Origin of the sequence: Mycobacterium sp. 050272, from assembly GCF_039023525.1 — a bacterium.
Taxonomy (GTDB): Bacteria; Actinomycetota; Actinomycetes; order Mycobacteriales; family Mycobacteriaceae; genus Mycobacterium.
This window is the reverse complement of record NZ_JBCHKV010000008.1, coordinates 1-57,671: the sequence shown is the minus strand read 5'-3', so window position 1 is coordinate 57,671 and position 57,671 is coordinate 1. Positions and strand designations below refer to the sequence as shown.

Below are 57,671 nucleotides of genomic sequence, written 5' to 3'. Positions count from 1 at the left end.
CGCACGACACCGTCATCCGGCTCGCCGATCTTGACGTAGAGCAGCACCGACAGCCACACCATCGTCATCGACACGAGCAGATGGATGGCCACCGTCCACCACAGCAGCCCGGTGCGCACGGTGATGCCGCCGATCACGGCCTGCACCACCGTGGACACCGGCATCAGCCACGCGTAGGCCAGCACCTCGGTGCGCCGTCGGGCCCGGTACACCGCCAGCACCGCCAGCGCGGCGGTGACCACGACCGCGAGGCTGAAGAGCCGGTTGCCGAACTCGACGGATTGATGCACCCACGGCACCTCGGCAACCGCGACCGGGACGAAACTGCCCGGAAAACACTGCGGCCAGGTGGGGCAACCCAGTCCCGACGCGGTGACCCGCACGATCGAACCGGTGACCGCGATCCCGCCCTGAGACAGGATCACGGCGGCGGCGATGATCCGCTGGACTCGCAGACTGGGGTCGGGGAGCAGGTCCACCAACCGCATCAGCACTCGTCTCACCACCGCCCGATCGTAGGCCAATGAGAACTACGAGATGTAGTAGGGCCACCAGTGCCGAGGCGGTCATTTCTCCGGGCTGCCTCGGCGTATCGGCTGCGTGGTGACAGTGTCGCGGGATCCTCAGGTGAAGCGGAACCAGCGCAGCGCGCCCAGTGCGGCCACCGCGCCCCACGCCGCCAGGACGACGACGCCGAACCAGTCGACCGACAGCGTCATCGCCTGCGACAGCGCCTCGGTCAGCGCACCGGACGGAGTGAGCCGGGCCGCCCATTTGACCGCGGTCGGGATCATGTTCGTCTCGAGGGTTAACGCGCCCAGTCCGGCGAAGACGAACCACATCAAGTTGGCGACCGCGAGGACGATCTCGGCCCGCAGCGTGCCGCCGAGCAGCAGTCCGAGTGCCGTGAAGGCGGCGGTGCCCAATGCGATGACCGCCGCGCCCAGCACCAGAGCCAGCGGTGCGGGCCGCCAACCCAGGGCAAAACCGATGGCGCCCAAGATGATTGCCTGCAGAAACACGACGGTAATCACGGCCAGGGACTTGCCGGCGATGATGCCCCAGACCGGAAGTGGCGTGGCCCCCAGCCGTTTCAAGGCCCCATATCTGCGGTCGAAGGCGATCGCGATGGCCTGCCCGGTGAACGCCGTCGAGATCAGGGCCAGGGCCATGATGGCCGGCACGAACGTCGCGGCACGGTTGTGGCCGAACGAGCCGAACGGCAGCAGCGTCAGTCCGACCAGCAGCGTGATCGGGATGAACATGGTCAGCAGTAGCTGTTCACCGTTGCGCAGCAACAGCTTCAGCTCCAGCCCGAACTGGGCGGCCAGCATTTTCGGCACGGCGCTGGGACGCGGATCGGGGGTGAAGGTGCCGGGGGGAAACACCGGGGTGTTGGGGTCGGTCACGATCGCAACTTCCTGCCGGTGAGTTCCAGGAACACATCCTCGAGGCTGCGTTGCTCGACGCGCATATCGGTTGCCAGCACATCGATTTGGGCGCACCACGCCGTCACGGTCGCCAGCACCTGCGGGTCGACGGGGCCCTCGACCAGGTACTCGCCCGGGGTCAGCTCGGTGGCCTTGTAATCCTCCGGCAGTGCGGAAGTTAAGAGCGACAAGTCAAGTCGCGGCGGTGCGGTGAACCGCACCTGGTCTTTCGCGCCGGAGCGCATCAGCTCCGCCGGCGTGCCTTCCGCGACGGTCGACCCCCGGTCGATGATGACGATGCGGTCGGCGAGCTCCTCGGCCTCCTTGAGCTGGTGCGTGGTCAGCACCACCGTCACGCCGTCGCGGCGCAACGCGTCGATCAATTCCCACACCAGCAGCCGGGCATGCGCGTCCATGCCGGCGGTGGGCTCGTCGAGGAACACCAATTCCGGACGCCCCACCAGCGCACAGGCCAGCGCGAGCCGTTGCTGCTGCCCGCCCGAGAGCCGCCGGTACGTGGTGCGGGCGGCATCGGTGAGGCCCAGGGTGGCCAGCAGCCACTGCGGATCCAGCGGGTCGGCGGCGTAAGAGGCCACCAGGTCGAGCATTTCGCCGGCACGGGCCGCCGGGTATCCGCCGCCGCCCTGCAGCATCACCCCGATGCGCGCGCGCAGCCTGGCGTTGTCGGCGACCGGGTCCAAGCCCAGCACCTCGATCGTGCCGGCGTCCGGACGTACGAAGCCCTCGCACATCTCGACGGTCGTCGTCTTGCCGGCGCCGTTGGGCCCCAGCAGGGCCAGCACCTCCGCGGCGCGCACTTCCAGATCGAGATCAGCGACAGCGGTCGTCGAGCCGTAGTGCTTACTCACCCCGCGCAGCCGCACCACTGTCTGCGGGGCTTGGGGGTCTGGGCGGCCCGAACTCACGTCGAGTCAGCGTAGGCGTCGGGCGCCGACTCGGATCGAGGGGTGGCCCGCGGGGTCTGGACGGTCACGGTGGGCTCGGCGCTGGGCGGTCCGTCGCCGTTGCCGTTGGACGCGGACTGAAGCGGCCGCCAAGGCAGGCGGGTGTAGGTCAGCGCGACCAGCACGGCCATCACCGCGGCGCTGGCCAGGGTGGCGTCCAGGATCTGGAACAGCGCAAAGCGATCGCCGTTGGCGGTCGGTCCGAAGATCCCGACGACGAGCGTGACCACGATGACCGTCTCGCGGAAGCCGGTGCGGGTCGCCCAGCAGGCCAGCGGAATGATCGCCCACAGCAGGTACCAGGGCTGCACGACGGGAAACAGCAGCACGCAGATGCCCAGCGCGACGCCCAGGCCGCCGATCGGGTGCAGCCGGCCGCGGAACACCGCGAACAGCAACCAGCTGACCAGCACCATGATGATCAGCACGCCGATAAAACGCGTCAGGGCCAGCACGGCGGTGGTGTGATCACCCAGGCCCAGCAGAATCCCGACCTGCCCGGTGGCCAGGGCCAGCAGCGTGGGCGGCGACATCCAGCTGCGCACCACGTTGGCGGTGCCCAGGGTGAACATCCAGCCGAATCCGAGCCCGCTGGCCCAACCCACCAGGCCCATCACCGCCAGCGACAGCGACCCGATCCCACCGCCGGCCAGCAGCAGCGCCCGCAGGTTGCCGCCCCAGCGGTGAGCCAGCGCCATCGTGACGAATCCCAGCCCCAACAGCGAGGGCAGCTTCACCTGCGAGGACAGCGTGATCAGGATGGAGCCGGCCAGCAGCATGCCGAGCGGCTCCCAGTCGGGGCCTAACCGGCGCCACGACACGGGCCGCAGCCGGGGCGCATCGATACCGCGCAGCGCGAATTCGGCGCCGATCAGCATCAACCCGAGCATCAGCGCCTCGTTGTGGATGCCGGCGACCAGATGCATCAGCAACAGCGGATTGGCCACACCCAGCCACAGCGCGCTGACCTCGGCGACGCCGCAGCGCCGGGCCAGCCGCGGTACGGCCCACACGATCATCGCCACGCCGGCCAGCACCACCAACCGATGACAAAGCACCGCGGCGACGATGTTCTCGCCGGTCAGCGCCGAGATGCCGCGCCCGATCCACAGGAACAACGGTCCGTAGGGCGCCGGCGTCTCGCGCCACACGCTGGGCACCGACAGGGTGAACACATGGCCGAGACCCAGCCCGGACGCGGGACCGACCTTGTACGGGTCGAGGCCTTCCAGCGAGATCTGGCTCTGCGCCAGGTAGGAGTAGACGTCCTTGCTGTACATCGGCGGCGCAATCAGCAGCGGCAGCATCCACAGCACCAGGGTGCGATCCAGTTCGCCGCGCGACATCTGTCGCTTGCCCAGCGCGAATCGGCCCAGCATCAGCCAGGCCAGCGCCATCATGACCGCCCCGACCGTGGTCATCGTCAACGACACCGTCTGGATCCGGGACGGCAGGTTCAAAAGCCGCACCCCGAACGTGGGGTCCTGGACGACGGGACGCGCGCCGGCGCCCAGGGCGCCGATCCCCATCAGGACCGTTCCGGTGGCGCCGAACAGCCGGGTGCGGCGAAGTGCGGTGAGTTCGGTCTCATTGAGCGGTGAGCCCACGGGCTTCTCGTCGCCGTGCAACGCGGCGATCGACGAGCTCAGCGAGTAGTGGCGCTCTGCCATCAGTGCAGCGTAGCGGCATGCCGCGAGGCCGCCGCCCGATGCTCGCCGTGCGTTCGGCACGATCGGCCACTGAGGGCAGCCTTGCTGGACCGTTTTCCGGAATTGCGTCACACTGGTGTGGTGAAAATCCGGACCGCTGAGGAAGCCCAGGAAGCCGGCGTCGAGCCGGCAACCGGCGCTGCGGCTCCCACCGTCCTGCCGGATGGTCACACCCGCCGCGCCATCGTGCGGTTGCTGCTGGAATCCGGGTCGATCACCGTCAGCGAGATCTGTGACCGGCTGGGTCTGGCGGCCGCCGGGGTGCGGCGTCACCTGGATGCGCTGATCGACGCGGGCGACGCGGAATCGGCGGCCGCCGCGGCATGGCAGCAGGCCGGGCGCGGGCGCCCCGCGAAGCGTTTCCGGTTGACGGCGGCCGGCCGGGCCAAGCTCGACCACTCCTACGACGACCTGGCGGTCGCGGCGATGCGCCAACTGCGCGAGATCGGCGGGCAGGGCGCCCTGCAGACGTTCGCCCGGCGCCGTATCGACACGATCCTGGCCGACGTCGAACCCGCGGACAGTGCCGACGACGCCGATGTCGAAGCCGCCGCCCAACGGGTGGCCGGCGCGCTGACCAAGGCTGGCTACGTCGCCACCACGACCCGGGTGGGCCCGCCGCTGCACGGCGTGCAGATCTGCCAGCACCACTGCCCGGTATCGCATGTCGCCGAGGAATTCCCGGAACTGTGCGAGGCCGAGCGGGAAGCCATGGCCGAAGTTCTCGGCACTCACGTGCAGCGGTTGGCGACGATCGTCAACGGCGATTGCGCCTGTACCACCCATGTTCCGCTCGCACCGGTTGCGAGCACGGCAACAAGCAAGACCTAGTAACAAGCGGCGCCCAGCCCGCGCGCCGGCACCAACACCTAAGGAGCGTCCGCATGACACTCACGCCAGAGGCAACCACGCCGGTCGCCGGAGCGCCTTCAGGGCCCCTGACCCAGGAGCAGACGATCGATTCCCTGGGCAATTACGGCTACGGCTGGTCGGACTCCGACGTCGCGGGTGCCAGCGCGCAGCGCGGGCTGTCCGAAGCCGTCGTCCGTGACATCTCGGCGAAGAAGAACGAGCCGGAGTGGATGCTGCAGACCCGGCTGAAGGCGTTGCGCACGTTCGACAAGAAGCCGATGCCCAACTGGGGCTCGAACCTCGAGGGCATTCACTTCGACAACATCAAGTACTTCGTGCGTTCCACCGAAAAGCAAGCCGCCACTTGGGACGACCTGCCCGCCGACATCAAGAACACCTACGACCGGCTGGGCATCCCCGAGGCGGAGAAGCAGCGCCTGGTCGCCGGTGTCGCCGCGCAGTATGAGTCCGAGGTGGTCTACCACCAGATCCGGGAGGACCTGGAGAGTCAGGGCGTGATCTTCCTGGACACCGACAGTGGTCTGCGCGAACACCCGGAGATCTTCAAGCAGTACTTCGGCAGTGTGATCCCGGCCGGTGACAACAAGTTCTCCGCGCTGAACACCGCTGTGTGGTCGGGTGGTTCGTTCATCTACGTGCCGCCGGGCGTGCACGTCGACATCCCGTTGCAGGCCTACTTCCGGATCAACACCGAGAACATGGGCCAGTTCGAGCGGACGCTGATCATCGTCGACGAGGGTGCCTACGTGCACTACGTCGAGGGCTGTACCGCGCCGATCTACAAGAGCGACTCGCTGCACTCCGCGGTGGTCGAGATCATCGTGAAGCCCGGTGGCCGTTGCCGTTACACGACGATCCAGAACTGGTCGAACAATGTGTACAACCTGGTCACCAAGCGCGCCCGCGCCGAAGCCGGCGCCACGATGGAGTGGGTCGACGGCAACATCGGTTCGAAGGTGACGATGAAGTACCCGGCGGTCTGGATGACCGGGGAATACGCCAAGGGTGAGGTGCTCTCGGTGGCGTTCGCCGGCGAGGGGCAGCACCAGGACACCGGTGCCAAGATGCTGCACCTGGCGCCCAACACGTCGAGCAACATCGTCTCCAAGTCGGTGGCACGCGGCGGTGGCCGCGCCTCCTACCGCGGTCTGGTGCAGGTGAACAAGGGCGCCCACGGATCTCGCTCCAGTGTGAAATGCGATGCGCTGCTTGTCGATACGGTCAGCCGCAGCGACACCTACCCGTACGTCGACATCCGTGAGGACGACGTGACGATGGGTCACGAGGCCACCGTGTCCAAGGTCAGCGAGGATCAGCTCTTCTACCTGATGAGCCGCGGCATGACCGAGGACGAGGCGATGGCGATGGTGGTGCGCGGCTTCGTCGAGCCGATTGCCAAGGAACTGCCGATGGAGTACGCGCTCGAGCTCAACCGGCTGATCGAACTGCAGATGGAAGGTGCGGTCGGCTAGTGACGGGATTGACTGAAGCGGTTGAGGGTTCGGCCCTCACCGCTGCCAACAAGGGCGAGCTGTTCGCGTCGTTCGACGTGGATGCCTTCGAGGTGCCCAGCGGTCGCGACGAGATCTGGCGGTTCACCCCGCTACGCCGGTTGCGGGGCCTGCACGACGGTTCGGCCGTCGCCAACGGCAAGGCGCAGATCAGTGTCGGCGAACAGCCCGGCGTACAGACCGAGACCGTCCGACGCGGCGACGAGCGACTCGGTCAGGGTGGTGTTCCCGCTGATCGTGTTGCAGCCCAAGCGTTCTCGTCGTTCAACTCCGCGACGGTGGTGACCGTCCCGCGTGACACCGAGGTCGCCAAGCCGATCGAAATCGCGATCACCGGGCCCGGCGAGGGCGCGGTCGCCTACGGGCATCTGCAGATCCGCGTCGAAGAACTTGCGCGTGCCATCGTCGTCATCGATCTGCGCGGCAGCGGGACCTACGCCGACAACGTCGAGATCATCGTCGGCGACGCGGCAGCCGTCGGGGTGATCTGGATCGCCGACTGGGCCGACGACATGGTGCACGTCAGCGCGCATCACGCACGGCTGGGCAAGGATTCGGTGCTCGGACATGTCAACGTGACGCTCGGGGGTGATCTGGTGCGTACGTCGACAACGGTGCGGTTCACCGCATCCGGCGGCGACGCCCAGCTGCTCGGCACCTACTTCGCCGACGACGGCCAGCACTTCGAATCGCGGTTGCTCGTCGACCACGCGTACCCCAACTGCCGCTCGGATGTGTTGTATAAAGGTGCGCTGCAAGCGAATCCGGAATCCAGCCGTCCCGATGCACACACCGTCTGGGTGGGCGACGTGCTGATCCGTGCGGAGGCCACCGGTACGGACACCTTCGAGACCAACCGCAACCTGTTGCTCACCGACGGCGCCCGTGCCGATTCGGTGCCCAACCTCGAAATCGAGACGGGTGAGATAGTCGGCGCCGGACACGCAAGTGCCACCGGAAGATTCGACGATGAGCAGGTGTTCTATCTACAGGCTCGCGGTATCCCGGAGGATCAGGCCCGCCGGCTGATCGTGCGTGGCTTCTTCGGCGAGATCATTCAGAAGATCGCCGTGCCGGCCGTGCGCGAACGGCTCACCGAGGCCATCGAACACGAACTTGAGTTAACCGAAGGAATCAAGAACTGATGACCACGCTCGAAATCAAGGATCTGCACGTCAGTGTCGCGCGCACCAACGAGTCCGACGCCATTGGAATACTCAAGGGTGTCGACCTCACCGTGAAATCGGGGGAGACGCACGCGCTGATGGGCCCGAACGGCTCCGGCAAGTCCACCCTGTCCTACGCGATCGCCGGGCACCCGAAGTACGAGGTGACGTCCGGTTCGATCACGCTGGACGGCCAGGACGTGCTGGCGATGAGCGTCGACGAGCGGGCGCGGGCCGGTCTGTTCCTGGCCATGCAATACCCGATCGAGGTGCCGGGGGTGTCGATGTCGAACTTCCTGCGTACCGCCGCCGCCGCCGTGCGCGGCGAAGCGCCGAAGCTGCGGCACTGGGTCAAGGAAGTCAAGGGCGCGATGGACGATCTGGGGATCGATCCGGCGTTCTCCGAACGCAGTGTGAACGAAGGCTTTTCCGGTGGTGAGAAGAAGCGCCACGAGATCCTGCAGCTGTCGCTGCTCAAGCCGAAGATCGCGATCCTGGACGAGACCGACTCCGGCCTGGACGTCGACGCGCTACGGGTGGTCAGCGAGGGCGTCAACCGCTACGCCGAAGCCGAGCACGGGGGTGTCCTGCTGATCACCCACTACACCCGGATCCTGCGCTACATTCAGCCGCAGTTCGTGCACGTGTTCGTCGGCGGCCGCATCGTCGAGTCGGGCGGTCCCGAACTGGCCGACGAGCTCGAAGAGCACGGTTACGAGCGCTTCACCAGCCAAGCGGCATCCGCAGGGGCGTAACGATGGCGGCCTCGGTGAATCCACTGGACGTCGCGGCGATCCGTGCTGATTTTCCGATCCTCAAGCGCATCATGCGCGGGGGAAAGCAGTTGGCGTATCTGGATTCCGGCGCGACGTCGCAACGCCCGCTGCAGGTGCTCGACGCCGAGCGGGAATTTCTGCTGACCTCCAACGGCGCCGTGCACCGCGGCGCGCATCAGCTGATGGAAGAGGCCACCGACGCCTACGAGGAGGGTCGGGCCGACATCGCGGCGTTCGTCGGCGCCGACACCCAAGAGCTGGTCTTCACCAAGAACGCCACCGAATCGCTGAACCTGCTGTCATATGTGCTGGGCGACAAGCGATTCGACCGGGCCGTCGGTGCAGGCGACGTCATCGTCACCACCGAGCTCGAACATCACGCCAATCTGGTTCCGTGGCAGGAGCTGGCCCGGCGCACCGGAGCGACGCTGCGGTGGTACGGCGTGACCGACGACGGGCGGATCGACCTGGACTCGCTGGAACTCGACGAGCGCGTCAAAATTGTTGCGTTCAGCCATCACTCGAACGTGACCGGTGCGGTGACGCCGGTGGACGAGCTGGTCGCGCGGTCCCAGGCGGTGGGCGCGCTGACCGTATTGGACGCCTGCCAGTCGGTGCCGCATCAGCCCGTCGACTTCCATGCCCTCGATGTAGACTTCGGCGCGTTCTCCGGTCACAAGATGCTGGGCCCCAACGGGATCGGTGTGCTGTACGGGCGCCGTGAGTTGCTCGAGGCGGCACCGCCGTTTATCACCGGTGGTTCGATGATCGAGACGGTCACGATGGAAGGCACGACGTACGCCGCGCCCCCGCAGCGGTTCGAGGCGGGTACTCCGATGACTTCCCAGGTGGTGGGGCTGGGTGCGGCGGCACGTTACCTGAGTCAACTCGGCATGGACGCGGTGCAAGCCCATGAGAACGAGCTGGTCGCCGCGGCCCTCGACGGTCTGTCCGCTATCAGCGCGGTGCGCATCGTCGGACCCACCGCGATGGAAAACCGGGGATCGCCAATCGCATTCGTCGTCGACGGCGTGCACGCTCATGACGTCGGGCAGGTGCTCGACGACGAGGGCGTCGCGGTGCGGGTCGGACACCACTGCGCGTTGCCGCTGCACCGCCGATTCGGTGTCGCCGCCACGGCGCGGGCGTCGTTCGCGGTGTACAACACCGCCGACGAGGTCGAGCGGCTGGTGGCCGGCGTGCGCCGGGCCATAGAGTTCTTCGGCGGGGTGTGAAATCGTGCGCATGGAGCAGATGTATCAGGACGTGATCCTTGATCACTACAAGCGCCCGCAGCACCGCGGACTGCGCGAGCCGTTCGGCGCGCAGGTCTACCACGTGAACCCGATCTGTGGCGACGAGGTCACGCTGCGGGTGACGTTGTCCGACGACGGCCAGACCGTCGCCGACGTTTCCTATGACGGACAAGGCTGTTCGATCAGCCAGGCCGCCACCTCGGTGCTCACCCAGCAGGTGATCGGCCAGAGTGTGGGGGAAGCCCTGAAGACCATCACCGCGTTCACCGAGATGGTGTCGTCGCGGGGAACGGTCGAGGGCGACGAGGATGTCCTCGGCGACGGCATCGCCTTCGCCGGAGTTGCCAAGTACCCGGCCCGGGTGAAATGTGCTCTGCTGGGGTGGATGGCTTGCAAAGACGCACTGGCCCAGGCCAGCCATGCTTTCGAGGAGGACCAACGATGAGCGAAACCACCGCACCCGACCAGGAATTCATCGCCGACCTCGAGGAGGCGATGCGCGATGTCGTCGACCCTGAACTCGGGATCAATGTCGTCGATCTGGGGCTGGTCTACGGCCTCAACGTCGAGGACGGCGACGAGGGAAAGGTCGCGACCATCGACATGACGCTCACGTCGGCGGCCTGCCCGCTGACCGATGTGATCGAGGACCAGTCGCGTAGCGCGCTGGTCGGTAGCGGTCTGGTCAACGACCTGCGGATCAACTGGGTGTGGAACCCGCCGTGGGGCCCGGACAAGATCACCGAGGACGGACGCGAGCAGCTGCGCGCCCTCGGCTTCACCGTTTAGCCGCGGTGACCCGCGGGCTTTTGGCCCGGGCATTTGCCGTCGTGGGCGGGGCGCAGCTCGATGGACGTCGCTTGTAGCGTGCCGCTGCCGTCTTGATTGCCTTGCGCCGTCATGCATTTGCCTTGCGCGATCGCCTGAGTGTCGGCACCGGCCTGCTTGCTGTACCGCGTCTGGTCCGTGACCGTTACCGAGGTCTGCCCACCGGCGCCGGTGACGGTGATCGTGTTACCCGCGACGGACGCGACGGTACCCCGCACCGGCGGGTGCTTGGCCCCGGCGCCCGGCGGGGGAGTTGTCGAGCCACCGGGGGCGTTGCCCGACGGGCATTTCCCGTCGACGGCCGGGCTCACCCGCACGGACGCCGCGGTGAGCGGTTGATCGGGCTGGGATTCCCGGTGCGCGGGCCGCACGACCACGCAACTTCCGGCAGTGACGTCACTGCGCGCCGCCGCGGTGACCTCGGTGACTTTGGTCGACGTCGTGAAAGCCACTGCGGCATTGCCCTTTTCCTCGGTGACCGCAGCGGTGTTTCCCGACACCGATGCGATCAGGCCACGCACCCGGGCCTGGGCGGCGGCCGGCGGCGAGGCAGACGTCGTCGCCGGTGAGGACGCACCACTCGTGGTGCCCGGCGACGAGGACGGGCCGGCCGTGTGCGACGAACCACACGCCACGACGGATGCCGCGGTGACGCCGGCGACCGCGAGCAACGCGAACCGGGCGAGCCGTGACTGATGAGAGATGGCAGGCATCAACGTTTCTCCGATCGTGGTGTTGGTCCCAACGTTTACCGGATCCAGCTGTGCCGGACCTGTGTGAAAATCCTCAGCGGCTGGCTTGTGACGTACGTGCGGGCATCGTCCGGTGGTTGCTGGACGCGCGCAGCCGGGCGCGTTGCCGCGGCACCGGATCGAGCCCGCTCCTACGCTCGGCGGCAACGATGTCGTGCCGCAGACGACGGCGGTGTCCCGGGCGGATTCCGCTCTGTTCAGCGGTAGTCCCGGCGCCGAACAGCGCGGCCTGCGGGGGGCGGTTGACGGCCGCCGGATTGGGGTATGTCCCGCTCATCTCATGTCGAGTTGGGTTTCTGGGGGGATGAGTGATCGGCGATGGTCGGCTGGCTGGACGATTTGCAGCGACGGAACCGCGGCGTGAGTGTGACCGTCGCGGTCATCTACAAATATCTCGATGATCAAGGCGGTTATCTGGCCGCGCTGATCACCTACTACGGCTTCGTGTCGTTGTTTCCGATGCTGTTGTTGTTGACGACCGGGTTGGGTGTGGTGCTCGCCGGTCGCCCCGACCTGCAAGAGCAGGTGCTGCACAGCACCTTGAGCCAGTTCCCGGTGATCGGCAGCCAGCTGCATCAGCCCGAAGGGCTCAGCGGCGGGACGGTCGCCGTGGTGGTCGGGATCCTGGGTGCGCTCTATGGCGGACTGGGCGTCGGCCAAGCCGTGCAAAACGCCATGGACTCGGTGTGGGCCGTGCCCAAGAACAAGCGTCCCAACCCGATTCGGGCGCGCGTGCGCAGCTTCGGATTGCTGTTCGTGCTGGGTTCGGCCGTGATCGCGGCGACCGTGCTGTCCGGGATCGCCCAGACGACACAGGAATTGGGCGTCTTCGGAAAGATCGGCATCACGCTCACCGCCGTGGTGGTCAACACAATGATCTGCCTGGTGGCCTTCAAGGTGACCACGTCAAGGGAACTCACCTACCGGCAGGTGCTGCCGGGAGCCATTGCGGCAGCGTTTATTTGGCAGGTACTGCAGTGGTTCGGCGCCGGCTATATCCAGCACACGGTCAAGACGGCCAGCGCCACCAATAGTGTTTTCGCATTGGTGCTGGGGTTGCTGGCGTTTCTGTATCTGGTCTCGACGACGCTGGTGCTGTGCGCCGAGATGAACGTCGTGCTGGTCGAGGGGCTGTACCCGCGCGCGTTGCTCAGCGCATTCAGCGACGACGCCGAACTTACGCCGGCCGATCGCCAGATCTACGCCAAGCGGGCGAAAGCCGAACGCGTCAAACCTCTTGAGCGGGTGATCGTCAGGTTCAACGACGTCAACCGACCCGTGACACCATAGCGGCGGATCTCAGAACGCGTCTTCGGAAATACGCATCACGTCGTCGTCGATGGATTCGATGACGCGGCGCAGCGACGTCAGCTTCGGCAGCATGTTCTTGCCGAAGAACGCCGACGTCGCGATCTTGCCCTGGTAGAACGCCACGTCCTTCTCGGCGGGGTTGTCGCCCAGCGCCGCGTGCGCGACGCCGGCCTGCACCAGCAGTCGCCAACCGATCAGCAGGTCGCCCACCGCGAGCAGATAGCGCACCGAACCGAGGCCCACCTTGTAAATCTCGGTCGGGTGCTGCGTCGCGGACATCAGGTAACCGGTCAACGCGCCCGTCATCGCCGTGACCTCGTCGAGGGCGGCTTGCACTGCCTGCGCTTGCGCTTTCAACGCCTCGTCGCAGTTGTCGATGGTGCTGCTGATCTGCGCGGTGACAAACTGCAGCGCCGCGCCGTGGTCGCGGACGATTTTGCGGAAGAAGAAGTCCAGGGCCTGGATCGCGGTGGTGCCCTCGTAGAGCGAATCGATCTTGGAGTCGCGGATGTACTGCTCCAGCGGGTAGTCCTGCAGGAAGCCCGAGCCGCCCAGCGTCTGCAACGACTCGGTCAGGATCTCGTACGCCCGCTCTGAGCTCACGCCCTTGACGATGGGCAGCAGCAGATCGTCGACGCGGTGTGCCATTTCATGGTCGGCGCCCGAAACTTGTTGTGCCAGCGCATCATCCTGATGCGCTGCGGCATACATGTAGAGCGCCCGCAGTCCTTCGGCATAAGCCTTCTGGGTCATCAGGCTGCGACGCACATCGGGATGGTGCATGATCGTGACCCGCGGCGCGGTCTTATCGGTCATCTGCGTCAGATCGGCGCCCTGCACCCGTTCCTTGGCGTAGGCCAGCGCGTTGAGGTAGCCCGTGGAGAGCGTGCCGGCGGCCTTGACGCCGATGGTCATGCGCGCGTGCTCGATCACGGTGAACATCTGCGCGATCCCGTTGTGCACACCGCCGACCAGATAACCCACGGCGGGCACATCCGTGGCGCCAAACGTCACCTCGCAGGTCGGCGACGACTTGATGCCCATCTTGTGTTCGAGTCCCGTCACGAAAACCCCGTTGCGGGCTCCGAGTTCGAACGTGTCGGGGTCGAACAGGTAGTTGGGCACGTAGAACAGGCTCAGCCCCTTGGTGCCGGGGCCGGCACCTTCCGGGCGGGCCAGCACGAGATGAAAAACGTTGTCGGCGGTGTCACCGACGTCACCCCCGGAGATGAACCGCTTGACGCCCTCGATGTGCCAGGTGCCGTCCGGTTGCTCGATCGCCTTGCTGCGTCCCGCACCGACGTCGGAACCCGCATCGGGTTCGGTGAGCACCATCGTGGCGGCCCAGCCGCGCTCGACACCCTCTGCCGCCCAACGCTTCTGCTCCTCGTTACCCTCGGCCCAAAGTGCTTGTGCCATAAAGGGACCCAGACAAAAGAAGCTTGCCGACGGGTTGGCGCAGAAGATCATCTCGTTGACCGCCCAGGCCAGCGGCGGCGGCGCGGGCATGCCACCGATGTCTTCGGCCAGGCCGAGGCGCCACCATTCGGCGTCTTTGATCGCCTGCACGGTCTTGGCCAACTCGGGTGCCACGCTGATGGTGTGCGCGTTGGGATCGAAGACCGGCGGGTTACGGTCGGCGAACGCGAAAGTCTCGGCGACCGGCCCCTCGGCCAGGCGAGCGGCTTCGGACAAGATGGTGCGCACCGTGTCGGCGTCCAGTTCGCTGTACTGCCCGGCACCGAGAATCGCGTCTACCTCGAGCACTTCGAAGATGTTGAACTCGAGATCACGGACGTTAGCGATGTAGTGGCCCAAGACATCTCCTCAACTGGTCCATCCGGGGTCGGATCATCAGCCCTCAGTCTGTCCGAGCGGGGAAAACCTCCGCAACCGTAACCTCGCAGCGCTCACCGTCGTCGCCCGCAAACGAAAACCCAACTGTTCATTGGGAAGATCGACCCGCGTCACTGTTCCTTCGCTGCGGTAGGCACCGTCGCGCTGGCCAATCACCGCTGGCGGGAGCAGGATGGGGGAGCGCCAATGGTCGACATTCGCGCGGGAACATCCGAGCAGTACCCGGCGTTAGGCGAAATGTGACAACACAGGATCTCACTGCCGAGCAGTTCAACGCGACCATCGAAAACAACGACATCGTGCTGGTCGACTTCTGGGCTTCCTGGTGCGGGCCCTGCCGCCAGTTCGGACCCACTTTCCAGGCGTCGTCGGAGAAGCACCCCGACATCGTCCACGCCAAGGTGGACACCGAAGCCGAACAACAGCTCGCCGCCGCCGCTCAGATTCGGTCCATTCCGACGCTGATGGCCTTCAAGAAGGGCAAACTGCTGTTCAACCAGCCGGGTGCCCTGCCGCCGGCGGCACTCGAGGACTTGGTGCAGCAAATCAGGGACTTCGACGTCGAGGCGGCTCAAGCCGATCAAGCCTGAGCCAAGCGCGATCCACGCCGCCGAATAGGTCTCTAGCAACGTCCGCGATACCGTTCACGGGTGAGTTTGGTACTCGTTGAACACCCGCGGCCCGGCGTGGCCTTGATCACTCTCAACCGGCCCGAGCGGATGAATTCCATGGCGTTCGACGTCATGGTCCCGCTGAAGGCCGCCCTGGAAGAGGTCAACTACGACAACTCCGTGCGGGTGGTGGTGCTGACCGGGGCGGGCAGGGGATTCTCCTCGGGTGCCGATCACAAGTCCGCGGGCACGGTGCCGAACGTGGACGGGCTGACCCGCCCGACCTATGCGCTGCGCTCCATGGAGTTGCTCGACGACGTCATTCTGGCGCTGCGGCGGATGCACCAGCCGGTCATCGCGGCGGTCAACGGCGCGGCCATCGGCGGTGGTTTGTGTCTGTCGCTGGCCGCCGACATCCGGGTGGCCTCCACCAACGCCTATTTCCGGGCCGCGGGCATCAACAACGGTCTGACCGCGAGCGAACTGGGTTTGTCCTATCTGTTGCCCAGGGCCATCGGCGCGTCGCGGGCGTTCGAGATCATGCTCACCGGTCGCGACGTGACCGCCGAGGAGGCCGAGCGTATCGGGCTGGTGTCCTGTCAGGTGCCCGAGGGCCAGTTGCTGGACACGTGCTATGCGATCGCCGCGCGGATCGCCGCGTTCTCCCGGCCCGGAGTCGAGTTGACCAAGCGCACACTGTGGAGTGGACTGGACGCCGGTAGCCTGGAGGGGCACATGCAAGCCGAAGGCTTGGGACAGCTTTTCGTCCGCCTGCTCACCGCGAACTTCGAAGAAGCGGTTACTGCGCGCGCAGAGCGGCGGCCCCCGGTATTCACCGACGAGAAATAACGTGCCCAGAGGAGAGCGATCGTGATCACGGCTACGGACCTTGAGGTCCGCGCTGGTGCGCGCATCTTGCTCTCACCCGACGGTCCCGACCTTCGGATCCAGCCCGGCGACCGCATCGGGCTGGTCGGGCGCAACGGCGCGGGCAAGACCACGACCCTGCGCATCCTGGCCGGGGAAAGCGAACCGTACGCCGGGTCCGTCGTCCGCACCGGCGAAATCGGTTACCTGCCACAGGATCCCAAAGAGGGCGATCTCGACGTGCTGGCTCGCGACCGGGTGCTGTCGGCGCGCGGGTTGGACGTGCTGCTCACCGATCTGGAGAAGCAGCAGGCGTTGATGGCCGAGGTCGCCGACGACGAGGCGCGCGACCGTGCGATTCGCCGGTACGGCCAACTCGAGGAGCGGTTCGTCGCGTTGGGCGGCTACGGCGCCGAGAGCGAAGCGGGGCGGATCTGCGCGAGTCTTGGTCTGCCGGACCGGGTCATGACGCAGCAGTTGCGCACCCTGTCCGGCGGTCAGCGCCGCCGGGTGGAGCTGGCGCGCATCCTGTTCGCCGCCTCCGACGCCGGATCGGGTTCCTCGACCACGTTGCTGCTCGACGAGCCGACCAACCACCTCGACGCGGATTCGGTTGGCTGGCTGCGGGATTTCCTGCGGTCCCACACCGGCGGCCTGGTGGTCATCAGCCACAACGTCGAACTGCTCGCCGACGTCGTCAACCGGGTGTGGTTTCTCGATGCCGTGCGCGGTGAGGCCGACGTCTACAACATGACCTGGCAGAAGTACCTCGACGCCCGGGCCACCGACGAGCAACGTCGCCGCCGGGAGCGTGCCAACGCCGAACGCAAAGCCACCGCGCTGCGTTCGCAGGCCGCCAAGCTGGGTGCGAAGGCCACCAAAGCCGTTGCGGCGCAAAACATGTTGCGTCGTGCCGATCGGATGATGGCCGCCCTCGACGACGAACGCGTCGCCGACAAGGTCGCCCGGATCAAGTTCCCGACGCCGGCTCCCTGCGGGCGCACCCCGCTGGTGGCCAAGGGGTTGAGCAAGTCCTACGGATCGCTCGAGGTCTTCACCGGCGTCGACCTGGCCATCGACCGCGGTTCGCGCGTGGTGGTGCTCGGACTCAACGGTGCGGGCAAGACGACGCTGCTCCGCCTGCTGGCCGGCACCGAAAAGCCTGACACCGGAGGGCTGGAGCCCGGGCACGGTTTGCGGATGGGCTATTTCGCGCAGGAGCACGACACCATCGACAACGACGCGACGGTGTGGGAGAACATCCGCCACGCCGCACCCGAGTCCGGCGAACAAGACCTGCGCGGCCTGCTCGGCGCGTTCATGTTCAGCGGCCCGCAGCTCGACCAGCCGGCCGGCACCCTGTCCGGTGGTGAGAAAACGCGACTTGCGTTGGCCGGTCTGGTGGCATCCACGGCTAACGTCTTGCTGCTCGACGAACCGACCAACAACCTGGATCCGGCGTCGCGGGAACAGGTGCTCGACGCGCTGCGCAGCTATCAAGGCGCGGTGGTGCTGGTGACACACGATCCCGGAGCGGCCGAAGCGCTGGACCCGCAACGCGTTGTCCTGCTGCCCGACGGCACCGAGGACTACTGGTCTGAGGAATACCGGGATCTGATCGAGCTCGCCTGAGCCCTATAAGTCACTGCGCGCCAATTCGGCGAAATCGACACGCATACGACAACTGGTTCTTACTCTTGGTGCTTGGGTCTGAGTTTCAAGCGTGGAGGGGTCAGTGTCAAAGTCTAAAGAGATGCGCACCGAGTTATTGGACGAGCTGCGCACCGCCTACGAAAGTGGGGCGAGCATTCGGACGCTCGTCGCCAATACCGGCAGGTCATACGGGTCGATTCACAGCATGCTGCGCGAGTCGGGTACCACGATGCGCAGCCGCGGCGGGCCCAACCACACGGCTCGGCACCGCTAGACCCGCTAGGGCATCGCCCTAACCAACGGCACTGCGTGCGAGGAGCGCAGTGCCGTTTGCTTAGGCCTGCTGAGGCCCAGAATCGTTGCGGCGCACCGACTTCTCGACCAGGTCGAGAACGGCGGCCAGTCGCTGCGGATCTTCGCCGGAGGCCAGCCGGGCCACCAATCCGTCCAGGACCAGTTCCAGGTAGCACTGCAACACGTCACCGGGTACGTCGTCGCGCACCCGGTGTGCCTCCTTCTGCCGTTGCAATCGATCGTGGGTGGCGGCCGCGAGTTCCGCGGAGCGCTCCGACCATCCGCGGCTGAACGCGGGGTCGTTGCGCAGCTTGCGCGCGATCTCCAAACGGGTGGCCAGCCAATCGAACTGCTCGGGTGCCGCGAGCATGTCGCGCATCACCTGAATCAGCCCTTCGCGAGACGCGACGTCGGCCATCCGCTCGGCGTCCTCGTGCGCGAGCGCGAAGAACAGTGCGTCCTTATCCCGGAAGTGGTGGAAGATCGCGCCGCGCGACATTCCGATCGACTGCTCCAGCCGCCGGACCGTGGCTCTGTCATAGCCGTGTTCGGCGAAGCAACGACGAGCACCATCGAGGATCTGGCGGCGCCGGGCCGCCAGATGGTCCTCGCTGACTTTTGGCATTTGGCCAGGGCTTTGGTCGGCTCGGGACTAGCCGGACTTGAGCATGTTGCGCAGCACGTACTGCAAGATGCCGCCGTTGCGGTAGTAGTCGGCCTCACCCGGGGTGTCGATGCGCACCACGGCGTCGAACTCGACGTCGGCCCCGCCCTCCTTGACGGCCTTGACGTGCACCGTCTTCGGCGTCTTGCCGTCGTTGAGCGCGTCGATCCCGGTGATCTCGAAGACCTCGGTGCCGTCCAGCCCGAGCTGCTGAGCCGTCTTGCCCTCGGGGAACTGCAGGGGGATGACGCCCATGCCGATTAGATTGGAGCGGTGAATGCGCTCGAACGACTCGGCGATCACCGCCCGCACGCCCAGCAGCCGTGTTCCCTTGGCCGCCCAGTCTCGCGACGAGCCCGACCCGTACTCCTTGCCGCCCAGCACCACCAGCGGAATGTTCTGTGCCGCATAGTTTTGCGCCGCGTCGTAGATGAAGGCCTGCGGAGCACCGTCCTGCGTGAAGTCGCGGGTGTACCCGCCGGACACGTCGTCCAGCAGCAAGTTGCGCAGCCGGATGTTGGCGAACGTGCCGCGGATCATCACCTCGTGGTTGCCGCGCCGCGACCCGAAGGAGTTGTAGTCCTTGCGGTCCACGCCGTGCTCGTCGAGGTACTGCGCCGCCGGCGTGCCCGGCTTAATGCTGCTGGCGGGGGAGATGTGGTCGGTGGTCACCGAATCGCCCAGCAGGGCCAGCACCCGGGCGCCGGTGATGTCGCCGACCGGCTCGGGCTCGGCGGGCATGCCCTCGAAGTACGGGGGCTTTCGCACATAGGTCGAATCCGCATTCCACTCAAAGGTATTGCCACTCGGGGTAGGCAGGTTGCGCCACCTTTCGTCGCCCTTGAACACGTCGCCGTAGTTCTTGGTGAACATCTCGGAGTTGATCGCCGAGGCGATGGTGTCGGAGACGTCTTTCTGCGACGGCCAGATGTCCCTGAGGAAGACGTCGTTGCCTTCTTTATCTGCCCCAAGCGGCTGACTCTCGAAGTCGAAGTCCATGGTGCCGGCCAGCGCGTAGGCCACCACCAACGGCGGTGACGCCAGGTAGTTCATCTTGACGTCCGGGTTGATGCGGCCTTCGAAGTTCCGGTTGCCCGACAGCACCGCGGTCACCGAAAGATCGTTGTCGTTAATGGCTTTCGAGATCTCCTCGGGCAGCGGGCCGGAGTTGCCGATGCACGTGGTGCACCCGTAACCGACCAGATAGAAGCCGAGCTTCTCGAGGTACGGCCACAGGCCGGCCTTGTCGTAGTAGTCGTTGACGACCTGAGAACCGGGGGCCATCGTGGTCTTCACCCACGGCTTGGAAGTCAGACCCTTCTCGACCGCGTTGCGGGCCAGCAGCGCTGCGCCCAGCATCACTTCCGGGTTGGAGGTGTTCGTGCAGGACGTGACCGCGGCGATCACCACCGCGCCGTGGTCGAGCACGAATTCGCCCCGCTCGTCGGAGTGCACCGTTACCGGCTTGCTGGGGCGGCCCTGGGAATGCGATGCGGCCGAATGCACCTGGGGAACGTCGTCGGCGTGTCCGTTCGACACCGCGCCCGGATCGCTGGCCGGGAAGGTCTCCTCGACCGCCTCGTCCAGTTTCGAGTAACCCTGCTGCCCGTCTTCGTCGCCGTCGACGTAGCTGAGGATCTGCTCGCGGAAGGTTGGCTTGGCGTGCGACAACGGGATTCGGTCCTGCGGGCGCTTGGGACCGGCGATCGACGGCACCACCGTGGACAGGTCGAGCTCGAGGTACTCGGAGAACGCCGGCTCATGCGCCGGGTCGTGCCACATGCCCTGCTCTTTGGCGTAGGCCTCGACCAGAGCCAGTTGCTCATCGCTGCGGCCGGTGAACTTCAGGTAGGAGATGGTCTCCTCGTCGATCGGGAAAATCGCTGCGGTGGAACCGAATTCGGGACTCATGTTGCCGAGCGTGGCGCGGTTGGCCAACGGCACTTCCGAAACGCCCTTGCCGTAGAACTCGACGAACTTGCCGACCACTCCGTGCTTACGCAACATCTCGGTGACGGTGAGCACGACATCGGTGGCGGTGACGCCCGGCGCAATCTCGCCGGTCAGCTTGAAACCGACGACGCGCGGGATCAGCATCGACACGGGCTGGCCCAACATCGCTGCCTCGGCCTCGATGCCGCCCACGCCCCAGCCGAGCACGCCGAGGCCGTTGACCATCGTGGTGTGCGAGTCGGTACCCACGCAGGTGTCGGGGTAGGCGGTTATGTTTCCCGCGCCGTCTGCGCGGGTCATGACAACGCTGGCCAGATATTCGATGTTGACCTGGTGCACGATGCCGGTGCCGGGCGGGACGACCTTGAAGTCGTCGAAGGCGCCCTGCCCCCAGCGCAGGAACTGGTAACGCTCGCCGTTGCGTTCATACTCGATCTCGACGTTGCGCTCGAAGGCGTCGGCGGTGCCGAACAGATCCGCGATCACCGAGTGGTCGATCACCAGGTCGGCCGGCGCCAGCGGGTTGACCTTCTCCGCCTTGCCGCCCAGGTCGCCGATGGCCTCGCGCATCGTGGCCAGGTCGACGATGCACGGCACGCCGGTGAAGTCCTGCATGACCACGCGTGCGGGGGTGTATTGGATCTCAATGCTGGGCTCCGCGTTGGGATCCCAATTCGCGATCGCCTCGATGTGGTCCTTGGTGATGTTGGCGCCGTCTTCGTTGCGCAACAGATTCTCGGCAAGAACCTTCAGGCTGTAGGGGAGTTTCTCGGTATTGGGTACGGCGTCGAGACGGTAGATCTGGTAACTCTTGTCGCCGACCTTCAGGGTGTCGCTGGCTCCGAACGAGTTCACAGATTCTTTGCTGGTCACATCAACTCCCTGGGATTCAGTTCTTCCGTCGACGGGCCGTGTCGACGGTGCATTGCCAACTTTAACAGTACGCTTGTCCTGCAATACAACGGCACACCAATTTTCAGTCTTGTCGGCCGGGGGCCGGGTTGAAACCCCTTTTCCCTACTGTTCGCGTACGGTGCCTGTAGCACTAGGGCTGTTCAGCGGGAGGAGGCACACAGTGACCGCGCAAGGTTCGTTCGAGCAACTACCGCAGACCACCTTCTTTTTGCAGCCGGTGCTGCCTGCCTACATTCCGCAAGACGTCGACATGACGGCCATCAAAGCGCAGGTCGCCGCATCCGGGGTCAGCGCGCCACCGGACGTCATGCCGGCCCTGCTCGTCGTTGTCGATCAAGCGCATGCCGCCGGCATCAACCTGAAAATCGTGTTACTCGATCACAACCCGCCGAACGACACGCCGCTGCGCGATATCTCCACCGTGGTCGGCGCCGACTATCACGACGCCACGGTCTTGACGTTGAGCCCGAACTTCGTCGGCACCTACAGCACGCAGTTCCCGCGCGTCACGCTCGAGGCCGGCGAAGACATCGCCAAGACGGGCAATCCGGTGGTCTCGTCTGAGCACTTTTTGCACGAGCTCCAAACCCCCGAATTCCCATGGACCGGCCTGACGATTTTCTTGCTAATCGGCGTGCTCGCCGCGGCCGTCGGCGCCCGCTTCCTGCAATTGCGCGCTAGGCGGTCAGCAACCTCGGTCGACGCCGCGGCAACTTCGGACGAAGAGCCCGCCGAGGGCGTCTAACCACGCACATCCGACCCGGTCCATTCGGCAGGGGAGAGCTCACGACGCTGCGCGGCAAATCGCGTAGGTCACCGTTCGGTCACATTAAACGCACGTAGAGGGTTGCGATTTGTGACGACCATATCTTCGCCGACCACTGTGACGTACGGTGCAAATGATGCTCGTGTTGTCTTTGGCGCTAATAGAGAAAATCGGGCCTGGCGCCGCCGTCCGCGTTGAGCCCAAGGGGAGCTAAGTCGAATGAGACGCACACGCCGGGGCTCTGCTGCGCGACCGTTCGCCAGGCTGGTCCGTCCGGTCATTCCGTCGGTCCTGTGTGTGGCCATGCTGGTCACCACACCCGGTCTGGCGCAGGCTGATCCGAACGCCGACAGCCTCGGCGCGCTGATCGCCAACGTCGCCAAGGCCAACCAGCGGCTGGAGGACCTCAGCGCCGAAATCCAGGGCGAGCAGGAGGCCGTCAACAAGGCCCTGGTCGACGTCGAGACCGCCCGGGACAACGTGACCGCGGCCGAACACGATCTTGAGGTCAGCCAGCAGTCGGTCGAGGATGCCAATGCGGCAATCGCTGCCGCCCAACGTCGTTTCAACACGTTCGCCGCCGCCACCTATATGAATGGTCCGTCGGGCAGTTACCTGACCGCACGCAGCCCCGAGGACATCATCGCGACAGAAAGCGCCTCGCGGACCCTGGCGGCCAGTGCCCAGACGGTGCTGGACAACCTGCAGCGGGCCCGCACCGAGCAGGTGAACAAGGAGTCCGCGGCGCGCCTGGCCAAGCAGAAGGCCGAAAAGGCCGCTGCCGACGCGAAATCCAGCCAGGACGCCGCGGTGGCCGCGCTGACCAACTCGAAGCACAAGTTCGAAGAACAGCGTGAGCAGATCACCCGGCTGGCCGCTGAGCGTGACGAGGCTCAGGCCAAACTTCAGCAGGCCCAACTCGCTTCCGCGCATTGGTCGACCGGGGCCGGCGGCGCCGCGCCGACGACGGGGGACCGCTGGGATCCGGGAGCGCCGGCCGGGCAGGCCCCGTCCGGCGGACGGCACTGGGACGGCTGGGATCCCACGCTTCCGATGGTGCCGAGTGCCAACGTGCCGGGTGACCCGGTCGCGGTGATCAACCAGGTGCTGGGCATCTCGGCCACCTCGACGCAGGTCACCGCACAGATGGGGAAGGGCTTCCTGCAGTCGATCGGCATTCTCAAGCCCGACGACACCGGGATCACCAACGCCAACCCGGGTGGCGTCGGCGGACGCATCCCGCGTGTCTATGGCCGGCAGGCCTCCGAATACGTGATCCGTCGCGGCATGTCGCAGATCGGCGTGCCCTACTCCTGGGGTGGTGGCAACGCGGCCGGCCCCAGTAAAGGCATCGACTCCGGCGCCGGGATTACCGGCTTCGACTGCTCGGGCCTGGTTTTGTACTCATTCGCCGGCGTGGGCATCAAGCTGCCGCACTACTCGGGTTCGCAGTACAACCTGGGCCGAAAGATCCCGTCCTCCCAGATGCGTCGCGGCGACGTCATCTTCTACGGCCCCGGCGGTAGTCAGCACGTGACCATCTACCTCGGTCAGGGCCAGATGCTCGAGGCCCCTGACATCGGTTTGAAGGTGCGCGTCGCGCCCGTGCGCACCAGCGGCATGACCCCCTACGTGATTCGCTACATCGACTATTAAACGAGGATGACTACCAAACGAGGAGCTATGCGGCACAAGCGATTTCGCCTGTTCAACTTGGCCTGGATCACCACTTTGGTGACCGGGCTGATGTTGTCTGTCGCCGCCCCGGCCACCGCCGATCCCGGAACGTGGGATCCGACGCTGCCGGCGACGATCAGCGCCGGTGCCCCGGGCGATCCGCTCGCCGTCGCCAACGCGTCGCTGCAAGCCACCGCGCAGGCCACCCAGACCACGATGGACCTGGGCAGGCAATTCCTCGGCGGGCTGGGAATCAACATCCTGGGTGATCCCGCCCCTGCCGCCTCCGCGACGCCCACCAACCCGGGGGCCAAGATTCCGCGGGCGAACGGCCGCCAGGCCATCGAGTACGTGATCAAGCGGATGGGATCGCAGATGGGCGTGCCCTATTCGTGGGGCGGTGGCTCGCTGCAGGGTCCGAGCAAGGGCATCGACGACGGCGCGAACATCACCGGGTTCGACTGCTCTGGTCTGATGCGGTACGGATTCGCCGGCGTCGGGGTGCTGATCCCGCGGTTCTCCGGTGACCAGTACAACGCGGGCCGGCATATCCCGCCCAGCGAGGCCCGGCGCGGCGACCTGATCTTCTACGGCCCGGGCGGTGGGCAGCACGTCACCATGTACCTGGGCAACGGCCAGATGCTGGAGGCATCCGGAAGCGCGGGCAAAGTGACCGTGAGCCCCGTGCGCAAGCCCGGTATGACGCCGTACCTGACTAGGATCATCGAGTACTGACCCAGGTGTGCCGTCAGATCGCGGCTCGTCAGCGAGCCGTGGCGTCGACGGAATCCCAGGCGCCTGGAATAGTTGGACAAAGGCACGCGGCTGACCCACGACATTCGTCGTGATGGCAGATGTGTCTGATTGAGCTGTGTCGGTTGAGCTGAAGAGAGAGATGTAGATGACAGCAGCAGGTGGGCCGCCCCCGGGCGCCAGCGGTTACTCGGGTCCGGGCGGGCAGTCTGGCCCCGGAGCCCATGCGGCGCCGTCAGGTGGTGCCGATGGATTGGCTGCCGAAGTACACACCCTGGAACGGGCCATCTTCGAGGTCAAGCGCATCATCGTGGGCCAGGATCAGCTCGTCGAGCGGATGCTGGTCGGTCTGCTGTCCAAGGGTCACGTGCTGCTCGAAGGTGTGCCCGGCGTCGCCAAGACGCTGGCCGTCGAGACGTTCGCGAAGGTCGTCGGCGGCACGTTCGCGCGTATCCAGTTCACCCCCGACCTGGTGCCCACCGACATCATCGGTACCCGCATCTACCGTCAGGGCAAGGAAGAGTTCGACACCGAGCTCGGTCCGGTCGTGGTCAACTTCCTGCTCGCCGACGAGATCAACCGTGCGCCCGCCAAGGTGCAGTCGGCGCTGCTGGAGGTCATGGCCGAGCGTCAGGTGTCCATCGGTGGTAAGCGATTCCCGCTGCCCAACCCGTTCCTGGTGATGGCGACCCAGAACCCGATCGAGCACGAGGGCGTCTACCAGCTGCCCGAGGCGCAGCGCGATCGCTTCCTGTTCAAGATCAACGTCGGCTACCCCTCGCCCGAGGAAGAGCGCGAGATCATCTACCGGATGGGCGTCAAGCCACCGCAGCCCAAGCAGATCCTGGACACCAACGACCTGCTGCGGCTGCAGGACATCGCGGCCAACAACTTCGTCCACCACGCGCTGGTCGACTACGTGGTGCGCGTGGTCACCGCCACCCGCCACCCCGAGCAGCTCGGCATGAACGACGTCAAGACGTGGATCTCGTTCGGCGCATCTCCACGCGCGTCGTTGGGCATCATCGCGGCCTCGCGTTCGCTGGCGTTGGTCCGCGGTCGCGACTACGTGATCCCGCAAGACGTCGTCGAGGTCATCCCCGACGTGCTGCGCCACCGGCTGGTGCTGACCTACGACGCGCTGGCCGACGAGATCTCGCCCGAGATCGTCATCAACAGGGTCTTGCAGACTGTTTCCCTTCCGCAAGTGAACGCCGTTCCGCAGCAAGGGCATTCGGTTCCGCCGGTGATGCAGGCTGCGGGCGCGGCCAGTAATCGGTGACCGATCCGAACCCCGCCGCCAAGCCCGCGGCTCTGCACCCGCCGTCGTTTCAGCGCGGGCAGATCGACGACCCGAAATTGTCGGCGGCGCTGCGCACGCTCGAGCTGACGGTACGGCGCAAGCTCGACGGTGTCCTGCACGGCGACCATCTCGGCCTGATCCCCGGGCCGGGTTCGGAGCCGGGGGAGTCGCGCGAGTATCAGCCCGGCGACGACGTCCGCCGGATGGACTGGGCGGTGACCGCGCGCACCACCCACCCGCACGTCCGGCAGATGATCGCCGACCGCGAGCTGGAAACCTGGATGGTCGTCGACATGTCGGCCAGCCTCGACTTCGGAACCACCGTCTGCGAGAAGCGGGACCTGGCAGTGGCCGCCGCGGCCGCGATCACGTTCCTCAACAGCGGGGGCGGTAACCGGCTCGGTGCGCTCGTCACCAACGGGGCGACGACGGTCCGGGTGCCGGCCCGGTCCGGACGCCAGCACGAGCAGACGCTGTTGCGCACGATCGCGACGATGCCCAAGGCGCCGACCGGGGTGCGCGGCGACCTGGCGGTCGCCATCGACGCGTTGCGCCGGCCGGAACGTCGCCGCGGGATGGCCGTGATCATCAGTGACTTCCTGGGGCCGATCAACTGGATGCGCCCGCTGCGCGCGATCGCTGCCCGCCACGAGGTGCTGGCCATCGAGGTGCTCGACCCACGCGATATCGAACTGCCCGATGTGGGCGATGTCGTGCTGCAGGACGCCGAGACCGGTGTGACCCGCGAATTCACCGTTGATGCGCAACTGCGCGACGACTTCGCCAAGGCGGCCGCGGCGCATCGTGCCGACGTGGCCCGAACGATACGTGGTTGCGACGCACCGGTTTTGACGCTGCGCACCGACCGCGACTGGATCGCCGACATCGTCCGCTTCGTGGAGTCCCGCCGGCGCGGGGCTATGGCGGGGCGCCAGTGACGTTGCCGTTGCTGGGCGCGATGTCGCTGTCCGGGTTCGCTCACGCATGGTGGTTCCTCTTCCTGCTCGTCGTTGCCGGGTTGGGCGTGCTGTATGTGCTGATGCAGCTGGCCCGCCAGCGGCGCATGCTGCGGTTCGCCAACATGGAGCTGCTGGAAAGCGTCGCCCCCAAGCGGCCCGCCAAGTGGCGGCACGTGCCGGCGATCCTGCTGGTGGCATCGCTGGTGCTGTTGACCATCGCGATGGCAGGGCCGACGAACGACGTCCGGATTCCGCGTAACCGGGCGGTGGTGATGCTGGTGATCGACGTGTCGCAGTCGATGCGTGCCACCGACGTCGAACCCAACCGGATGGCCGCCGCGCAGGAGGCCGGTAAGCAGTTCGCCGACGAGCTCACCCCGGGCATCAACCTCGGGCTGATTGCCTACGCGGGGACGGCGACGGTGCTGGTGTCGCCGACGACCAACCGCGAGGCGACCAAGGTCGCGCTGGACAAGCTGCAGTTCGCCGACCGCACCGCGACCGGGGAGGGGATCTTCACCGCGCTGCAGGCCATCGCCACCGTCGGCGCGGTCATCGGCGGCGGCGACAAGCCGCCCCCGGCCCGCATCGTGCTGTTCTCCGACGGCAAGGAGACGATGCCGACCAACCCGGACAACCCCAAGGGGGCCTTCACCGCCGCGCGGACCGCCAAGGACCAGGGCGTGCCGATCTCAACGATCTCGTTCGGCACCCCGTACGGCTTCGTCGAGATCAACGACCAGCGCCAGCCGGTCCCGGTTGACGACGAGACTCTGAAGAAGGTCGCCCAGCTCTCCGGCGGCAATTCCTTCAATGCGTCGACGCTGCAGGAGCTCAAGCAGGTCTACGCCTCGCTGCAACAGCAGATCGGCTACGAGACGATCAAGGGCGACGCCAGTGTGGGCTGGCTGCGACTGGGTGCGCTGGTGCTGGCGCTGGCGGCGCTCGCGGCGTTGCTGATCAACCGACGGCTGCCGACCTAGCTGCTCCGCGTGCCCGCCGCGGTCGTCTTCCTTCGCGAGCGTAACGCCACGCTGGTATTGGGGCCGACTTTCCCGCGTGCGATTACGCTCGGCGAGCGCGGGCCGCACTAACGCGTCGGATGATGTCGTCGCGATGGTCTTCGGCGACAACCCGAACGACGAGCCAGCCCATCCGGTCGAGCATTTCCAGGCGGCGGATGTCTTTGACGTATTGGGCCCGACTGGACCGGTGTTGATCGCCGTCGTACTCGACAGCGACTTTGATTTCCTCCCAGCCCATATCTAAATACGCTTCGGCCCAACCCCATTCATTGCGCACTGCGATCTGTGTCTGCGGCCGTGGAAATCCCGCGCTCACCAGCAGCAAGCGCAGCCAGGTTTCTTTCGGCGACTGCGCGCCGCCGTCGACCAGTTCGAGAGCCGTTCTGGCGGCCCGCAAGCCCCGCCGGCCGCGATAGCGCTCGACGAGCAGGTCGACATCGGCCAGCTTGACATCGGTCGCTTGCGCGAGTGCGTCGACCGCCGCGACGGCAATCCCCAACGGGTACCGCCTGGCCAGGTCGAGTGCGGTCCGCGCCGGCGTGGTTACGCGCATCCCGTCAATGACGTCGATCTCATCACCGTCGATGCGCTCTTCCCAAACTCGCACTCCGGCGGCGGGACGCCGGTTGGTGTCGATGATCGCGGCGGGCAAAGCCGGATCAATCCACTTCGCTCCATGCAGAGCGGCGGCGGAAAAGCCGGCGAGCACGCCGCGGCGTTGGGAGCGCAGCCAGCAGGCCTTCGCGCGCAGCAGGGGCGTTAGCTCGGTATCCCGCGGCACGTACACGTCTTTGTGTAGCGCGACGTAGCGGCTCGTTAGCTCATAGCGAGACAGCCTGCGCGCAGTCAGGGCTTCGCTGCCGAGGAACGGGTCTGTCATGGCAGAAGTGTGCCTAGGACCGCCGACAGCAAATCGACGAGCGTAACGCCACGCTGGCATTTGCTGAGATTTCTCTGCGTGACGTTACGCTCGCGGCGCGAGCGGCAGGCGCCGTTACGTCGCACCGCAAAAAGGGGCAGATTGGAGCTCTGCCACACCGAGACGATAGGTTGGCCGAGTGACTGACATGGCCACTGCGAAAGCCACTGAGTCCGCCACCGCCGGCGGCAAACCCCCATTCGTATCCCGGTCGGTCTTGGTGACCGGCGGAAACCGGGGGATCGGTCTGGCGATCGCCCAGCGGCTGGCCGCCGACGGCCACAAGGTGGCCGTCACACACCGCGGCTCCGGGGCACCCGAGGGGTTGTTCGGCGTCGTGTGCGATGTCACCGACAACGACGCTGTCGACCGCGCCTTCAAAGAGGTCGAGGAGCACCAGGGCCCGATCGAGGTGCTGGTGTCCAACGCCGGCATCTCCAAGGATGCATTTCTCATCAGGATGACCGAGGAGCGCTTCGAGGAGGTCATCAACGCCAACCTCACCGGGGCGTTCCGGGTGGCGCAGCGCGCCTCGCGCAGCATGCAGCGCAAGCGATTCGGCCGCATCATCTTCATCGGTTCGGTGTCCGGCAGCTGGGGCATCGGAAACCAGGCCAACTACGCTGCCGCCAAGGCCGGTCTGATCGGCATGGCCCGCTCGATCTCGCGGGAGCTGTCCAAGGCCGGCGTCACCGCGAACGTGGTGGCCCCCGGCTATATCGACACCGAGATGACCCGCGCGCTCGACGAGCGGATCCAGGAGGGCGCCCTGGAATTCATCCCGGCCAAGCGGGTCGGCACCGCCGAGGAGGTCGCCGGGGCGGTCAGCTTCCTTGCGTCTGAGGATGCGAGCTACATCGCCGGTGCGGTGATCCCGGTTGACGGCGGCATGGGCATGGGCCACTGAGTACAGAAGGACGGACGAGAGAAGATATGTCAGGACTACTCGAAGGCAAGCGGATCCTCGTCACGGGGATCATCACCGACTCGTCGATCGCCTTTCACATCGCCAAGGTGGCGCAGGAGGCCGGCGCGCAGCTGGTGCTGACCGGGTTCGACCGGTTGCGGCTGATCCAGCGCATCGCCGACCGGCTGCCCGAGAAGGCGCCGCTGATCGAACTCGACGTGCAGAACGACAAGCATCTGGACACCCTGGCCGAACGAGTGACCGCCGAGATCGGCGAGGGCAACCAGCTCGACGGTGTGGTGCACTCCATCGGCTTCATGCCGCAGACGGGAATGGGCATCAACCCGTTCTTCGACGCACCCTACGAAGACGTGTCCAAGGGCATCCACATCTCGGCGTACTCGTACGCGTCGCTGGCGAAAGCGGTTCTGCCGATTATGAATTCCGGTGGCTCCATTGTCGGAATGGATTTCGACCCGACGCGCGCGATGCCGGCGTACAACTGGATGACAGTCGCCAAGAGCGCACTCGAGTCGGTGAACCGGTTCGTTGCCCGCGAGGCCGGTAAGTCCGGCGTCCGCTCGAATCTGGTTGCCGCCGGGCCGATCCGGACGCTCGCGATGAGCGCGATCGTCGGTGGCGCTCTCGGCGAGGAGGCCGGCGCCCAGATGCAGCTGCTCGAGGAGGGCTGGGACCAGCGCGCTCCGATCGGCTGGAACATGAAGGACCCGACGCCGGTCGCCAAGACGGTATGCGCCCTGCTTTCGGACTGGCTGCCCGCGACCACCGGCACCATCATTTATGCCGACGGTGGCGCCAGCACCCAATTGCTCTAGACGGCAATGGATTTCCGTGGAATTTGACGCTGTCCTGCTGCTTTCCTTCGGCGGACCAGAGGGGCCGGAGCAGGTCCGGCCGTTCCTGGAGAACGTCACCCGGGGCCGCAACGTGCCGCCGGAACGACTCGACGACGTCGCCGAGCATTATCTGCATTTCGGCGGCGTGTCACCGATCAACGCGATCAACCGCGCGTTGGTCATGCAGCTGGAATACGAACTGGGTCAGCGCGATGTGGAGCTGCCGGTGTACTTCGGCAACCGCAACTGGGAGCCATACGTCGAAGACACAGTTAAGACCATGCGCGACAACGGTGTTCGTCGCGCCGTGGTGTTCACCACGTCGGCGTGGAGCGGGTATTCCAGCTGCTCGCAATATAGCGAAGACATCGCCCGGGCCCGGGCGGCCGCGGGGCCCGATGCGCCCGAGTTGGTGAAGCTGCGGCCCTATTTCGACCACCCGCGGTTCGTGCAGATCTTCGCCGATACCATCGGTGCGGCGTCGGGTGCCCTGACTCCAGAGCAACAGGCCGGCGCGCGTCTGGTGTTCACTGCGCATTCGATTCCGGTGGCCGCCGACGAGCGCCTCGGCCCGCGACTGTACAGTCGCCAAGTCGCTTACGCCGCAAGCCTTGTCGCAGCGGCCGCCGGGTACACCGAGTACGACCTGGCTTGGCAGTCGCGCTCGGGTCCACCACAGGTGCCATGGCTGGAACCCGATGTCGGCGACCACCTTACGGCACTGGCCGCGGCGGGCACCCAGTCCGTCATCATCTGCCCGATCGGTTTTGTAGCCGACCACATCGAGGTGGTGTGGGATCTCGATTACGAGCTGGCGGCCCAGGCCGAGGCGGCCGGTGTGGCGCTGGTGCGGGCCTCGACGCCCAACGCCCACCCCCGTTTCGCGCAGCTCGCCGCCGACCTGATCGACGAATTGCGGTACGGCCGTGCCCCCGAGCGGACGACCGGCCCCGATCCGGTGGCCGGCTGCCTAGGCAGCGTCAACGGCGCGGCATGCCGCCCGCCGCATTGCGTTGCGCGAGAAGGCGGTTAGTCGGCCCAGGCCGACTGCATGATCGCGTTCACCGCGGCCATCCGGGCCGAACGCACCACCGCGTTGAGCGGTCGCAGCGCGTCGCCCGCGATCCGCGCCTCCGACGACGATTGGGTGCCCACCGGCTCCAGCCCGGACGCGACCCGGGCCGCGAACCGATCCGGTGCGGCGGCATCGGAGGCCTGGCTCAGCCCGGAGCTGACCGTGATGATCGCGTCGACGTGTGCGGCGTTCTCCAGCACCCGCAATGCACGCGACGGGGCGTGGTCGGGAATCCGGTGTTGCCGTGTGGATTCCAGTAGCTGCTCGACGAGCCCACGCGGATCGTCGATGTCGCTGGCCGATCCCAAGCCGATCGCGCCGAGTGCGTCTGCGGCCGACCGCACCGCCGACCGCAGCGAGTATTCGGCGTCGCCCAGCTCGTGGTGATCGAACACCGGCGCGCCGGGCAGCGAGTACACCGTCCAGGCCAGCGCACACAACTCCGGTGAATCCGGCTCGTCATCATCGAGATCGGCATAGGAGAACTCGGGGACCAGGCCGACCGCCGCCGTCGGATCGTCGGGGTGCGCGATGATCACCGCCTCACCGGCGGTCATGGCGTCACGCTCGAACTGCGTCCCGGGAGCCAGGCCGCGCACGTCGCCTGGAATCGGCAGCACCACGTTGATCCGCCCGTGCAGCGATCCCGGCGCACCGGGGGTCCCCGGCAGCGTCACCCGGCCAACCGCGGCGCGCAGCGTCTGCAACAACGACACGATCCCGGCGTCGTGGACGTCGGGCCACGGCAGTCCGGTGTGACCGGCCGCGACGGCATCATACGCGGTGACGGATTGCTTTGGCGCCCAGAGGGATAACGCGTCCAATACGTCATCGGGCGCAGCCTTGCCGGCGAGCCAGGCGTTAGCCCACACGGACAGTGAAACACTCGGACACCACATGATCTCGCAGTGTAGTAGTTCGGTCCGGCAAAGGCGGATCACGCGTATTCTGACGGCATGGCGATCGCGCTGAGCTGGCTGATCTTCGCGCTGGCTCTTGCCGGTGCCGAGGCGCTGACGGGCGATATGTTCCTGTTGATGCTGGGCGGCGGTGCGCTGGCCGCCTCGGTCACGGCGTGGTTCACGGATTGGCCGATCCTGGCCGACGGCGCGGTGTTCCTGGTCGTCTCAATCCTGCTGGTCGTGCTGGTCCGGCCCGCATTGCGGCAACGGATGACTCCCAAGTCGCTGCCCACCGGCATCGAGGCGCTCGAGGGCAAAAGTGCGCTGGTGCTCGATCGGGTTGCCCGCGACCAGGGGCAGGTGAAACTCGACGGCCAGGTGTGGACGGCGCGCCCGTTCAACGACGGCGACGTCTACGAGCCCGGCGAATCGGTCACCGTCGTGCACATCGACGGCGCCACGGCGGTGGTGTTCAAGCACTAGCCGGTCGGCACAGACGCTGCGAAGATGCTGCGAGAGAAAGGAACTCCGGTGGAAGGTGCGGTTGCGGGTTTGGTGTTGCTGGCCGTCCTGGTCATCTTTGCGATCATCGTGGTGGCCAAGTCCGTGGCGCTGATACCGCAGGCCGAGGCCGCGGTGATCGAGCGTCTGGGTCGGTACAGCCGCACGGTCAGCGGGCAGCTGACGCTGCTGGTGCCGTTCATCGATCGCGTCCGGGCCCGGGTTGATCTGCGCGAGCGGGTGGTGTCGTTCCCGCCGCAGCCCGTGATCACCGAGGACAACCTGACGCTCAACATCGACACCGTGGTCTATTTCCAGGTCACCGTTCCGCAGGCGGCCGTCTACGAGATCAGCAACTACATCGTCGGCGTCGAGCAGCTCACCACGACCACGCTGCGCAACGTCGTCGGCGGCATGACGCTGGAGCAGACCCTGACCTCGCGCGACCAGATCAACGGACAGCTGCGCGGTGTGCTCGACGAGGCGACCGGACGCTGGGGCCTGCGCGTCGCCCGGGTCGAGCTGCGCAGCATCGACCCGCCGCCGTCGATCCAGGCGTCGATGGAAAAGCAGATGAAGGCCGACCGGGAGAAGCGGGCGATGATCTTGACCGCCGAAGGCACCCGGGAGGCGGCGATCAAACAGGCCGAAGGTGCCAAGCAGGCGCAGATCCTAGCCGCCGAGGGTGCCAAGCAGGCCGCGATCCTGGCCGCCGAGGCGGACCGGCAATCCCGGATGCTGCGCGCTCAGGGTGAGCGGGCCGCGGCCTACCTGCAGGCGCAAGGCCAGGCCAAGGCCATCGAGAAGACGTTCGCTGCGATCAAGGCCGGCCGGCCCACCCCGGAGATGCTGGCCTATCAGTACCTGCAGACGCTGCCGAAAATGGCGCAGGGCAGCGCCAACAAGGTGTGGGTGGTGCCCAGCGACTTCAGCGCGGCGCTACAGGGTTTCACCAAACTGCTGGGCACGCCCGGCGAGGACGGGGTGTTCCGGTTCGAGCCGTCGCCGGTCGAGGACGTGCCCCAGCACGCCGCCGCGGCGGACGATGCCGATGTGGCCGATTGGTTCTCCACCGAGACCGACCCCAAGATCGCCCAGGCGGTCGCCAAAGCCGAGGCGATAGCCCGCCAGCCGATCGACGGCCAGCCACCCGAGTTGACCCAATAGGATTGCCAGATGAGTGTTGTGACTTCCCCGAAGACGTATACGGCGCTGGGCGCGTTTCACGCCGTCGACGCGGTGTTGTGCGGTGTCCAGATCGCCCCGATCAGGAAAATCCTGGATGACGTCGGACTCCCGGAGAACGTCAGGCCCGTGCTGCCGGTGGTGAAGTCCGCCGCTGCGGTCGGCTTGCTGTCGGTCACCCGTTTCCCCGCGCTGGCGAGGCTGACGACGGCGATGCTCACCCTGTACTTCGCCCTGGCGGTGGCCGCGCACGTGCGAGTGCGCGACAAGGTGGTCAACGGTCTGCCGGCCGCAGTGTTTCTGGCTCTGGTCGCCGCGATGACGGTGAAGGGCCCGGAGCAGAATTAGTCGAGTCGCAACTCGACCAGTGGCAGTGGGGTACCGGTGTCGGTGATCGGAACGCCGAGCGTCTCTTCCAGCGCAGGCCGCAACTGCTCCCACGCTCGCGGGTGCTGGCTGCGGTAGGCGGCCAGCGCCCGGTCGGCCTCCTGTTGGCCGAGGACACGCGCGGTGGCGGATACGGGCGGACGACTACCGACGTACACACGTACCCGTGGCTGAACCTCGATGTTGCGGAACCACTGAGCTTTTCGGCCGAAGCCGGACGCGATCACGTAGCTGTCCGGTGTGGGATGGTCGACTACCTCCAAGACGGCGTAGCGCCGTGCGCCGGAGATGCGGCCCACATGTTCGAGCATCAGCATGCGCGAGCCGAACAGCGCGCCCGCGCGGGCGCGATACATCCAGATCGGTGCGCGGACGAGCGGTCGCGACCGCAGCACCCATCCGGCCACACGGGCGACGAACGACGGTTCTTCGGCCATTTAGGAAGGCCCGCCGGGCATTTGCGGTAACGGCGGCATCGGCACGACGCTCGGCGCCGACGTGGGCGCGAAACCCGTCGGCGGCGCGGGATAGCCCGGCGTTGGGGAGGAAAACGGCGGTGGGTAGGGCGGCGGGGGCAGCTGGACGCGGATCGTAAACACCAGGCCGGTCACCGCGAACGCGGCGATCGCGCCGACGATCAGCCCTACCAGCCCGGCGGCGACGAGCGCGGCCGTGGAAAAGCGCCGTTCGGGTGCGCCGGCGTGGCTGTCGTCGGACGTCATGTCGCTCCCACGGTGCTCGTCGTGTCGGTCGTCAGCGCGGTCCGGATGGTGGTGCGGTCATGGCGGTCAGATGCCATCGGTCCAGCCACGGCTGCACAAGTTCGGCAACCGAGAACTTAGCCGGGGCCAGGCACCCGGCGGCGGGATTGGAAGGATTGCTGCCCCGAATGGCGATGCCGACCGCGGTGGCGGTGCCGTCGTTTCGAATGAGGTAGACGGGGCCGCCGGAATCACCGCATTGGCCGCCCGCCGCGAACGAGACCTTGCTCTCGGTGACGTCGAGGATCGCGCCGCATTCGGCCTCGCCACTGCTCATCCCGTACTTGCACAGCTGCTGTCCGATCGACAGTTCGGTGGTGACCCCCGTGATCGGCAACGCGGCGGCGACCGCCGGACTCTGCGGGACCTGGTCGCCGTCGAGCACGATCAGTCCGATGTCGTGCTGCTCGTCGTGGACGCCCTCGTTGACGGTCTGGACGAAGGTGCCCAGCTTCGCGTACGGGAGGATCCCGGCGAGATTCATCACCACCTTGCTCGGTTGCCGGGACCGATTGCAGTGACCCGCGGTGAGAACACCCGTCTGGCCATTGCTGGTGCGCACCAAAAACCCAGCGGTGCAACCCATTCCACCGGAACCGTCGGTGTATTCGACGTAGATGCCCGCCCCCGGGCCCGCGGCGGCGGACGCGGGCAAGGCGATGGGCGTCAGCTCGGGCTGCGACGGTTCCAGGGTGTGCTCGAAATTCTTGGGCGCCAGCCAGATGGCCGTAATACACACAACGGCGGCGAGCGCCGCGCCGATCGTCAGCCACGAGGCGTGCGGCCGCGCCCGCGCCACCGGCGGGTAGCGCATCACCGGTGAGGCGAGGACGCTGCCGGCCGGCACGCGATAGAGCTTGATCCGGTCGAGCACGAAGGACAACACCGCGACGGCCACCGACGCCAGCGCGCCGAGCAAGAGCACGAGCAGACCGGCCCGCGACGGCTGCAAGCCGAAACTTGCCAGCTGCTGCGCGTAGACCCGCTCCATTGAATAGATCTTTCAGGCAAGCGGCGGCGCGCTCAAGAAAACGGCGCAGTTAGCTGAAAATGGCCGGTTCGGACGCGGGTTCGCCGGGGCGCGGCGCGCGGTGGTGGCGCCGGCGGTAATGACGGATCTCGAGGAACAACCCGGTGAGCCCCAGCGCACTGGTGACCAACGACACGGCGAACAGCAGCGGGCTGGGGTGACCGGCCAGCGCGTCGCCGAGAAACACGACCGCGGCGGTGCCGGGCAGCAGGCCGGCCAGCGTGGCCAGCGTGTACGGCAGGATGCCGACGGCGGATGCGGCGGCTGCATAGTTCACGACGGAGAACGGCAGCACCGGAATCAACCGCAGCGACACGACCGACACCCAGCCCCGCTCGCGCAGACGCTCGTCGGCCCGGTGGATCGCCCGGTAACGAACCAGCCGGGACAGCCGCCATCCCGCGGCGCGCACCAACACCAGCGCCAGCACCGCGCTCGCCGTGCTGGCGACCACCGCGATCACCACGCCCAGGGCCGGCCCGAACAGCAGGCCTGCGGCCAGGGTGAACGCCGTGCGGGGCACCGGCACCACCGTGACGACGATGTGCGCGAGCAGAAACGCCAGCGGGAACCACGGGCCCAGCGATTGGGCCCAATCGCGCAACTGCACTGCGCCGGGCAGCGGAACCCAGAGCGCCACGGCCACCACAATTGTGATACCGACCACTGCCGCGATGGCGCGCGGCCGGGACAGCTGCCGCCCGCTCATCGCCAGCGCGCGCCGAAGACTGCGCAGCGTACTGGTGGTTTTGGCGGTGGCCGGGCCCGTCACGCCACTCAACGTTACGGGCCGGATATGAATAACTTGTATCCCCGGCTTGGTGTTTCGCCGGCGACCTGGACCGACGAATTCCACCGCACGGTTTTTTGACGGCGGGGCCAATCAATTAGCCTGATTAGCGAGTCGCGTGTCCTCCGCAACCTCAAGCAACATTGCCAATAGCTGCGAAAACAGGAGCAGTCGGTGTCCATTGACGTACCCGAGCTCGCCGACCTGGAACAGGTTCGCGAGCGCTGGCGCACCGCGGTCGCCGGTGTGCTTGCCAAGAGCACCCGCAAGGAACCCGCCGAGTTGGGGGAAGAACCCGAACAGCTGCTGGACACCCCGACCTACGACGGATTCGCGGTTCGTCCGCTCTACACCGCGTTCGACGAGCTGCCCGAGCCGTCGCTGCCCGGCCAGTGGCCCTACCTGCGCGGCGCGGACCCCTTCCGCGACGTCAAGTCCGGCTGGAAGGTCGTCGAGGCATTCCCGTCCGCCGGTGCCGGCGCCACGGAAACCAACGCCGCCGTGCTGGATTCGCTCGGTGACGGGGTCAGCGCGCTGCTGCTGCGAGTCGGGGCGGGCGGCGTGGCCCCCCGGGAGCTCGAAGGGGTGCTCGCGGGCGTCTACCTGAGCATGGCGCCAATCATCCTCGAGGCCGGCGCGGACTATGCGGCGGCGGCCGACGCGATGCTGGCCCTGGCGGCCGAGGTCGAATCCGACCAACGCGCCACTCTCTCGATAGACCTGGGCGCCGACCCGCTGACCGCGGTGCACAGCGGACGCCCCGCCCCGACGATCGACGACGTCGTCGCGGTCGCGTCGCGGGTGACCGACGATCACGGGGTGCGGGCGATCACCGTCGACGGGCCCGCGTTCCACAACCTCGGCGCCAACGCGACGTGGGAGCTGGCCGCCGGTGTCGCCGCAGCGGTGGCCTATCTGCGGGTGCTCACCGAGTCGGGGATGCCGGTCCGCCGGGCGCTGGGCCAGATCAGCTTCCGGTTGGCCGCCGACGACGACCAGTTCATGACGATCGCGAAAATGCGTGCCGTGCGCCAACTGTGGGCCCGGGTCGCCGAGGTCGTGGGGGAGCCCGACGCCGGCGCGGCGATCGTGCACGCCCAGACGTCGCTGCCGATGATGACCCAGCGCGATCCCTGGGTGAACATGCTGCGCTGCACGCTGGCCGCGTTCGGCGCCGGTGTCGGCGGCGTCGACACCGTGCTCGTCTTCCCGTTCGACATCGCCATCCCGGGCGGCTTTCCCGGTACGGCGCGAAGCTTCGCGCGGCGCATCGCGCGCAACACCCAGCTGCTGCTGCTGGAGGAGTCGCACGTCGGGCGGGTGCTGGACCCCGCCGGTGGCTCGTGGTTCGTCGAAGACCTCACGCAACGCATTGCCGAGGGCGCCTGGGAACACTTCCAGGCCATCGAGGGTCGCGGCGGATTCGTCGACGCTCATGACTACATCGCCGATCAGATCGCAGCCATCGCGTCCCGGCGTGCCGACGACATCGCGCATCGACGCACCGCGATCACGGGCGTCAACGAATTCCCGAACCTGTCCGAACCTGCACTGCCGCAAAGTGATTCGATCGGCCAGCCCGACGTCGGAAACTTGCAGCGCTACGCCGCGGGATTCGAGGCGTTGCGCGACCGCTCGGATGCCTTCCTGGCCCGCACCGATGCCCGGCCCAAGGCGCTGCTGCTCCCGCTGGGGCCGCTGGCCGAGCACAACATCCGCACCACGTTCGCGGCGAACCTGCTGGCCTCGGGCGGCATCGAGGCGGTCAACCCGGGCACTCTCGACGCAGATGGGGTCGCCGCGGCGGTCTCCGATGCGGGATCGCCTGCCGCAGCGGTGATCTGCGGCACCGATAAGCGCTACGCGACCGAGGCGGCCGCGATCGTCGACGCCGCGCGCAACGCCGGAGTGTCGCGGGTGTACTTGGCCGGACCGGAAAAGGCAGTCGCCGATACCGATCCTGAACACCGGCCGGACGAATACCTGACGGCCAAAATCAATGCGATCGAAGCTCTTTCGGATCTGCTTACTCGGTTGGGGGCGTGACAGGATGACGACGTCGACTCCGGTGATCGGCAGCTTCGCCGACATCCCGCTGCACGGCGACCGCGCGGGGGAGCAGCCCACCGACGCTGCCGTCGACAAGCATGTCGCCGCGGCGGCCGCGGCGCACTGGTACACGCCCGATCAATTGGTGTGGCATACACCGGAAGACATTGCGGTCAAACCGGTTTACATCGCGGCCGACCGTGCGGCCGTCGAGGCCGACGGCTACCCGCTGAACAGCTTCCCCGGTGAACCGCCGTTCGTGCGCGGCCCGTACCCGACGATGTATGTCAACCAGCCGTGGACAATTCGCCAATACGCCGGCTTCTCCACCGCCGCGGAATCCAACGCGTTCTACCGCCGCAACCTGGCCGCCGGCCAGAAGGGCCTGTCGGTGGCGTTCGACCTGGCCACCCACCGCGGATACGATTCCGATCATCCCCGCGTTCAGGGTGACGTCGGAATGGCCGGTGTGGCAATCGATTCCATCCTGGATATGCGACAGCTGTTCGACGGCATCGACCTGTCGTCGGTGTCGGTGTCGATGACCATGAACGGTGCCGTGCTGCCGATCCTGGCGCTGTACGTGGTGGCCGCAGAGGAGCAGGGGGTGCCGCCGGAGAAGCTGGCCGGCACCATCCAGAACGACATCCTCAAAGAGTTCATGGTGCGCAACACCTACATCTATCCGCCCAAGCCGTCGATGCGCATCATCTCCGACATCTTCGGATACACCAGCGCCAAGATGCCGAAGTTCAACTCCATCTCGATCTCCGGCTACCACATCCAAGAAGCCGGTGCCACAGCGGATTTGGAGCTGGCTTACACGCTGGCCGATGGTGTGGACTACATCAAGGCCGGGTTGGACGCCGACCTGGACATCGACAAGTTCGCGCCGCGGCTGTCCTTCTTCTGGGGCATCGGGATGAACTTCTTCATGGAGGTCGCCAAGCTCCGCGCGGGCCGGTTGCTGTGGAGCGAGCTGGTCAGCCAGTTCAACCCCAAGAACCCGAAATCGCTTTCGCTGCGCACCCACTCGCAGACCTCGGGCTGGTCGCTGACCGCGCAAGACGCGTTCAACAACGTCGCCCGGACCTGTATCGAGGCGATGGCCGCGACCCAGGGCCACACCCAGTCGCTGCACACCAACGCCCTTGACGAGGCGCTGGCGCTGCCCACCGACTTCTCCGCGCGGATCGCCCGTAACACCCAACTGCTGCTGCAGCAGGAATCCGGCACCACGCGGCCGATCGACCCGTGGGGCGGCTCCTATTACGTGGAGTGGCTGACCCATCAGCTCGCGCAGCGCGCGCGGGCCCACATCGCCGAGGTTGCCGAGCACGGCGGTATGGCCCAGGCCATCGACGACGGCATTCCCAAGCTGCGCATCGAGGAGGCCGCCGCGCGCACCCAGGCCCGGATCGACTCGGGCATCCAGCCCGTGGTGGGCATCAATAAGTATCAGGTCGAGGAGGACCAGGAGGTCGAGGTCCTCAAGGTCGAAAACAGCCGGGTGCGCGCCGAACAGCTGGCGAAGTTGAAAGACCTACGGGCGAACCGGGATTCGCAGGCTGTCGAGGCCGCACTGGCCGAGTTGTCCCGGGCCGCCGCCGCGCACGGCCGCGCAGGGGAGGACGGGCTGGGCAATAACTTGCTGGCGCTGGCCATCAACGCCGCGCGGGCCAAGGCCACGGTCGGGGAGATCTCGGACGCACTGGAGAAGGTCTACGGCCGCCACCAGGCGGAGATCCGTACGATCGCCGGCGTCTACCGCGACGAAGCCGGAAAGGCTCCCAACATGGCAACCGCCACCGAACTAGTCGAGAAGTTCGCCGAGGCCGACGGCCGCCGGCCGCGGATCCTGGTGGCCAAGATGGGCCAGGACGGCCATGATCGCGGACAGAAGGTGATCGCGACGGCATTCGCCGACATCGGATTCGACGTGGACGTCGGATCGCTGTTCTCGACACCGGAGGAAGTGGCCCGCCAGGCCGCCGACAACGATGTGCATGTGGTCGGCGTGTCCTCGCTGGCCGCCGGACACCTCACCCTGGTTCCCGCGCTGCGCGACGCGCTCGCCGAAGCGGGCCGGCCCGACATCATGATCGTGGTCGGTGGCGTGATCCCGCCCGGTGACTTCGACGAGCTTTACCAGGCGGGCGCGGCGGCTATCTTCCCGCCCGGCACGGTGATCGCCGACGCCGCAATCGGCTTGCTGCACAAGCTCGCCGAGCGGTTGGGTTACTCGCTGGACTAGCGTGCCGATTCCTCACCGCGAGCGTAAGCGCGCTGCGAAAAAGCCCGGCCAAATTCGCAGTGTGATGTCTCCCGCATGCGGGAGGTCCCGCCGGCTCGCCACCTCTGGGGGCGCGAAATGAGCGAAGGGTTGGCCCAGGCCATTCGCCGCGGCGATCGTGCGGCGCTGCCACGAGCCATCACGATGCTGGAGTCCACCCGGGCCGACCATCGTGAGCGGGCCCAGCAGTTGCTGCTGGAATTGCTGCCCGACTCCGGGAATGCCCATCGAGTGGGCATCACCGGGGTGCCCGGGGTCGGAAAGTCCACCACCATCGAGGCGCTGGGCATGCACCTCATCGACCGCGGCCACCGGGTGGCGGTCCTGGCGGTCGACCCCTCGTCGACGCGGACCGGCGGCTCGATCCTCGGCGACAAGACTCGGATGTCTCGACTGGCGGCACACCCGGACGCCTACATACGGCCATCGCCGACATCGGGGACTTTGGGTGGCGTAGCAAAGGCCACCCGGGAGACTGTCGTCCTGCTGGAGGCGGCGGGGTTCGACGTGATCCTGATCGAAACCGTCGGCGTGGGCCAGTCCGAGGTGGCGGTGGCCAACATGGTCGACACCTTCGTCTTGCTGACCCTGGCCCGCACCGGAGACCAGCTACAAGGCATCAAGAAGGGCGTGCTGGAACTGGCCGACATTGTCGTGGTCAACAAGGCCGACGGCGAGCACCTGACCGAGGCACGCAAGGCCGCCCGGGAGCTGTCGTCGGCGATCAGACTGATCTATCCGCGCGAAACTCTCTGGCGGCCACCGGTTCTCACGATGAGCGCGGTGGAGGGCAGTGGGCTGGCCGAGATGTGGGACACCGTCGAGCGGCACCGCCAGGTGCTCACCGAGGCGGGGGAGTTCGAAGCCCGTCGGCGTGATCAGCAAGTCGACTGGACCTGGCAGATGGTCCGCGACACGGTCCTGGACCGGGTGCTGTCCAACCCGGCGGTGCGCAAGATGCGCGTCGAGGTGGAGCGACAGGTCAAAGCCGGCGAGCTGACCCCCGCGCTGGCCGCCCAGCAAATACTAGACGCGGCGTCGCGCTAACGGAAAGGTAAATTAATCCGTGTTTGTGCCTCAGCCGGGCTGATCCGAAGTAAATTCAAAATCGTGACGGTAGACAACGGGGTCGATCGCCGCACGAACTCCTCCCGCGATGTCCCTGACGCAGGTCATCGTGTGTTCGGTGCGGTGGACCCAAACTTCTCTTGCGTAGTACGCGGCTTTTCGAGCCTGTTCCCCGGTCGCCGCTTCGGCGGTGGCGCGCTGGCGGTATACCTCGATGGCCAACCAGTTGTTGACGTGTGGACGGGCTGGTCGGACCGGGCGGGCAAGGTGCCCTGGACCGCCGACCGGGCTCCGATGGTTTTCTCCGCGACCAAGGGGATGGCCGCGACGGTGATCCACCGGCTCGCCGATCGGGGGCTGATCGACTACGAAGCGCCCGTCGCCGAGTACTGGCGTGAGTTCGCGGCCAACGGGAAGTCCGCGCTCACCGTCCGCGAGGTGATGAGACACCGCGGCGGTCTGTCGGGTTTGCGTGGCGCCACTCAGGACGACCTGCTGGATCACCTGGTCATGGAGGAGCGGCTGGCCGCGGCGCCGCCCGGACGGTTGCTGGGCAAACCGGCCTACCACGCCCTGACCTTTGGCTGGCTGATGTCCGGCCTGGCCCGCGCCGTCACCGGCAAGGGCATGCGCACGCTGATCCGCGAGGAACTGGCCGAGCCACTGGGCACCGATGGCATGCACCTGGGGCGGCCACCCGCCGGCGCACCGACCAAGGTTGCGGAGATCATCATGCCGCAGAACGTCATTGGCAACCCCGTCATCGGTTACGTGGCACGCAAGGTTGCCACGGAGCTGTCGGGCGGATTCCGCTCGCTGTACTTCCGTGGCGTCATGGCCGCCGTGCAGGGGGATATCCCGTTGCTGGACGCCGAGATGCCGGCGGCCAACGGGGTGGCGACGGCTCGCGGGCTGGCGCGGATGTACGGCGCCATCGCCAACAACGGTGAGATCGACGGCACCCGCTTCCTGTCCCCGGAGATCGTCGCCGGGCTGACTGGGCGGCGCAGCCTGAAGCGGGACCGAAACATAATGGTGCCCTTGTCCTTCCACCTCGGCTATCACACCGTGCCGTTCGGTGATGTGGTGCCGGGTTTCGGACATGTCGGAATGGGTGGATCGTTCGGATGGGCCGATCCCGCGTCGGGGCTGGCATTCGCGTTCGTGCACAACCGGCTGTTGTCGCCCTTCCTGGTGCTGGATCACTCTGGCGTGGCCACGCTGGGCAACTTGCTTCGGGTAGGTGTCGGCAAGGCCCGCAAGCGCGGTTTCCGGCCGATCACCGAGTTCGGGGCGCCGTTCAGCGAGCAGGGAGCAGTTGCTGGCTGAGTCTCGTTTCCGCGCGTAACTTCGGGCGCGGCGGTAAAATCGGTCAACCCTCGATGGTGAACACACGGTTACCAGCCAACGAACCGCGAGGTAGGGGGCCGAACGAAAGGGCTTTCCCGTGCGAACCGACTATGACGCGACCGCCGCAAAAGTGGCGATTTCCCTGCAGTCGCGTAAATTAGTTTCGGTAATGATCGAAAGTCGATGTTACGACTCGATACTCGGGGTGGGGGCGCCGCGCCGTCATCCCGCGGTCCAGATCGACCAGGGTGGGACGGCTTGCGCGGCGGGCTTGGAGTCGTGTTCGTGACGGCGACGGGCGGCCGGGCCGAGGGCGCGTGGCAGGTCACGAGCGCGCATCGCAGGGTCGCCCTTTTCGTACTGGGGCCGCAGCGGTCCGGAACGTCGGCACTTACCCGTGTTATTTCCCTCTCCGGTGGTGTGTTACCCGCCGGAATGCTGGGTGCCGACGCCGGCAACCCGCGCGGCTATTGGGAACCCCGCAAGGCCATCGCCATCAACGAAACCATTCTGCATCGCCACCACACCGCCTGGTTCGATCCGTCACTGTGCTCGATGGACGTCGACGCGTTCGACGCCGAGGAGAGAGCCGCTTGTGTCGGCCAGATCGAGGGCTATCTGACCAAGCTGCCCGCCGCGCCAGTGCTGGTGATCAAGGAACCCCGGATAACCACGTTGTCTCCGTTGTGGTTTGACGCCGCACGACGGGCCGGGTTCGAGGTGGGGGTTGTGGTCGCGGTCCGCCACCCGATGGAGGTCATCTCGTCTGTCGCGGCGACCTGGCAAGTCTCGCGGGAGCTCTCGGCTGCCCTGTGGTTGAAATACAGCCTTCTGGCGGAGCGCTACACGCGCGGCCTGCCGCGCGTGTTCGTCGACTACGCCGACTTCCTGGACAACTGGCGCCGGGAAGTGAAGCGGATAGCCACCACCCTCGACATCGACCTGAATACGCAGCAAGAGGACGCAATCGAGGAGTTCCTCACCGATGATCTGCGGCGCCAGCGGCACTCCGGACGCGTGGAGGGGTTCGGCGCGGACTGGATGTCCACCGTCCACCACAAGCTCACCGAGGCCGCACACGACGAGCCGCTGGACACAGCCGCACTTGATCGCATTTTCGAGTCGTATCGCGCGATCAACGAGTTGTGCACTGCTTTCCAGGATTTCCGCGATCTTTCCAGGAAACCCCTCTACCGCCTCCTGCGCCCGTCGATCGCGATACCGATGATGGAGCTGGTTGCGATGGCACATGGGCGCCGGGGGACCTGGGCCTAGCGGTTTGCCAGGCCGCCGAAAACGCTTGTCTTGCCGGCATTACGAAGCTGTTGACAATCCGGGACGAGCAGTCCAATCCCGTGAACCGGCAGGACGTCCGCTGTCGGTCGCGTGGTAGCTGCGGACCTAAATCGCGAATGCCACGAGCGGCAGGGTGCTCATCGATATGATCGACCAGACCCATCGAAGAACGGGAGACCTCGGCTCTTGTCACAATCCGTGCTGATCACCGGTGGAGCTGGATTTATCGGGTCTGCGTTGTCGCGCCGTCTCGTCGAGGCCGGTTACGAGGTCGCGGTGATGGACGTTCTGCACCCACAGGTGCATGCCCCGGGTCAGGCGATCGACTTGCCGGCATCGGTGCGGTTGTTCACCGGTGACGTCACCCACGCGCCCGACTGGGATGCCGTGCTTCGGTTGTTCTGTCCTTCGCAGATCGTTCATTTGGCCGCCGAGACGGGAACAGCGCAGTCGCTCTCCGAGGCGACGCGGCATGGCTCGGTCAACGTCGTGGGCACCACCCAACTTCTCGACGGCTTGAGCCGGGCGGGATTCGTGCCCGATCAGCTTGTGCTCGCGTCATCAAGGGCCGTCTACGGCGAGGGCGCTTGGCAAAGCGGCGGGGAGATCTTTTATCCGCGGCCGCGCAGTCACGCGCAATTGGTGGCGGGCAACTGGGATCCGCAGAGCCCGACGGGTGAGCCCGCGGTGCCGCTGCCCAGCTGCGCGGGCCGTACCGAGCCTCGACCCACCAATGTTTATGCGGCAACCAAACTCGCCCAGGAGCACACGTTGGCGGCCTGGGCCGCCGCGCACGACACGAATGTCAGTGTGCTGCGTTTGCAGAACGTTTACGGGCCTGGCCAGTCGTTGACCAATTCGTACACCGGAATAGTCGCGCTCTTCGCGCGATTAGCTCGCGAGCATCATTCGCTGGAGGTCTACGAAGACGGTCGGATTGTCCGCGATTTCGTCTACATCGACGACGTTATCGACGCGCTGTCCGCGGCGGTGGGGCAACCCGCGCCCGGGCAACGCTGCCTGGACATCGGATCAGGTACCCCGACAACGATTCATGAGCTGGCACAAACGATTAGCGCCGTTTGCGGTGCCCCCGAACCGGTCGTGGTATCGAAATTCCGCGATGGCGATGTGCGTGCCGCGAGCTGCGACGTCCAGCCCGCGAAAGAAGCGCTGGATTGGCGCCCGAAATGGACGCTCGACGACGGTTTACAGAGACTGCTGGAGTGGATCGGCCAGCAGCGCGAATCTAGTTCTGCGACAACCGATCACACACCCGATTCGAACCGCTCGGTAGCCGAACGTGCCGGGCGGAATTAGCGGCACCCGTACGTCAGGCAGCGCGGCTGGTAACGGCAGGTGCCTGCACCGCATTGCGTCGTTGCCGGCCTGGGTCAAAGGTCAGGCGAGCCGGTTGGCTTGGATGTGGCGGCCTCGGGTTAGCTACGCGGCTCGTGGTGACTTACAGGCAATCGTATGGTTCATTCAATAACTTGGAGTGATTCGCCTTAGTCTAGCCAGAACAGGGAGGTGAACCGGTGGGCGTTGGGGTTGACAGGCGAGACGTGGAGCGGACGGCTGTTCATCGTTTGTGGAAAGCGGTACTCATTGGCACTGCGCTCGTCGTAGCTACGGCATGCTATTTCTTGCCGGCTCTCCTCATCCCCATCGGTGTACTTCTGGCGTTGCTGGTGGGCGCGCGCATTGTTCGTCCGGGTCGGGATCGTTACATTCCGAATTTATACGCCCGGGACACCAGGATTTATGACGGCGCCTACGGTGATTTCGTTCGCCAGACGATGTCAGATTTGCGACGGCGCCGAATTCGGGGTCACACATTGCTGTCGGAAGCGTCGAGCTTGGCCGGGCCGGCCCTGGGCGATTCCGACGAACTGATCCTCGACCTCGGCGTCTGGATCGGTTGGTCGACGAGATTGATATCCGATGCCAGCGACCGGATGGTTTACGGTTTCGACAGCTTCGAGGGTTTGGTTGAGGACTGGAAACTCGAGGACCATGTCGTCAAACGCGGAACGTTTTCTTTGACGGATCCGTTCGCACAACGGTTCATGCAAGATACCGGCGTCACCTTCCACGACGGCGTGCCGGATGCCCTCGGTCGTAAAGTCCAGTTCATCAAGGGCAGCACCTACGACACGCTCGCGCCGTTTCTGGCCGACCGGCCAAATGCGCCGATCAGGCTCTTTCACATGGATCTGGACACCTACGAGAGCTGCCTGCACGCGTTGGAGACGTGCAAGGAACACTTCGTTCCGGGGTCGATCCTCGTCTTCGACGAGTACCTCGTCACCAACGGCGAAATGCGGGCGTTCTTCGAGTTTCAGTCTCGCTACGAGCTGGAATGGCAGTACCGGGCCTGGGGTCTTGAGATGATGGAGATGAATCTCGAGATGGTCACTGCCCGTTGGAAACGCATCTTTTACCGCATGGTCGCCATACCGGTGTACTGGCTGATCGGCGAGGGCAGCTTCGCCGTGAAGTTCTTACGAAAGCCGTTTTGGCGATTTTGGTTGAGTGCTCCGATAAGCGACGTGATTTTCCTGCTGGGCGCGGCCGGGTCGCGAAAGTCGGTCAGTCTCGAGATCACCGGTCTGGGCAAGCTCGAGCGGACGCGCTAGTTTGACCGGCGGTTGACGGTAGACTCCACACGCTGCGGGGCCCGTTAGCTGGGGGCGTGGACGCCGAAGTCGCGACTACCTCGGTGATGGCTGGTTTCGCCTCGGCGGCTTGAGGGAAAACCGCGAAACGCGTTGGCGCCGTTCGGTGGGCGTCTAGGCTGAACAACCGGTTGAGACATGGGAGTTAAGGTATGGGAAATTGGGGGCAGATTTGACCGCGACTGAATGCGATTCGCGATCGGCGTATCTCGACCTGCTCCGTCGTGACCTCACCCGATACGGCCAGGATCAGCTGGTGCCGGTCGGGTGGTACCGCCTGGGTCGGCCGATCTTCAATAGCCGCAATTTCATGCTGGTGCGCAGATACCCGTTCAACCAGCATGCGCGGGACCTCGGCCTGGATTGGCCGACGGATGCCTTGACGATGATCGGCATGCAGCGGCTGACCAGCCTGCAGCATTGCGTCGAGACGGTGCTGGCGGACGGGGTTCCCGGTGACCTGGTCGAGTGCGGCGTGTGGCGCGGTGGCGCTTCGATCTTGATGCGTGCGGTTCTTTCGGCGTACGGCGATCGGAGCCGCACGGTGTGGCTGTGTGATTCGTTCGCCGGTGTACCGCCCCCGGACACCGCGAACTACAAGGCCGACAAAGGGATCAAGCTGCACCGCCACGCGAAAATCCTGGGCGTTCCGGAGGCGGAAGTCAGGGCGAATTTCGAGCGCTATGGTTTGCTCGATGATCAGGTCCGGTTTATCCCCGGCTGGTTCAAGGACACGTTGGCCGATGCTCCGATCGAGCAGATTTCGGTGTTGCGGCTCGACGGCGATCTGTACGAGTCGACCATTCAGGCCCTCGACGCCCTTTACCCGCGCTTGTCGTCCGGCGGCTATTGCATCATCGACGACTACTACGCCCTCAAGGCGTGCGAGCAGGCGGTGGCCGACTACCGCGAGAAGCATGGGATATCCGCCAAGATCGAAGAAATCGACGGCACCGGCGTGCTGTGGCGCAAGCCATAACGCCACACAAACCAAAGGCCCTGATTTCGCAATGAAATTCGTCCTGGCGAATTACGGAACTCGAGGCGATGTCGAGCCCTCCCTCGTTGTCGCTCGCGAACTGCAGCGCAGAGGCCACGATGTGCAAATGGCCGTCGCGCCTGACCTGATGGAATTCGTCGAGACGGCCGGTCTTCCCGCGGTCTCCTACGGGCTGGACACGCGGACTTGGCTGGACGTGTACCGCAATCTGTGGACGTCCTTCTTCAGCAGGTTCTGGCGGGTCCGGCAGCTGAGACGACTGTGGCACGAGATGTGGGAGCTCAGTGACGAGTGCTGGACCCAGATGAACACGACGCTGGTGTCGTTGGCCGAGGGCGCCGACCTGCTGTTCGCCGGGTTGAGTTACCAGGAGACCGCCGCCAATGTCGCGGAGTATTACGACCTTCCGTTGGTCACGTTGCATCACGTCCCGATGCGGCCCAACGGCCAGGTCGTATCGTTCCTGCCGCCGCCGCTGGCTCGCTACTCGATGACGGCGTTCGACTGGTTCTGCTGGCGGCTGAACAAGAAGGTTGAGGACACGCAGCGCCGTGAACTCGGACTGCCCAAGGCAACCGGACCTTCACCGGGTCGCATCGCCCGGCGCCAATCCCTGGAAATCCAGGCCTACGACGAGGCGTGCTTTCCCGGGCTGGCGGACGAATGGGCCAAGTGGAACGGCCATCGCCCGTTCGTCGGCACGCTGACGATGGAGCTGACGACTGAGGTCGACGACGAGGTCGTGTCCTGGATCGCCGCGGGCACACCGCCCATCTGCTTTGGTTTCGGCAGCATGGCGGTGGAATCTCCGGCCGAAACGATCGAGATGATCAGTTCGGCCTGCGCGGAGTTGGGTGAGCGGGCACTGGTGTGCGCCGGCTGGAGTGACTTCAGCGGCGTTGCGCTTCCCGACCACGTCAAGGTGGTGGGCGCGGTGAACTACGCGAAGGTCTTTCCCGCCTGCCGCGCCGTCGTGCACCACGGCGGCTCCGGCACCACGGCGGCAAGCATGCGGGCGGGCGTTCCCACGTTGATTCTCTCGATGGACCCTAACCAAACAATCTGGGGGTCCCAGCTCAAAAAACTGAAAGTGGGGACCACCCGGCGTTTCTCGAGCACCAACCGCGAATCGTTGGTCGCGGATCTGCGCCGCATCCTTGACCCGGAATACGCGACGAGAGCCCGCGAGCTTGCCACCCGGATGACCAAACCCGCCGACAGCGTCAGCGCCGCCGCAGATCTGGTGGAAAACTTTGCCCGCGCGAAGCACCTTGCGTAATCCGGAATGGGTTCGCGAATTGCGGGGGATTAATCGCGTGCGTCCGGCCCCATTCGCCAGAAATTTTTCTCTGCGCTTACATCCGCCGCCGCGTAACGTCTTTGAATATCAAGTTTGCCGACAACGATTAGCCTTCCGATCACAGTGTCTGATGGTCGACCAGAACTCATTACCGGCGAACGTTGACGCGTTCGCGGTGACGGCGAATTTGCGGCTGATCGGGACAGCCAAAAGCCGACGTGAACCAGGAGTAAACGCGCTCGCCTGGGCTTGCCTAGGTCGACGGGAAGTGATAGGTCTAGCCTCGCGATGAAATTTGCTCTGGCATGTTACGGAACTCGGGGGGATGTCGAGCCCTCGCTGGCGGCTGGGCGCGAACTGTTGCGCAGAGGCCACGAAGTTCGCATGGCCATCCCGCCCAATCTCCTTGGCCTGGCCGAGACGGCCGGACTCGATGCGGTCGCCTATGGACCGGATATGCAGGCGTTCTGGGACGACGAGTTCCTGCGCAACTTCTGGTCGAGGTTCCGCCGCACGTTCTGGACCATCAAGGGTCCGATCGACTTGGTGCGCGAAGCCTGGGAGCCGGTGCTGCGGTCCTGGACGGATATGAGCGAGACCCTGACGGCGCTGACGGCCGGGGCCGACGTGCTCTTCACCGGCCAGCTGTACCAGGACCTCGCGACCAACGTCGCTGAGTACTACGACATCCCGTTGGCGGTGCTGCATTACATCCCGATGCGGCCCAACGGGCAGCTCATCCCGAACCTGCCGGCGCCGCTGGTACGCACCGGTATGGCCGCGTACGACTGGATGGTCTGGCGGATGAACAAGAAGGCGGAGGACACCCAGCGCCGTAAGCTCGGCCTGCCGAAAACCACCTGCGCCTCGCCGAAGCGGATCGCCCAACGCGGCTCGTTGGAACTGCAGGCCTACGACCAGGTGTGCTTCCCCGGGCTAGCCGCCGAATGGGCGAAATGGGGCGAGCGCCGCCCGTTTGTCGGTGCCTTGACGATGGGGCTCACCACGGACATCGACGACGATGTCGTGGCCTGGGCGAACGCCGGAACACCGCCGATCTGCTTTGGCTTCGGCAGCATGCCGGTCAGCGAAACGCCGGCCGACACCGTCGAGATGATCGCCGCGGCCTGCGAACAGTTGGGCGAGCGGGCGCTGATCTGCGCCGGCTGGGCAGACTTCAGCGAGGTGCCGCATTTCGATCACGTCAAGGTGGTCGGCGCGGTGAATTACGCGAAAGTTTTCCCCAGCTGCCGTGCGGTGGTGCACCACGGCGGCTCGGGCACCACGGCCGCGGGCCTGCGCGCCGGGATCCCCACGCTGATCCTGTGGACGGCGGGGGATCAGCCGTTCTGGGGCGGCCACCTCCGGCGCCTGAAAGTGGGTGCCGCCCGGAAGTTTTCGCTCACCACCAAGGACACGCTGATCGAGGACCTGCGGCAGATCCTCACGCCGGAATGCGCTGCCAAAGCGCGGGCGCTCGCAACCCACATGACGTCGGCCGAGGACAGTGTCACCCGAGCCGCGGATCTGCTGGAAAGTTTCGCCCATTCGGGCCGTTTTGCCTGATCGGCGGGTGCCCCGGCACCGCTAGCGCGATGCCGGGTGCGTGTCGGTATTCGGCCGAAGTCGCACTTCAGCACTCGATTCGGCGGTCCGGTGTCCGGTACTCAGTTAACATGCTGTGGGGGGTTGGTACGGTCTGGAGCCCTTGCCGGGGATCGGGACTGATCGAGCGGGGGAGTTGACGGAAGACTGTGGAACACGTTGGTGACGTCGAGGGGCGTCTAGGCTCCATGACTGGGAGTAATGGTATGCGAGGAGAGGGCCGTTTGACCGTGACTGATACCGACGCACGGTCTGCGTACCTTGACCTGCTCCGTCGTGACCTCACTCGATATGGTCAGGATGAATTGGTGCCGGTCGGTTGGTACCGGCTGGGGAGACCACTTTTCAATGCCCGCAACTTCATGCTCGTGCGTAAGCGCCCATTCAATGCGTACGCGCGGGATCGGGGCCTGGATTGGCCGGCGGACGCGTTGACGATGATCGGGATGCAGCGGCTGACCAGCTTGCAGAAGTGCGTCGAGACGGTGCTGACCGATGGCGTTGCCGGTGATCTGGTCGAGTGCGGCGTGTGGCGTGGCGGTGCATCGATCCTGATGCGCGCCGTATTGTCTGCCTACGGGGACGAGACGCGGCAGGTATGGCTGTGCGATTCGTTTGCTGGTGTGCCACCCCCGGATACTGCGAATTACAAGGCGGACAAGGGGATTCGGCTGCATCGGCATGCGAACGTCCTGGGGATTCCGGAGGCGGAAGTCAGGGCGAATTTCGAGCGTTATGGGCTGCTCGATGAGCAGGTCCGCTTTCTGCCAGGGTGGTTCAAGGACACGTTGGCCGACGCTCCGATCGAGCAGATCGCGGTGCTAAGGCTCGACGGTGATCTGTACGAATCGACGATTCAGGCCCTCGACGCGCTCTACCCACGCCTGTCGTCGGGCGGCTACTGCATCATCGACGACTACTATGCCCTGAAAGCGTGCGAGCAAGCGGTCACCGACTACCGCGAGAAGCACGGAATCACCGCCGAAATCGAGGAAATCGACGGCACCGGTGTGCTGTGGCGCAAGCCATGACCACCACACAGCCTTAAGTCTGAATCCGGTTTCCGAATCAGCGAACGGCAATCGCCGTTCGCCGTAAAACCATGGCCAAGAACGTGTTTGCGCTGTCCGGTGCAAAGCAATTGGTCAACTAAGTTGGCGGTGAACCCATCCCATACGCCGCAGATGAGGTGGACGCCAATGTTATGGTTGCCGCCGTGGCAAACGGTCTAGACGTCAAGACTCGCCTGCTGATGTGGTGGGTGCGCGGTGAGTATTGGCTGGCGCGCAAGGTACTGCCCGATGTCTACGCGAGCGACGGCCTGCTCAGCTTCCACAACGACGCTTTCTTGGACGACCCCGCGTTCCAGCGCGCCTACAAACGTGGCGCGCGTGCCCTGCCCGACCAGGACTGGTATCAGTGGCAGTGGCGGGTGCACGTCGGGCTCTGGGCGGCCAAGAGCGCCAGCCTACTGGACGGCGATTTCGTCGAGTGTGGCGTCAGCTATGGGTTTTTGAGCAGTGCCATCATGGAGTATCTCGACTGGGACAGTCTGGGCAAGACGTTCTATCTGCTCGACACCTTCGCCGGAATCGATTCGCGGTTCGTCACAGAGGCCGAACGCGAATCCGGCGAGTATGAGCGAAGCCAGTTGAAGCTGCGCAATGGGATGTACGTCAGCGGAGTCGAGGGTGTCCGCGCCAATTTCGCCCAGTGGAAAAACCAGCGCATCATCGTCGGTGCGGTTCCGGAAACCCTCGACCAAGTCGAAGCGCAGACGGTTGCCTACCTACATATCGACATGAACTGTGCGCCACCCGAAGTCGCGGCGCTGCGCCATTTCTGGCCGCGCCTCACGCCGGGTGCCTTCGTGCTCCTCGACGACTACGCGAATCGGGGGCGCGACGAGCAGCGTGCCGCGATGGATACCTTGGCCGCAGAATTCGGTGTGGTGATCTGTGCGCTGCCCACCGGGCAGGGCGTGCTGATCAAGCCGGCACGGTGACGCGCTCAGGCAGATGTATTTCTGCGCGCGGCATCTTCTAGAAGATCGGCAGCGCGGCCGACGCTTTCGGCGGGTTTGGACATTCGGGTGGCGAGTTCGCGGGCGCGGGTGGCGTATTGCGGCGCCAGAATCTCGCGGAGATCCGCGATCAGCGTCTCCTGCGTGGCCGACGAAAATCGCCGTGCAGCACCGATCTTCAGCCGTTTCACCTGGGCTCCCCAGTACGGCTGATCGGCCGAACTCCACAGGATCAGCGTCGGAATCCCCGCGCGCATGCTCGCGGCCGTGGTGCCCGAGCCACCGTGGTGCACCACCGCGCGGCAGGCCGGGAAAATCGTGGCGTAGTTGACCGGGCCCACCAGCTTGACGTGATCGGGATGCGGGACGTCGGTGAAGTCGGTGCCACCGAAGCACACCAATGCTCGCTCACCCAGCTCCGCGCACGTCGCGCCGATCATTGCCACCAGTTCGGTCGGAGATTCGACCGGGATGCTGCCCGAGCTGAAGCAGATCGGGGGCGTTCCCGCGGCGATCCACGACGTCACCCCTTCGTCGGCATCGGTCACCAGTTCCATCGTCAGCGCACCGACAAAGGGCCTGCGGCCATCCCATTTCGCCCACTCGGCGGCGAGCCCTGGATAGCACGCCTCGTCGTAACCCTGGATTTCCAGGGATCCCCGGTCGGCGATGCGTCGCTGCGAGCGAGCCGTCGCGTTCGGCAGGCCCAGTGCCCGGCGCTGCTCGTCGTCGGCCTTCTTCGTCGCGCGCCAAAAGAGCCATTCGATCGCCGTCATCGAGGAGCGGACCAGCGGCGCCGGCATGGTCGGGACCAGTTGGCCGTTGGCCCGCATCGGGAAGTGATGCAGCGTCGCCAACGGAATGTCGTAGTGCTCGGCCACATTGGCGGCGGCCTGCTCGAAATTGATGCCGGTGGACAACAAGTCGGCCCCGTCGGCCAGCGACAACAGCGTGGTACTCACCTGTGCCCAGTGCACAATGATGGGCTCCCAGACCTTGCGCACCACGTTGATCGGCCCGCTAATCGTCCACGCGCTGCGGAAGAAGTCCGTCCACATGTTGCGCAGGAAATCCTCGTCCAGGAATTTCTCTATCGGTGGCCCGTACGACACGGCCTGCAGCCCCGCTGCCCCGGTGAAGTCCAGCAGTCCCGGCGGTACCGCAAGAAAGACATCGTGCCCTCGGCGCTGCAGTTCGCGGCCGACGGCAGCGGACGGCTCGATATCGCCGCGGGTTCCGTAACTTGCCAGGACGAATTTCACTCGCTACTTCTTTGCGGCCGGTACGCGGGCGAAATCTTCGAGGAGGTCGGCTGTCTTGGCGGCGCTTTCGGCAGGTTTGGTCATCCTGCTGGCGATGTCGCGGGCTCGGCGGACGTAGGCGGGGGAGAGGATCTCGCGCAGGTCGCTGACCAGTGTTTCTTGCGTAGTGGCCGAGAACGGCCGTGCGGTGCCCACCCCCAGTCTTTTGACCTGGCCGGCCCAGATCCTTTGATCGCCCAGGCTCCACAGGCTGAGCGTGGGCACCCCCGCGCGCAACCCGGCGGCGGTGGTGCCGGCGCCGCTGTGGTGCACAACGGCGCGGCAGGCCGGAAAGACCGTCCCATAGTTCACCGGACCAACCACCTTGACGTGGTCAGACTCTGGCACGTCGCTGAAGTCGCTCCAGCCGGAGCACACCAGTGCGCGTTCGCCCAGCTGCGCGCAGGCCGCGCCGATCATCTCAACTGTCTCGGCGGGGGATTTGACGGTGGTGCTTCCGAAGCCGAAGAAAATAGGCGGAGTGCCGGCAGCGATCCAAGATGCGACATCCTCATCGGCGTCCGTTGCCATTTCGATCGTCAATGTACCGACGAACGGACGTTGGTTGCCCCATTTGGCCCACTCGACCGCGAGCTCGGGGAAGCACGCCTTGTCGTAGGCCTGGATTTCCAGCGATCCACGTGCGGTGATCCGTCGCGGCGCGGGACCGGTGGCTTTCGGCAGGCCCAGGTCGCGACGTTGCGCGTCCTCGGCACCTTTCGTCACGAAACGCTGCGGCCAGTCCAGGATTTTCATGGCGGCACGTACCAGCGGCGCCGGCAGGCGTGGAGCCACCTGGCCGTTGGGCAGCATGGGGAAATAATGCATGGTGGCCAATGGAATGTCGTAGTACTCCGCGACATTGGCGACGACCTGGGGGAATCCGGGGCCGGTGAACAGCAGGTCGGCCCCCTGTGCCAGCTCCACCAGCGTCGCGCTCATCTCGGCCAGTGAAACTTTCAGCAGCTCTTGCGTTTTGCGCCAGGAGTCGATCACCTCTCGGACCTTCCAAAACTTGCCGAGGAAATCCACGTCCCAGAAGCCCTGTTGTTGATCCGGCCCGTAAGCAACCACTTCCAGCCCGGCCGACTCGACGAGACCTACCAGGTTCGGCGGGACAGCCAACCGGACCTCATGCCCTCGACGCTGCAGTTCGCGACCCACGGCGGTGCTGGGTTCGATATCGCCGCGGGTGCCGTAGCTCGCCAGAGCAAACTTCACAACCTGTCCTGCCTCTCTGGCGTCGCGCAGTCAGCGACGCCAGAGGCCATTATCTCTGGTCGTTCGACGCGCGGCCCCCCGGGCGGAACCGATCCGGCCCGCCGCCCTAGGCCGGCTGAGTGTGATCCCTCACGTGTGGCTCAACGCTTCCGCAGGATTACTGCGTCCTGGTGACCACCAATTCCACGCTCAACGTAATCAATTACGTCGAAATGCGTCGACCACTCGGTGCGAACATAGGTTTCAGTGTGAAATGCCGTCTGATAGAAATCGGGAAATCCGTCGGCTTTTAGTCGTCCTCTCGACAAACTGAGGAATGCAAATCCTCGATCTCGAATCTCGTCTTGATAGGAATCGTCTAATAGACGAAGACCGTTCATGACTTGTTTGCCATGGACGGTCAGGATAAGGGTTGCTCCAGGCCGCGCGACGCGCTGAAGTTCGCGCAGCCACGCGTGCTGTAGATCCTCGTCCAGATGGGTAAACACTGAGATGCCATAGATCAGATCAAACGCATCGTCGTCGAACGGCAATGGCGGCAGGTGGTCGTTTATGCTCCAGTGGATGCCGCTTAAGTTGTTTTTGCCCCAATCCACAAGGTCGGGGTCAATATCGGTTGCGTACAAATTGTGGGATTCGGATGGGTCTCGGAAGTTCTGTATGACGCGGCCGCAGCCACTGCCAAAGTCCAAAATATCATTGAATGAAGAGAAATCGCGACCAGCTCCGCTGCACAGGTCCCGAATGTTTTGCGCGAGCGCTTTGCCGGTCTGAATATAATCGTTCCTATCCAGGCCCCCGTGGACTCGCCATCGCAGTCGTGCGGGTGGGGTCGGCCCATGCGTCGGATCCGGAGCACTACCCCGGTCGCGGCGCTCTGCCAACGTGATTTGGGCCTGCAGCAAAAGATAGGTACAGGCAGAGTATGCGATAATTATTGGTTTGAACTGCGATAGCCGTCTGCGAAAACTCATTTTGCCTCTCAAATTTCGTCCAGCCCGAGTGGACTTATCAGTGGTGATCTTGAGAAGGATAGCCATGTCCGGCCGCAGCGGGCGCAAATAAATGATATTACTCAGTGTTCATGACGCCTCGCGTTTGGTCCGGGTGCGATCGGGGAGGTCAAACGCACCGGTGAAGACCTCACCAACGGTCGCGCGGATCGGCAATGTTGTAATCGCTCTCACCGCGGTGGTGTGGTTATTGAAACGCCCTGGAAATCCCGGAGGCTCCTGACCTTGGAAACGAGGATGCAGGTATGCCGAAGGAACAGTTGCCGGGGAAGCCCACGGCGCGTCG

Annotated in this window: 53 protein-coding genes and 1 pseudogene (1 of these 54 running past the window's edge); 36 read left to right on the top strand and 18 right to left on the bottom strand. The window is 65.7% G+C overall.

Features of this window, described 5'->3' with window-relative positions; genetic code table 11:
• From AAHS21_RS16990 to mptB, 4 genes are all read right to left on the bottom strand, one after another.
• Positions 1-488, bottom strand: partial view of a heme A synthase gene (locus tag AAHS21_RS16990; protein ID WP_342928954.1) — the 5' portion only. It extends 448 nt beyond the left edge of the window; the window shows 488 of its 936 coding nt (coding positions 1-488); the start codon lies at positions 486-488; the stop codon falls past the left edge of the window.
• 135 nt (positions 489-623) lie between these two features.
• Positions 624-1,409: an ABC transporter permease gene (locus AAHS21_RS16985; RefSeq protein WP_342928769.1), complete on the bottom strand. Its 786-nt coding sequence runs from the start codon at positions 1,407-1,409 to the stop codon at positions 624-626.
• Positions 1,406-2,356 (bottom strand): ABC transporter ATP-binding protein, encoded by a 951-nt coding sequence (locus tag AAHS21_RS16980; RefSeq protein ID WP_342928768.1) that lies wholly within the window; start codon positions 2,354-2,356, stop codon positions 1,406-1,408. The genes AAHS21_RS16985 and AAHS21_RS16980 overlap by 4 nt, the downstream gene beginning before the upstream one ends.
• On the bottom strand, positions 2,353-4,065 hold the full coding sequence (gene mptB / locus AAHS21_RS16975; RefSeq protein WP_342928767.1) for a polyprenol phosphomannose-dependent alpha 1,6 mannosyltransferase MptB: 1,713 nt from the start codon (positions 4,063-4,065) through the stop codon (positions 2,353-2,355). Before mptB ends, AAHS21_RS16980 begins: the two co-directional genes overlap by 4 nt.
• A gap of 69 nt (positions 4,066-4,134) precedes the next feature.
• Here mptB and AAHS21_RS16970 point away from each other — a divergent pair, with 69 nt between their 5' ends.
• From AAHS21_RS16970 to AAHS21_RS16940, 7 genes and pseudogenes are all read left to right on the top strand, one after another.
• Entirely contained in the window at positions 4,135-4,935 is an 801-nt protein-coding gene (locus tag AAHS21_RS16970; protein WP_342928953.1) for a metalloregulator ArsR/SmtB family transcription factor, read from the top strand.
• Positions 4,936-4,988: 53 nt separating this feature from the next.
• A complete protein-coding gene (gene sufB / locus AAHS21_RS16965) occupies positions 4,989-6,449 on the top strand; it encodes a Fe-S cluster assembly protein SufB (RefSeq protein WP_342928766.1) in 1,461 nt (486 codons plus the stop codon).
• Positions 6,449-7,633 (top strand): Fe-S cluster assembly protein SufD, encoded by a 1,185-nt coding sequence (gene sufD / locus AAHS21_RS16960; RefSeq protein ID WP_342928765.1) that lies wholly within the window; start codon positions 6,449-6,451, stop codon positions 7,631-7,633. The genes sufB and sufD overlap by 1 nt, the downstream gene beginning before the upstream one ends.
• Positions 7,633-8,409: a Fe-S cluster assembly ATPase SufC gene (sufC, locus tag AAHS21_RS16955; protein WP_342928764.1), complete on the top strand. Its 777-nt coding sequence runs from the start codon at positions 7,633-7,635 to the stop codon at positions 8,407-8,409. The genes sufD and sufC overlap by 1 nt, the downstream gene beginning before the upstream one ends.
• 2 nt (positions 8,410-8,411) lie before the next feature.
• A complete protein-coding gene (locus AAHS21_RS16950; RefSeq protein WP_342928763.1) occupies positions 8,412-9,665 on the top strand; it encodes a cysteine desulfurase in 1,254 nt (417 codons plus the stop codon).
• Between the two features lie 10 nt (positions 9,666-9,675).
• A pseudogene (gene sufU / locus AAHS21_RS16945) lies at positions 9,676-10,204 on the top strand (Fe-S cluster assembly sulfur transfer protein SufU).
• Complete coding sequence (locus tag AAHS21_RS16940) at positions 10,128-10,475, top strand: metal-sulfur cluster assembly factor (protein WP_096286845.1); 348 nt, start codon at positions 10,128-10,130, stop codon at positions 10,473-10,475. Before sufU ends, AAHS21_RS16940 begins: the two are co-directional and overlap by 77 nt.
• Here AAHS21_RS16940 and AAHS21_RS16935 read toward each other — a convergent pair.
• Positions 10,472-11,227, bottom strand: a complete 756-nt coding sequence (locus AAHS21_RS16935; RefSeq protein ID WP_342928762.1) for a DUF5666 domain-containing protein — start codon at positions 11,225-11,227, stop codon at positions 10,472-10,474. The genes AAHS21_RS16940 and AAHS21_RS16935 overlap by 4 nt on opposite strands.
• A 357-nt stretch (positions 11,228-11,584) precedes the next feature.
• On the opposite strand from AAHS21_RS16935, the gene AAHS21_RS16930 reads away from it, so the two are divergent.
• Positions 11,585-12,556: a YihY/virulence factor BrkB family protein gene (locus AAHS21_RS16930; RefSeq protein WP_342928761.1), complete on the top strand. Its 972-nt coding sequence runs from the start codon at positions 11,585-11,587 to the stop codon at positions 12,554-12,556.
• A gap of 9 nt (positions 12,557-12,565) precedes the next feature.
• On the opposite strand, the gene AAHS21_RS16925 is transcribed toward AAHS21_RS16930, so the two are convergent.
• Entirely contained in the window at positions 12,566-14,395 is a 1,830-nt protein-coding gene (locus AAHS21_RS16925) for an acyl-CoA dehydrogenase (protein WP_342928760.1), read from the bottom strand.
• A gap of 278 nt (positions 14,396-14,673) precedes the next feature.
• On the opposite strand from AAHS21_RS16925, the gene trxA reads away from it, so the two are divergent.
• The 4 genes from trxA to AAHS21_RS16905 all read left to right on the top strand — a co-directional run bounded on the left by trxA (position 14,674) and on the right by AAHS21_RS16905 (position 17,839).
• Complete coding sequence (gene trxA / locus AAHS21_RS16920) at positions 14,674-15,024, top strand: thioredoxin (RefSeq protein ID WP_085221813.1); 351 nt, start codon at positions 14,674-14,676, stop codon at positions 15,022-15,024.
• 60 nt (positions 15,025-15,084) lie between these two features.
• On the top strand, positions 15,085-15,894 hold the full coding sequence (locus AAHS21_RS16915; protein ID WP_342928759.1) for an enoyl-CoA hydratase: 810 nt from the start codon (positions 15,085-15,087) through the stop codon (positions 15,892-15,894).
• 21 nt (positions 15,895-15,915) lie between these two features.
• Positions 15,916-17,544: an ABC-F family ATP-binding cassette domain-containing protein gene (locus AAHS21_RS16910; RefSeq protein ID WP_342928758.1), complete on the top strand. Its 1,629-nt coding sequence runs from the start codon at positions 15,916-15,918 to the stop codon at positions 17,542-17,544.
• 121 nt (positions 17,545-17,665) lie between these two features.
• Entirely contained in the window at positions 17,666-17,839 is a 174-nt protein-coding gene (locus tag AAHS21_RS16905) for a helix-turn-helix domain-containing protein (RefSeq protein ID WP_175364626.1), read from the top strand.
• Positions 17,840-17,899: 60 nt separating this feature from the next.
• Here AAHS21_RS16905 and AAHS21_RS16900 read toward each other — a convergent pair whose 3' ends face one another.
• Positions 17,900-18,484, bottom strand: a complete 585-nt coding sequence (locus tag AAHS21_RS16900) for a helix-turn-helix domain-containing protein (protein WP_342928757.1) — start codon at positions 18,482-18,484, stop codon at positions 17,900-17,902.
• A 27-nt stretch (positions 18,485-18,511) separates the two neighbouring features.
• Entirely contained in the window at positions 18,512-21,349 is a 2,838-nt protein-coding gene (locus tag AAHS21_RS16895) for an aconitate hydratase (protein ID WP_342928756.1), read from the bottom strand.
• A 250-nt stretch (positions 21,350-21,599) separates the two neighbouring features.
• Between AAHS21_RS16895 and AAHS21_RS16890 the strand changes: the two genes are divergently transcribed.
• The 6 genes from AAHS21_RS16890 to AAHS21_RS16865 all read left to right on the top strand — a co-directional run bounded on the left by AAHS21_RS16890 (position 21,600) and on the right by AAHS21_RS16865 (position 27,832).
• Positions 21,600-22,136 carry a DUF6676 family protein gene (locus AAHS21_RS16890; RefSeq protein ID WP_342928952.1) on the top strand — a complete coding sequence of 179 codons (537 nt, stop codon included), beginning with the start codon at positions 21,600-21,602 and terminating at the stop codon, positions 22,134-22,136.
• A 240-nt stretch (positions 22,137-22,376) separates the two neighbouring features.
• Entirely contained in the window at positions 22,377-23,813 is a 1,437-nt protein-coding gene (ripA, locus tag AAHS21_RS16885) for an NlpC/P60 family peptidoglycan endopeptidase RipA (RefSeq protein ID WP_342928755.1), read from the top strand.
• A gap of 27 nt (positions 23,814-23,840) precedes the next feature.
• Positions 23,841-24,569, top strand: coding sequence for an NlpC/P60 family peptidoglycan endopeptidase RipB (ripB, locus tag AAHS21_RS16880; protein ID WP_342928951.1), 729 nt, complete (start codon positions 23,841-23,843; stop codon positions 24,567-24,569).
• 166 nt (positions 24,570-24,735) lie between these two features.
• Positions 24,736-25,869: a MoxR family ATPase gene (locus tag AAHS21_RS16875; RefSeq protein ID WP_342928754.1), complete on the top strand. Its 1,134-nt coding sequence runs from the start codon at positions 24,736-24,738 to the stop codon at positions 25,867-25,869.
• Entirely contained in the window at positions 25,866-26,828 is a 963-nt protein-coding gene (locus AAHS21_RS16870) for a DUF58 domain-containing protein (protein ID WP_096286867.1), read from the top strand. Before AAHS21_RS16875 ends, AAHS21_RS16870 begins: the two co-directional genes overlap by 4 nt.
• Positions 26,825-27,832, top strand: coding sequence for a VWA domain-containing protein (locus tag AAHS21_RS16865; protein WP_342928753.1), 1,008 nt, complete (start codon positions 26,825-26,827; stop codon positions 27,830-27,832). The genes AAHS21_RS16870 and AAHS21_RS16865 overlap by 4 nt, the downstream gene beginning before the upstream one ends.
• Positions 27,833-27,914: 82 nt before the next feature.
• Here AAHS21_RS16865 and AAHS21_RS16860 read toward each other — a convergent pair whose 3' ends face one another.
• Positions 27,915-28,754, bottom strand: a complete 840-nt coding sequence (locus AAHS21_RS16860; RefSeq protein WP_342928752.1) for a DUF559 domain-containing protein — start codon at positions 28,752-28,754, stop codon at positions 27,915-27,917.
• A gap of 187 nt (positions 28,755-28,941) precedes the next feature.
• On the opposite strand from AAHS21_RS16860, the gene fabG1 reads away from it, so the two are divergent.
• The 3 genes from fabG1 to AAHS21_RS16845 are packed head-to-tail and all read left to right on the top strand — an operon-like array spanning position 28,942 to position 31,590.
• On the top strand, positions 28,942-29,700 hold the full coding sequence (fabG1, locus tag AAHS21_RS16855) for a 3-oxoacyl-ACP reductase FabG1 (RefSeq protein ID WP_342928950.1): 759 nt from the start codon (positions 28,942-28,944) through the stop codon (positions 29,698-29,700).
• Between the two features lie 26 nt (positions 29,701-29,726).
• A complete protein-coding gene (inhA, locus tag AAHS21_RS16850) occupies positions 29,727-30,536 on the top strand; it encodes an NADH-dependent enoyl-ACP reductase InhA (RefSeq protein WP_342928751.1) in 810 nt (269 codons plus the stop codon).
• A 16-nt stretch (positions 30,537-30,552) separates the two neighbouring features.
• Positions 30,553-31,590: a ferrochelatase gene (locus tag AAHS21_RS16845; RefSeq protein ID WP_342928750.1), complete on the top strand. Its 1,038-nt coding sequence runs from the start codon at positions 30,553-30,555 to the stop codon at positions 31,588-31,590.
• Here AAHS21_RS16845 and AAHS21_RS16840 read toward each other — a convergent pair.
• The gene (locus tag AAHS21_RS16840) at positions 31,587-32,531 is read right to left on the bottom strand and encodes a hypothetical protein (protein ID WP_342928749.1); all 945 of its coding nucleotides are present in this window, start codon (positions 32,529-32,531) and stop codon (positions 31,587-31,589) included. The two genes, AAHS21_RS16845 and AAHS21_RS16840, sit on opposite strands and share 4 nt — an antisense overlap.
• Before the next feature lie 57 nt (positions 32,532-32,588).
• Here AAHS21_RS16840 and AAHS21_RS16835 point away from each other — a divergent pair, with 57 nt between their 5' ends.
• Genes AAHS21_RS16835 through AAHS21_RS16825 form a run of 3 tightly spaced genes read left to right on the top strand, consistent with a single transcriptional unit; the run spans position 32,589 to position 34,568 of the window.
• The gene (locus AAHS21_RS16835; RefSeq protein WP_342928748.1) at positions 32,589-33,017 is read left to right on the top strand and encodes an NfeD family protein; all 429 of its coding nucleotides are present in this window, start codon (positions 32,589-32,591) and stop codon (positions 33,015-33,017) included.
• A 48-nt stretch (positions 33,018-33,065) separates the two neighbouring features.
• The gene (locus AAHS21_RS16830) at positions 33,066-34,202 is read left to right on the top strand and encodes an SPFH domain-containing protein (RefSeq protein WP_342928747.1); all 1,137 of its coding nucleotides are present in this window, start codon (positions 33,066-33,068) and stop codon (positions 34,200-34,202) included.
• Between the two features lie 9 nt (positions 34,203-34,211).
• Positions 34,212-34,568 carry a DoxX family protein gene (locus tag AAHS21_RS16825; RefSeq protein ID WP_342928746.1) on the top strand — a complete coding sequence of 119 codons (357 nt, stop codon included), beginning with the start codon at positions 34,212-34,214 and terminating at the stop codon, positions 34,566-34,568.
• Here the strand turns inward: AAHS21_RS16825 and AAHS21_RS16820 are convergent.
• Genes AAHS21_RS16820 through AAHS21_RS16805 form a run of 4 tightly spaced genes read right to left on the bottom strand, consistent with a single transcriptional unit; the run spans position 34,565 to position 37,134 of the window.
• Complete coding sequence (locus AAHS21_RS16820; RefSeq protein WP_342928745.1) at positions 34,565-35,044, bottom strand: nitroreductase family deazaflavin-dependent oxidoreductase; 480 nt, start codon at positions 35,042-35,044, stop codon at positions 34,565-34,567. The two genes, AAHS21_RS16825 and AAHS21_RS16820, sit on opposite strands and share 4 nt — an antisense overlap.
• Positions 35,045-35,329, bottom strand: coding sequence for a hypothetical protein (locus AAHS21_RS16815; protein WP_342928744.1), 285 nt, complete (start codon positions 35,327-35,329; stop codon positions 35,045-35,047).
• 31 nt (positions 35,330-35,360) lie between these two features.
• The gene (locus AAHS21_RS16810) at positions 35,361-36,359 is read right to left on the bottom strand and encodes a S1 family peptidase (protein ID WP_342928743.1); all 999 of its coding nucleotides are present in this window, start codon (positions 36,357-36,359) and stop codon (positions 35,361-35,363) included.
• A gap of 49 nt (positions 36,360-36,408) precedes the next feature.
• Positions 36,409-37,134, bottom strand: a complete 726-nt coding sequence (locus AAHS21_RS16805; protein ID WP_342928949.1) for a TVP38/TMEM64 family protein — start codon at positions 37,132-37,134, stop codon at positions 36,409-36,411.
• A gap of 228 nt (positions 37,135-37,362) precedes the next feature.
• Between AAHS21_RS16805 and mutA the strand changes: the two genes are divergently transcribed.
• The 12 genes from mutA to AAHS21_RS16745 all read left to right on the top strand — a co-directional run bounded on the left by mutA (position 37,363) and on the right by AAHS21_RS16745 (position 53,832).
• On the top strand, positions 37,363-39,234 hold the full coding sequence (gene mutA, locus AAHS21_RS16800) for a methylmalonyl-CoA mutase small subunit (RefSeq protein WP_342928742.1): 1,872 nt from the start codon (positions 37,363-37,365) through the stop codon (positions 39,232-39,234).
• A gap of 4 nt (positions 39,235-39,238) precedes the next feature.
• Positions 39,239-41,491 (top strand): methylmalonyl-CoA mutase, encoded by a 2,253-nt coding sequence (scpA, locus tag AAHS21_RS16795; RefSeq protein WP_342928741.1) that lies wholly within the window; start codon positions 39,239-39,241, stop codon positions 41,489-41,491.
• 117 nt (positions 41,492-41,608) lie between these two features.
• Positions 41,609-42,577 (top strand): methylmalonyl Co-A mutase-associated GTPase MeaB, encoded by a 969-nt coding sequence (gene meaB / locus AAHS21_RS16790; RefSeq protein ID WP_342928740.1) that lies wholly within the window; start codon positions 41,609-41,611, stop codon positions 42,575-42,577.
• Positions 42,578-42,640: 63 nt separating this feature from the next.
• Complete coding sequence (locus tag AAHS21_RS16785) at positions 42,641-43,927, top strand: serine hydrolase domain-containing protein (protein WP_342928739.1); 1,287 nt, start codon at positions 42,641-42,643, stop codon at positions 43,925-43,927.
• A gap of 306 nt (positions 43,928-44,233) precedes the next feature.
• Positions 44,234-45,223: a sulfotransferase family protein gene (locus tag AAHS21_RS16780; RefSeq protein WP_342928738.1), complete on the top strand. Its 990-nt coding sequence runs from the start codon at positions 44,234-44,236 to the stop codon at positions 45,221-45,223.
• A gap of 219 nt (positions 45,224-45,442) precedes the next feature.
• Entirely contained in the window at positions 45,443-46,564 is a 1,122-nt protein-coding gene (locus AAHS21_RS16775) for an NAD-dependent epimerase/dehydratase family protein (protein WP_342928948.1), read from the top strand.
• Positions 46,565-46,782: 218 nt separating this feature from the next.
• Positions 46,783-47,883: a class I SAM-dependent methyltransferase gene (locus AAHS21_RS16770; RefSeq protein ID WP_342928737.1), complete on the top strand. Its 1,101-nt coding sequence runs from the start codon at positions 46,783-46,785 to the stop codon at positions 47,881-47,883.
• Between the two features lie 211 nt (positions 47,884-48,094).
• The gene (locus tag AAHS21_RS16765; RefSeq protein ID WP_342928736.1) at positions 48,095-48,901 is read left to right on the top strand and encodes a TylF/MycF/NovP-related O-methyltransferase; all 807 of its coding nucleotides are present in this window, start codon (positions 48,095-48,097) and stop codon (positions 48,899-48,901) included.
• Positions 48,902-48,932: 31 nt separating this feature from the next.
• Positions 48,933-50,201, top strand: a complete 1,269-nt coding sequence (locus AAHS21_RS16760; RefSeq protein WP_342928735.1) for a glycosyltransferase — start codon at positions 48,933-48,935, stop codon at positions 50,199-50,201.
• Between the two features lie 309 nt (positions 50,202-50,510).
• Positions 50,511-51,788, top strand: coding sequence for a glycosyltransferase (locus tag AAHS21_RS16755; RefSeq protein ID WP_342928734.1), 1,278 nt, complete (start codon positions 50,511-50,513; stop codon positions 51,786-51,788).
• A gap of 245 nt (positions 51,789-52,033) precedes the next feature.
• Entirely contained in the window at positions 52,034-52,858 is an 825-nt protein-coding gene (locus tag AAHS21_RS16750; RefSeq protein ID WP_342928947.1) for a TylF/MycF/NovP-related O-methyltransferase, read from the top strand.
• A gap of 173 nt (positions 52,859-53,031) precedes the next feature.
• Positions 53,032-53,832: a class I SAM-dependent methyltransferase gene (locus tag AAHS21_RS16745; protein ID WP_342928946.1), complete on the top strand. Its 801-nt coding sequence runs from the start codon at positions 53,032-53,034 to the stop codon at positions 53,830-53,832.
• Positions 53,833-53,837: 5 nt separating this feature from the next.
• Here the strand turns inward: AAHS21_RS16745 and AAHS21_RS16740 are convergent, their stop codons facing one another.
• From AAHS21_RS16740 to AAHS21_RS16725, 4 genes are all read right to left on the bottom strand, one after another.
• A complete protein-coding gene (locus AAHS21_RS16740) occupies positions 53,838-55,112 on the bottom strand; it encodes a glycosyltransferase (protein ID WP_342928733.1) in 1,275 nt (424 codons plus the stop codon).
• A 3-nt stretch (positions 55,113-55,115) separates the two neighbouring features.
• Positions 55,116-56,372, bottom strand: coding sequence for a glycosyltransferase (locus AAHS21_RS16735; protein ID WP_342928732.1), 1,257 nt, complete (start codon positions 56,370-56,372; stop codon positions 55,116-55,118).
• 140 nt (positions 56,373-56,512) lie between these two features.
• The gene (locus tag AAHS21_RS16730; protein WP_342928731.1) at positions 56,513-57,433 is read right to left on the bottom strand and encodes a class I SAM-dependent methyltransferase; all 921 of its coding nucleotides are present in this window, start codon (positions 57,431-57,433) and stop codon (positions 56,513-56,515) included.
• Positions 57,434-57,454: 21 nt separating this feature from the next.
• On the bottom strand, positions 57,455-57,671 hold a 217-nt coding region (locus AAHS21_RS16725), incomplete at its 5' end, for a hypothetical protein (RefSeq protein WP_342928730.1).

Bases quoted from the DNA above. Each gene is read 5' to 3' on its own strand.
- mptB (WP_342928767.1), bottom strand. From the start codon at position 4,065: ATGGCAGAGCGCCACTACTCGCTGAGCTCGTCGATCGCCGCGTTGCAC.
- ripB (WP_342928951.1), top strand. From the start codon at position 23,841: ATGCGGCACAAGCGATTTCGCCTGTTCAACTTGGCCTGGATCACCACT.
- fabG1 (WP_342928950.1), top strand. From the start codon at position 28,942: ATGGCCACTGCGAAAGCCACTGAGTCCGCCACCGCCGGCGGCAAACCC.
- AAHS21_RS16930 (WP_342928761.1), top strand. From the start codon at position 11,585: ATGGTCGGCTGGCTGGACGATTTGCAGCGACGGAACCGCGGCGTGAGT.
- meaB (WP_342928740.1), top strand. From the start codon at position 41,609: ATGAGCGAAGGGTTGGCCCAGGCCATTCGCCGCGGCGATCGTGCGGCG.
- AAHS21_RS16875 (WP_342928754.1), top strand. From the start codon at position 24,736: ATGACAGCAGCAGGTGGGCCGCCCCCGGGCGCCAGCGGTTACTCGGGT.
- AAHS21_RS16900 (WP_342928757.1), bottom strand. From the start codon at position 18,484: ATGCCAAAAGTCAGCGAGGACCATCTGGCGGCCCGGCGCCGCCAGATC.
- AAHS21_RS16755 (WP_342928734.1), top strand. From the start codon at position 50,511: ATGAAATTTGCTCTGGCATGTTACGGAACTCGGGGGGATGTCGAGCCC.
- AAHS21_RS16935 (WP_342928762.1), bottom strand. From the start codon at position 11,227: ATGCCTGCCATCTCTCATCAGTCACGGCTCGCCCGGTTCGCGTTGCTC.
- scpA (WP_342928741.1), top strand. From the start codon at position 39,239: ATGACGACGTCGACTCCGGTGATCGGCAGCTTCGCCGACATCCCGCTG.
- sufB (WP_342928766.1), top strand. From the start codon at position 4,989: ATGACACTCACGCCAGAGGCAACCACGCCGGTCGCCGGAGCGCCTTCA.
- AAHS21_RS16745 (WP_342928946.1), top strand. From the start codon at position 53,032: ATGGTTGCCGCCGTGGCAAACGGTCTAGACGTCAAGACTCGCCTGCTG.
- AAHS21_RS16840 (WP_342928749.1), bottom strand. From the start codon at position 32,531: ATGTGGTGTCCGAGTGTTTCACTGTCCGTGTGGGCTAACGCCTGGCTC.
- AAHS21_RS16950 (WP_342928763.1), top strand. From the start codon at position 8,412: ATGGCGGCCTCGGTGAATCCACTGGACGTCGCGGCGATCCGTGCTGAT.
- AAHS21_RS16810 (WP_342928743.1), bottom strand. From the start codon at position 36,359: ATGGAGCGGGTCTACGCGCAGCAGCTGGCAAGTTTCGGCTTGCAGCCG.
- AAHS21_RS16815 (WP_342928744.1), bottom strand. From the start codon at position 35,329: ATGACGTCCGACGACAGCCACGCCGGCGCACCCGAACGGCGCTTTTCC.
- sufC (WP_342928764.1), top strand. From the start codon at position 7,633: ATGACCACGCTCGAAATCAAGGATCTGCACGTCAGTGTCGCGCGCACC.
- AAHS21_RS16750 (WP_342928947.1), top strand. From the start codon at position 52,034: ATGCGAGGAGAGGGCCGTTTGACCGTGACTGATACCGACGCACGGTCT.
- ripA (WP_342928755.1), top strand. From the start codon at position 22,377: ATGAGACGCACACGCCGGGGCTCTGCTGCGCGACCGTTCGCCAGGCTG.
- AAHS21_RS16860 (WP_342928752.1), bottom strand. From the start codon at position 28,754: ATGACAGACCCGTTCCTCGGCAGCGAAGCCCTGACTGCGCGCAGGCTG.
- AAHS21_RS16835 (WP_342928748.1), top strand. From the start codon at position 32,589: ATGGCGATCGCGCTGAGCTGGCTGATCTTCGCGCTGGCTCTTGCCGGT.
- AAHS21_RS16825 (WP_342928746.1), top strand. From the start codon at position 34,212: ATGAGTGTTGTGACTTCCCCGAAGACGTATACGGCGCTGGGCGCGTTT.
- AAHS21_RS16820 (WP_342928745.1), bottom strand. From the start codon at position 35,044: ATGGCCGAAGAACCGTCGTTCGTCGCCCGTGTGGCCGGATGGGTGCTG.
- AAHS21_RS16940 (WP_096286845.1), top strand. From the start codon at position 10,128: ATGAGCGAAACCACCGCACCCGACCAGGAATTCATCGCCGACCTCGAG.
- AAHS21_RS16905 (WP_175364626.1), top strand. From the start codon at position 17,666: ATGCGCACCGAGTTATTGGACGAGCTGCGCACCGCCTACGAAAGTGGG.
- AAHS21_RS16760 (WP_342928735.1), top strand. From the start codon at position 48,933: ATGAAATTCGTCCTGGCGAATTACGGAACTCGAGGCGATGTCGAGCCC.
- inhA (WP_342928751.1), top strand. From the start codon at position 29,727: ATGTCAGGACTACTCGAAGGCAAGCGGATCCTCGTCACGGGGATCATC.